The organism is Streptomyces sp. NPDC001822 (assembly GCF_042892135.1).
Taxonomy (GTDB): Bacteria; Actinomycetota; Actinomycetes; order Streptomycetales; family Streptomycetaceae; genus Streptomyces.
In genome coordinates, this window is sequence record NZ_JBIATW010000005.1 from 1 (window position 1) to 57,671 (window position 57,671).

At 70.4% G+C, this 57,671-nt stretch carries 48 protein-coding genes (1 of these 48 running past the window's edge); 22 read left to right on the plus strand and 26 right to left on the minus strand.

What is annotated here, in order from left to right:
* Positions 1–325 precede the first annotated feature (325 nt).
* The 7 genes from xylB (at position 326) to ACFYY2_RS13395 (ending at position 9,879) form a co-directional block, all read left to right on the plus strand.
* Positions 326–1,813 carry a xylulokinase gene (gene xylB / locus ACFYY2_RS13365; protein ID WP_388741348.1) on the plus strand — a complete coding sequence of 496 codons (1,488 nt, stop codon included), beginning with the start codon at positions 326–328 and terminating at the stop codon, positions 1,811–1,813.
* A gap of 71 nt (positions 1,814–1,884) precedes the next feature.
* Positions 1,885–3,162: a VWA domain-containing protein gene (locus ACFYY2_RS13370; RefSeq protein WP_388741351.1), complete on the plus strand. Its 1,278-nt coding sequence runs from the start codon at positions 1,885–1,887 to the stop codon at positions 3,160–3,162.
* Entirely contained in the window at positions 3,162–4,001 is an 840-nt protein-coding gene (locus tag ACFYY2_RS13375) for a hypothetical protein (protein WP_388741354.1), read from the plus strand. The genes ACFYY2_RS13370 and ACFYY2_RS13375 overlap by 1 nt, the downstream gene beginning before the upstream one ends.
* A 334-nt stretch (positions 4,002–4,335) precedes the next feature.
* A complete protein-coding gene (locus ACFYY2_RS13380; RefSeq protein ID WP_388741357.1) occupies positions 4,336–4,668 on the plus strand; it encodes a hypothetical protein in 333 nt (110 codons plus the stop codon).
* A 123-nt stretch (positions 4,669–4,791) separates the two neighbouring features.
* Positions 4,792–6,294 (plus strand): metallophosphoesterase family protein, encoded by a 1,503-nt coding sequence (locus tag ACFYY2_RS13385; RefSeq protein WP_388741360.1) that lies wholly within the window; start codon positions 4,792–4,794, stop codon positions 6,292–6,294.
* 285 nt (positions 6,295–6,579) lie between these two features.
* Positions 6,580–8,469 (plus strand): ABC transporter ATP-binding protein, encoded by a 1,890-nt coding sequence (locus tag ACFYY2_RS13390; RefSeq protein ID WP_388741363.1) that lies wholly within the window; start codon positions 6,580–6,582, stop codon positions 8,467–8,469.
* Between the two features lie 189 nt (positions 8,470–8,658).
* Positions 8,659–9,879 (plus strand): low temperature requirement protein A, encoded by a 1,221-nt coding sequence (locus tag ACFYY2_RS13395; RefSeq protein ID WP_388741366.1) that lies wholly within the window; start codon positions 8,659–8,661, stop codon positions 9,877–9,879.
* Between the two features lie 22 nt (positions 9,880–9,901).
* Here ACFYY2_RS13395 and ACFYY2_RS13400 read toward each other — a convergent pair whose 3' ends face one another.
* The 13 genes from ACFYY2_RS13400 to ACFYY2_RS13460 form a co-directional block, all read right to left on the minus strand.
* Positions 9,902–10,657: a hypothetical protein gene (locus ACFYY2_RS13400; protein ID WP_388741368.1), complete on the minus strand. Its 756-nt coding sequence runs from the start codon at positions 10,655–10,657 to the stop codon at positions 9,902–9,904.
* Positions 10,549–11,238, minus strand: coding sequence for an FtsX-like permease family protein (locus tag ACFYY2_RS13405; RefSeq protein WP_388741370.1), 690 nt, complete (start codon positions 11,236–11,238; stop codon positions 10,549–10,551). Before ACFYY2_RS13405 ends, ACFYY2_RS13400 begins: the two co-directional genes overlap by 109 nt.
* Complete coding sequence (locus ACFYY2_RS13410; protein ID WP_388741373.1) at positions 11,228–11,968, minus strand: ABC transporter ATP-binding protein; 741 nt, start codon at positions 11,966–11,968, stop codon at positions 11,228–11,230. The genes ACFYY2_RS13405 and ACFYY2_RS13410 overlap by 11 nt, the downstream gene beginning before the upstream one ends.
* Positions 11,965–12,534 carry a PadR family transcriptional regulator gene (locus ACFYY2_RS13415; RefSeq protein ID WP_388741376.1) on the minus strand — a complete coding sequence of 190 codons (570 nt, stop codon included), beginning with the start codon at positions 12,532–12,534 and terminating at the stop codon, positions 11,965–11,967. The genes ACFYY2_RS13410 and ACFYY2_RS13415 overlap by 4 nt, the downstream gene beginning before the upstream one ends.
* A 213-nt stretch (positions 12,535–12,747) precedes the next feature.
* Positions 12,748–13,731, minus strand: coding sequence for an ABC transporter substrate-binding protein (locus tag ACFYY2_RS13420; RefSeq protein WP_388741379.1), 984 nt, complete (start codon positions 13,729–13,731; stop codon positions 12,748–12,750).
* Between the two features lies 1 nt (position 13,732).
* Positions 13,733–15,715, minus strand: a complete 1,983-nt coding sequence (locus ACFYY2_RS13425) for an ABC transporter permease (RefSeq protein WP_388741382.1) — start codon at positions 15,713–15,715, stop codon at positions 13,733–13,735.
* Positions 15,715–16,791 (minus strand): glycine betaine/L-proline ABC transporter ATP-binding protein, encoded by a 1,077-nt coding sequence (locus tag ACFYY2_RS13430; protein WP_388741384.1) that lies wholly within the window; start codon positions 16,789–16,791, stop codon positions 15,715–15,717. Before ACFYY2_RS13430 ends, ACFYY2_RS13425 begins: the two co-directional genes overlap by 1 nt.
* Positions 16,788–18,359: a GMC family oxidoreductase gene (locus ACFYY2_RS13435; protein ID WP_388741386.1), complete on the minus strand. Its 1,572-nt coding sequence runs from the start codon at positions 18,357–18,359 to the stop codon at positions 16,788–16,790. The genes ACFYY2_RS13430 and ACFYY2_RS13435 overlap by 4 nt, the downstream gene beginning before the upstream one ends.
* A 147-nt stretch (positions 18,360–18,506) precedes the next feature.
* Positions 18,507–20,039 (minus strand): aldehyde dehydrogenase family protein, encoded by a 1,533-nt coding sequence (locus ACFYY2_RS13440; RefSeq protein WP_388741388.1) that lies wholly within the window; start codon positions 20,037–20,039, stop codon positions 18,507–18,509.
* Positions 20,040–20,548: 509 nt separating this feature from the next.
* A complete protein-coding gene (locus ACFYY2_RS13445) occupies positions 20,549–21,556 on the minus strand; it encodes a LacI family DNA-binding transcriptional regulator (protein WP_388741391.1) in 1,008 nt (335 codons plus the stop codon).
* Between the two features lie 340 nt (positions 21,557–21,896).
* Positions 21,897–22,745: an ATP-grasp domain-containing protein gene (locus ACFYY2_RS13450; protein ID WP_388741393.1), complete on the minus strand. Its 849-nt coding sequence runs from the start codon at positions 22,743–22,745 to the stop codon at positions 21,897–21,899.
* Positions 22,746–22,872: 127 nt separating this feature from the next.
* The gene (locus tag ACFYY2_RS13455; protein WP_388742411.1) at positions 22,873–24,060 is read right to left on the minus strand and encodes a cytochrome P450; all 1,188 of its coding nucleotides are present in this window, start codon (positions 24,058–24,060) and stop codon (positions 22,873–22,875) included.
* A 32-nt stretch (positions 24,061–24,092) separates the two neighbouring features.
* Positions 24,093–25,385: a cytochrome P450 gene (locus ACFYY2_RS13460; protein ID WP_388741395.1), complete on the minus strand. Its 1,293-nt coding sequence runs from the start codon at positions 25,383–25,385 to the stop codon at positions 24,093–24,095.
* Between the two features lie 263 nt (positions 25,386–25,648).
* Between ACFYY2_RS13460 and ACFYY2_RS13465 the strand changes: the two genes are divergently transcribed.
* On the plus strand, positions 25,649–26,557 hold the full coding sequence (locus ACFYY2_RS13465) for a hypothetical protein (RefSeq protein ID WP_388741398.1): 909 nt from the start codon (positions 25,649–25,651) through the stop codon (positions 26,555–26,557).
* A 214-nt stretch (positions 26,558–26,771) separates the two neighbouring features.
* On the opposite strand, the gene ACFYY2_RS13470 is transcribed toward ACFYY2_RS13465, so the two are convergent.
* Together ACFYY2_RS13470 and ACFYY2_RS13475 are read right to left on the minus strand one after the other, a co-directional pair.
* A complete protein-coding gene (locus tag ACFYY2_RS13470; RefSeq protein ID WP_388741400.1) occupies positions 26,772–27,284 on the minus strand; it encodes a hypothetical protein in 513 nt (170 codons plus the stop codon).
* 118 nt (positions 27,285–27,402) lie between these two features.
* Complete coding sequence (locus tag ACFYY2_RS13475) at positions 27,403–28,629, minus strand: DNA sulfur modification protein DndB (RefSeq protein WP_388741403.1); 1,227 nt, start codon at positions 28,627–28,629, stop codon at positions 27,403–27,405.
* 176 nt (positions 28,630–28,805) lie between these two features.
* Here ACFYY2_RS13475 and ACFYY2_RS13480 point away from each other — a divergent pair, with 176 nt between their 5' ends.
* From ACFYY2_RS13480 to ACFYY2_RS13495, 4 genes are all read left to right on the plus strand, one after another.
* Positions 28,806–30,980 (plus strand): N-6 DNA methylase, encoded by a 2,175-nt coding sequence (locus tag ACFYY2_RS13480; protein ID WP_388741405.1) that lies wholly within the window; start codon positions 28,806–28,808, stop codon positions 30,978–30,980.
* 95 nt (positions 30,981–31,075) lie between these two features.
* Entirely contained in the window at positions 31,076–33,193 is a 2,118-nt protein-coding gene (locus tag ACFYY2_RS13485; RefSeq protein WP_388741408.1) for an N-6 DNA methylase, read from the plus strand.
* Positions 33,190–34,488, plus strand: coding sequence for a restriction endonuclease subunit S (locus tag ACFYY2_RS13490; protein WP_388741411.1), 1,299 nt, complete (start codon positions 33,190–33,192; stop codon positions 34,486–34,488). Before ACFYY2_RS13485 ends, ACFYY2_RS13490 begins: the two co-directional genes overlap by 4 nt.
* On the plus strand, positions 34,485–37,664 hold the full coding sequence (locus ACFYY2_RS13495) for a type I restriction endonuclease subunit R (RefSeq protein ID WP_388741414.1): 3,180 nt from the start codon (positions 34,485–34,487) through the stop codon (positions 37,662–37,664). The genes ACFYY2_RS13490 and ACFYY2_RS13495 overlap by 4 nt, the downstream gene beginning before the upstream one ends.
* 66 nt (positions 37,665–37,730) lie before the next feature.
* Here the strand turns inward: ACFYY2_RS13495 and ACFYY2_RS13500 are convergent, their stop codons facing one another.
* The 6 genes from ACFYY2_RS13500 to ACFYY2_RS13525 all read right to left on the minus strand — a co-directional run bounded on the left by ACFYY2_RS13500 (position 37,731) and on the right by ACFYY2_RS13525 (position 42,741).
* Entirely contained in the window at positions 37,731–37,934 is a 204-nt protein-coding gene (locus ACFYY2_RS13500; protein WP_388741417.1) for a DUF397 domain-containing protein, read from the minus strand.
* Complete coding sequence (locus tag ACFYY2_RS13505) at positions 37,931–38,815, minus strand: helix-turn-helix domain-containing protein (RefSeq protein ID WP_388741419.1); 885 nt, start codon at positions 38,813–38,815, stop codon at positions 37,931–37,933. Before ACFYY2_RS13505 ends, ACFYY2_RS13500 begins: the two co-directional genes overlap by 4 nt.
* A 298-nt stretch (positions 38,816–39,113) precedes the next feature.
* Positions 39,114–39,947 (minus strand): SDR family NAD(P)-dependent oxidoreductase, encoded by an 834-nt coding sequence (locus ACFYY2_RS13510; RefSeq protein ID WP_388741423.1) that lies wholly within the window; start codon positions 39,945–39,947, stop codon positions 39,114–39,116.
* Positions 39,948–39,982: 35 nt separating this feature from the next.
* Positions 39,983–41,440, minus strand: a complete 1,458-nt coding sequence (locus ACFYY2_RS13515; protein WP_388741426.1) for a hypothetical protein — start codon at positions 41,438–41,440, stop codon at positions 39,983–39,985.
* Positions 41,441–41,497: 57 nt separating this feature from the next.
* On the minus strand, positions 41,498–42,142 hold the full coding sequence (locus ACFYY2_RS13520; protein WP_388741428.1) for a guanylate kinase: 645 nt from the start codon (positions 42,140–42,142) through the stop codon (positions 41,498–41,500).
* Positions 42,139–42,741 carry an AAA family ATPase gene (locus ACFYY2_RS13525; RefSeq protein WP_388741430.1) on the minus strand — a complete coding sequence of 201 codons (603 nt, stop codon included), beginning with the start codon at positions 42,739–42,741 and terminating at the stop codon, positions 42,139–42,141. The genes ACFYY2_RS13520 and ACFYY2_RS13525 overlap by 4 nt, the downstream gene beginning before the upstream one ends.
* 536 nt (positions 42,742–43,277) lie before the next feature.
* Here ACFYY2_RS13525 and ACFYY2_RS13530 point away from each other — a divergent pair.
* The 4 genes from ACFYY2_RS13530 (at position 43,278) to ACFYY2_RS13545 (ending at position 46,010) form a co-directional block, all read left to right on the plus strand.
* Entirely contained in the window at positions 43,278–44,336 is a 1,059-nt protein-coding gene (locus ACFYY2_RS13530; RefSeq protein WP_388741432.1) for a MarR family transcriptional regulator, read from the plus strand.
* A gap of 122 nt (positions 44,337–44,458) precedes the next feature.
* A complete protein-coding gene (locus ACFYY2_RS13535; protein ID WP_388741434.1) occupies positions 44,459–44,851 on the plus strand; it encodes a helix-turn-helix domain-containing protein in 393 nt (130 codons plus the stop codon).
* An 89-nt stretch (positions 44,852–44,940) separates the two neighbouring features.
* Positions 44,941–45,351 (plus strand): VOC family protein, encoded by a 411-nt coding sequence (locus ACFYY2_RS13540; protein WP_388741437.1) that lies wholly within the window; start codon positions 44,941–44,943, stop codon positions 45,349–45,351.
* 182 nt (positions 45,352–45,533) lie between these two features.
* Positions 45,534–46,010, plus strand: a complete 477-nt coding sequence (locus ACFYY2_RS13545) for an ATP-binding protein (RefSeq protein ID WP_388741439.1) — start codon at positions 45,534–45,536, stop codon at positions 46,008–46,010.
* A 96-nt stretch (positions 46,011–46,106) separates the two neighbouring features.
* Here the strand turns inward: ACFYY2_RS13545 and ACFYY2_RS13550 are convergent, their stop codons facing one another.
* Positions 46,107–47,414, minus strand: a complete 1,308-nt coding sequence (locus ACFYY2_RS13550; protein WP_388741441.1) for a hypothetical protein — start codon at positions 47,412–47,414, stop codon at positions 46,107–46,109.
* A gap of 272 nt (positions 47,415–47,686) precedes the next feature.
* On the opposite strand from ACFYY2_RS13550, the gene ACFYY2_RS13555 reads away from it, so the two are divergent.
* From ACFYY2_RS13555 to ACFYY2_RS13570, 4 genes are all read left to right on the plus strand, one after another.
* On the plus strand, positions 47,687–49,276 hold the full coding sequence (locus tag ACFYY2_RS13555; RefSeq protein ID WP_388741443.1) for a serine/threonine-protein kinase: 1,590 nt from the start codon (positions 47,687–47,689) through the stop codon (positions 49,274–49,276).
* 44 nt (positions 49,277–49,320) lie between these two features.
* Positions 49,321–51,456, plus strand: coding sequence for a UvrD-helicase domain-containing protein (locus tag ACFYY2_RS13560; RefSeq protein WP_388741447.1), 2,136 nt, complete (start codon positions 49,321–49,323; stop codon positions 51,454–51,456).
* Between the two features lie 159 nt (positions 51,457–51,615).
* The gene (locus ACFYY2_RS13565; RefSeq protein ID WP_388741450.1) at positions 51,616–52,272 is read left to right on the plus strand and encodes a YceI family protein; all 657 of its coding nucleotides are present in this window, start codon (positions 51,616–51,618) and stop codon (positions 52,270–52,272) included.
* A gap of 135 nt (positions 52,273–52,407) precedes the next feature.
* Positions 52,408–52,530, plus strand: a complete 123-nt coding sequence (locus tag ACFYY2_RS13570; protein WP_388741453.1) for a hypothetical protein — start codon at positions 52,408–52,410, stop codon at positions 52,528–52,530.
* Here the strand turns inward: ACFYY2_RS13570 and ACFYY2_RS13575 are convergent.
* Positions 52,518–53,837 carry a GntR family transcriptional regulator gene (locus ACFYY2_RS13575; protein ID WP_388741456.1) on the minus strand — a complete coding sequence of 440 codons (1,320 nt, stop codon included), beginning with the start codon at positions 53,835–53,837 and terminating at the stop codon, positions 52,518–52,520. The two genes, ACFYY2_RS13570 and ACFYY2_RS13575, sit on opposite strands and share 13 nt — an antisense overlap.
* 47 nt (positions 53,838–53,884) lie before the next feature.
* Here ACFYY2_RS13575 and ACFYY2_RS13580 point away from each other — a divergent pair, with 47 nt between their 5' ends.
* The gene (locus ACFYY2_RS13580) at positions 53,885–55,279 is read left to right on the plus strand and encodes an MFS transporter (protein ID WP_388741458.1); all 1,395 of its coding nucleotides are present in this window, start codon (positions 53,885–53,887) and stop codon (positions 55,277–55,279) included.
* Here the strand turns inward: ACFYY2_RS13580 and ACFYY2_RS13585 are convergent.
* Both ACFYY2_RS13585 and ACFYY2_RS13590 read right to left on the minus strand, forming a co-directional pair.
* Positions 55,224–56,093 (minus strand): NAD(P)H-binding protein, encoded by an 870-nt coding sequence (locus tag ACFYY2_RS13585; RefSeq protein ID WP_388741461.1) that lies wholly within the window; start codon positions 56,091–56,093, stop codon positions 55,224–55,226. The genes ACFYY2_RS13580 and ACFYY2_RS13585 overlap by 56 nt on opposite strands.
* The gene (locus ACFYY2_RS13590; RefSeq protein ID WP_388741464.1) at positions 56,090–56,518 is read right to left on the minus strand and encodes a nuclear transport factor 2 family protein; all 429 of its coding nucleotides are present in this window, start codon (positions 56,516–56,518) and stop codon (positions 56,090–56,092) included. Before ACFYY2_RS13590 ends, ACFYY2_RS13585 begins: the two co-directional genes overlap by 4 nt.
* Positions 56,519–56,604: 86 nt before the next feature.
* On the opposite strand from ACFYY2_RS13590, the gene ACFYY2_RS13595 reads away from it, so the two are divergent.
* The gene (locus tag ACFYY2_RS13595) at positions 56,605–57,189 is read left to right on the plus strand and encodes a TetR/AcrR family transcriptional regulator (protein WP_388741466.1); all 585 of its coding nucleotides are present in this window, start codon (positions 56,605–56,607) and stop codon (positions 57,187–57,189) included.
* 70 nt (positions 57,190–57,259) lie between these two features.
* Here ACFYY2_RS13595 and ACFYY2_RS13600 read toward each other — a convergent pair whose 3' ends face one another.
* Positions 57,260–57,671, minus strand: the 3' end of a protein-coding gene (locus tag ACFYY2_RS13600; RefSeq protein WP_388741469.1) for an alpha/beta fold hydrolase. Its footprint extends 608 nt past the window's final position; the window shows 412 of its 1,020 coding nt (coding positions 609–1,020); the start codon falls outside the window, past its right edge — the gene reads right to left on this strand; its stop codon occupies positions 57,260–57,262.

The following is a 57,671-nucleotide window of genomic DNA, read 5'->3' on the forward strand; positions in this document are numbered from 1 at the left end:
GCGGGACGCGTCGGCTCACCGAACGGGTCGTTGCCCCGCCAGCCCACGGTCCAGAGACCGAAGGTGAACCTGTCCGCAGGAGTGGGAGTGAAGCGTTCCGTCATCGTCTGTCCGCCTTCGCCTGACTGCGGTCCGGGACCGTCGTCTCCACCCGGGCCTATTTGTTCATTGACATGATTAATTATGCACACCGGACCCGCCGGACGTAACCCCCGGGAGCATGAAACGAAGGACGCCCCTGTTCGGCGCGGCCTCGATCCCGTAATTTGTTTGTCGCACTCCCAAAATCGACACCAGCGGAACACCGCACGAGAAGAGGTAGGCCATGCCGCCGCGTACCGTCGTCATCGGCGTGGACAGCTCCACCCAGTCCACGAAGGCCGCAGTCACCGACACCGAGACCGGTGAGCTGCTCGCCGTCGGCCGCGCGCCGCACGTGGTCACGGGCGAGGGCGGGGCGCGCGAGAGCGATCCCGAGATCTGGTGGCGTGCGCTGTGCGACGCCGTCGCGGCCGGGCTCAAGGAGTCGGGGGTCTCCCCGTCCTCCGTCGTCGGCATCGGTGTCGCCGGCCAGCAGCACGGCCTGGTCGTCCTCGACCGCTCCGGCCGCCCCCTGCGCCCCGCACTCCTGTGGAACGACACACGTTCCGCCCCGCAGGCGGCCGCGCTCGTGGCCGAGCTGGGCGGGCCCGAGGCCTGGACCGCGCGCACCGGGAGCGTGCCCGTCGCGTCCATGACGGCCACGAAGTGGCGCTGGCTGCGCGAGAACGACCCGGCGAGCGCCGACGCCGCGGCCGGCGTCCGGCTGCCGCACGACTTCCTCACCGAGCGGCTGTCGGGCACGGCGGCGACGGATCCCGGCGACGCGTCGGGCACCTGCTGGTACTCGACCGCGACCGGGGCGTACGACCCCGAGCTCCTGGAACTCCTGGGCCTGGACGCCTCGATGCTGCCGGAGGTCGCCGCGGGAGGCGGGACCCGGATCGGCTCGCTGACCGCGTCCGCGGCGGAGACGCTCGGCCTGCCCGCCGGGATCGCGGTCGCGGCGGGCACCGGGGACAACATGAGCGCCGCCGTCGGCCTCGGTCTGGGCGGCGCCGGGCTGCTGGACCACCCCGTGCTCAGCCTCGGCACGTCGGGGACGGTGTTCGCGGCCTCGCGGACCCGGCCGGCCTCCCCCGCCCTCTCCGGGTTCGCGGCCGCCGACGGCACGTATCTCCCGCTCGCCTGCACCCTCAACTGCACCCTGGCCGTCGACAAGGTGGCCACGCTGCTCGGTCTGCACCGCGACGACGCGGCGCCCGGCGGCGAGGCCGTCCTCCTGCCGTACCTGGACGGCGAGCGCACCCCCGACCTGCCCACCTCGTCGGGCCTCCTCACCGGGCTCAGGCACGACACCACGCCGCAGCAGCTGCTGGGCGCCGCGTACGAGGGCGCGGCCTTCACCGTGCTCCGGGCCATGGACGAACTGCTGCGGGCCTGCGGCCTGGACCCCGCCGACCCCGAGGTGGCCGGCAGGCCGCTGCGGCTGATCGGCGGCGGCGCCCAGGGCCGCACCTGGGTGGAGACGGTGCGCCGGCTCTCCGGCCGGCCGCTGATCGTGCCCGGCAGCGGGGAACTGGTCGCGCTCGGCGCCGCCGCCCTGGCGGCGTCCGCGGCGGGCGGCGGCGATCCGGTCGCCATCGCGACCCGCTGGAACACGGGGGCCGGCAGCACCGGCGCCGAACTCCCGCCGCTGGAGCGGGACACGGAGACGTGGGAGCGCATCGGCTCGGTGCTCGACAGGGCCGCCGGTCCGCTGCTCGGCGGATAGGCGGCTGCTCCGAAATCGCGCCCGGTGGACCGGTTTTGGGGATGACTGCGGATCTTCAATAGGATCCGGCGATGATCATAAGAAAACGGCTGACGGCCGGGGTGTGCGCTCTGCTCGCCACCCTGGCCGCCGGGCTCGGCACCGCCCTCCCGGCCGCCGCCGACGAACCCCCCACCGCCGCATCGCCGAAGGTCGAGCTGGTCCTCGACGTCAGCGGGTCCATGCGCACCCGCGACATGGACGGAGAGACCCGGATATCCGCCGCCAAGCAGGCGTTCAACGACGTCCTGGACGCGGTGCCCGAGGAGGTCGAGCTCGGCATCCGTACGCTGGGCGCCGACTACCCGGGCGACGACCGCAAGGTGGGCTGCAAGGACACCAAGCAGCTCTACCCGGTCGGCCCGCTCGACCGCACGGAGGCCAAGACCGCCGTCGCCACCCTGGCGCCGACGGGCTGGACCCCGATCGGCCCCGCACTGCTCGGTGCGGCCGACGACCTCAAGGGCGGCGACTCCACCCGGAGGATCGTCCTGATCACCGACGGCGAGGACACCTGCGGTCCGCTCGACCCCTGCGAGGTCGCCCGTGACATCGCCGCCCGCGGGATCCACCTGGTCATCGACACGCTGGGCCTGGTGCCCAACGCCAAGATCCGCCAGCAGCTGACCTGCATCGCGGAGGCCACCGGCGGCACCTACACGGCGGTCCAGAACACCGACGAACTCTCCGGCAGGGTGACCCAGCTGGTCGACCGTGCCGCCGAGCCCGTCGTCACCCCCGTGGCCACCGAGGGTGCGGGCAGCTGCTCCGCGGCCCCCGAACTGAAGGCCGGCCTCTACACCGACCGCCAGGTGATCGGCACGCACCGCTGGTACCGGGTCGACGTGGCGCCGGGTCAGGAACTGCGCGCCTCCGTCAGTGTGGCCGCGGACCGTGCGGTCGCCGACGACTACGGCGTGCTCCTGCGCGCGGTGACCAGGCACGGGCGGGAGATCGTCCGGGGCTCGGAGTCCGGCACCGGGCGTACGGACATGATCTCGTCCGGCCTGCGCTACCCGAAGGCCGAGGAGGACGACACGGAGGAGGGCACCGCCCCCGCGCCCGAGACCGTGTGCCTCCAGCTCAGCAACTCCTTCTCCGCGGCCCCCTCCGTGAAGACGACCCCCGGCATGCCCGTCGAGCTGACCATCGACCTGGTGGACGCGCCGGACGAGGCCGCCGACACGGCGGCCTTCGGCCTCGGGCGGGGCTGGTGGCTCCTGGGGGTCATGGTCCTGACCGGGCTGATCGCCGGTCTGCTGATCGGCTGGATCTCGCGCTGGCGCGTCGCCGTATGGAGGACCAACTGATGCGTACCACCCGTAGAAACACGCTCGGGCGCGCCTGCGCGGGCGCCCTGCTCGCGGGAGTCGCGCTGCTCACCTCGGGCGGGACCGCGCTCGCGGACGACCCGTCGGCGAGCGCGAGCCCGGCCGACGGCGAGGCGGCGGGGCCGACCGAGGCGGGCACGACCTTCCGCACCGCGACGGCGGTCCAGCAGGGCACGAAGGCCACGGCGGACGCGTCCACGGGCGACTACCTGTACTGGTCCTTCCCCGCCGACGCGGGCCAGCGGGCCACGGTGCGGGCGAAGGTGAGCCTCCCGGAGGGCGCCACCCGGCACGGCGCGTCGACCTGGCAGGTGGACGTGTACGACGGACTCCGCCGCCGACAGGCCTGCATGTACGGCCATCAGACCAGGAAGGCCCAGCCGGACGCGAGCGCCGTCGAGCTGTCCTGTGTGCTGCGTACCGTGCGCGCATGGTCCGAGCCGTGGGCGTCCGATCCGCTGCCCGGCACCTACTACGTCCGCCTGACGGTGGTCGGCCTGGCCGAGGAGGACCTGGGACTCCCGGTCCACGTCGAGACCGAGGCCACCTCCACCGACCAGGGTGGCGCGTACGACGTGGACGGCACCCTCGCGAAGCCGCTCGTGCCGGGCGCGTCCTCGGCCGAGCGGGCCTCCACGACATCGGAGTCCGACACCCCGCTCGCCGGTGATCCGGAGGACGGCTGGTCCTCCGGCTGGTGGACCGACCGGTGGCTGTGGACCGTGGGCGGGGGTGTACTCGCCGCGCTGGCGGCCGTGTTCGGCTACTCCCTGACCAGGGGCGGCGGGCGCCCCTCCCGGGTGCCACCGGGCGTCTGACGGAGTGACATGAGGGGCCGGAGGGCCGCGGGCAACGAGCCCGCGGCCCTCCGGTATGCGGTGCGCCCCGTGCCCGGCGGGAACGGCGCCCGCGTCACGCCGAGCCCGGCTCGGCCGGTGCCCGCCGGCGAGGGGTCACCCGCCCGGGCGGCGGTGTGTACCGCTTCACGCGTCCGCTGGGCCGAACGGATGAAGGTGCGGTCCTGTGCGGAGGGGGCGGGGGCAAGGCTGGCGCCATGAACGACACCTTCCTCGCGTGCCTCCCTCACGCGGCGGCACGCGGCGCGCGCACCTCCCCCGCTCTGAACTCCGCCCGTCCCGGCAGGTCCTGAGCATGCACCCCGCGCAGCGGGCCGGCACCCTGCTCGGCATCCATCTGCTCGCCGCCCTCTACACGGCGGCGCTCGCCCCTCCGCCCCCGGCCGGACCTCCCGGGACCGTCCCGGCCGTGCTGTCCGGCCCCGGACCCGCGACGGCCGAACCCTGGCGAGCCGCCTGGCACCGGTCCCTGCTCTCGCGGCGGTCGCCCGAGCGGCGCGCGGACCGGCCGCCGGTCCGGCCGGCCGTCGGTGGAGCACCCGCGTGGACGCACACGTGTGTGCGCGGCGACGAGCCGTCCTGCCCGCAGTCGGGGCAGGCAAGGGACCGACCATCTGTGCCGCAGTGACCCCCGCACAACCTGCACACATTGAGCAGAGCCATGTGAACCCTGGGGCGTTCGTTCCGTGGCCCGCCACGTGCCGCCGACCCCTGCTCCGGTGCAGGCAGGGCCGGTTGTTACCGTGCACACGTGCCTCACTCCTCACGCGACACACCAGAAGGCGCCGGCTGGGGAGAATCCCAGCTCGGCACGTACAAAGCGCTGATGCCCGCCCAGGTCGAGAAGCTCTCGTGGCTGAATCCGAGGACGCTGTGGCCCGCCCGCAACGGCGTCCTCGCCTCCTGGTTCGGGGACCCGACGGGCCGGACCCGCAGTCGCTGGGTGGAGCAGGCCGTGGCTGCCGGTGCGCCCACCGACGCGATCGTCCGTCGCACGGACGCCGACCACTTCTCGTTCATGGTCATCGGTGACACCGGTGAAGGTGACGATCCCCAGTACGCCGTGGTGCCCGGCTTCCTGAAAGCCGGCCAGGGCACGGACTTCGCCGTGCTCGCCAGTGACGTGATCTACCCGGTGGGCGGCGTCGACGACTACGGCACGAAGTTCTTCCGCCCCTACCGCGACTACCCGGCGCCCATCTACGCGGTACCGGGCAACCACGACTGGTACGAGGGCCTGCAAGGCTTCATGCGGGTCTTCTGCGAGTCACCGCCGCTGGCACCCGAGGCGCGGCCCCGCCCTCTGACACGGGCCTGGTTCCGCTCGCTGCTCTGGCACTCGCCGGGCGGGACGGACGAACAACGTCTGTCGGAGGCACGGGCGTTGCGCTCGGAGCCGTCGCAACAGGCCGTCCAGCCGGGCCCGTACTGGGCCATCGACGCCGGACCGATACGGATCATAGGCATCGACACGGGCCTGCTGGGCACCGTCGACGCCGAGCAGGGCCGCTGGCTCCGCGAGGTCTCGCGCGGCGACCGGCCCAAGATACTGGTGACCGGGTCCCCGCTGTACGTGGACGGCGAACACCACCCGTGCTCCATCGAGGGCGGTGGCACGGTGGACGCCATCGTGCGCGACCCGGAGCACCACTACGTCGCCGCGATCGGTGGCGACATCCACAACTACCAGCGGTATCCGGTACGGGTGGACGACGGACGCACGATCCAGTACGTCGTCGCCGGTGGAGGCGGGGCGTTCATGCACGCCACGCACACGGTCCCGCGGATATCCGTGGCCGACGTCACGGAGGACGAGTTCCGCTGCTATCCGCTGCGCGGCGACTCGCTGGCCTTCTACAGCAGGCTGTACGGGCGCAGGCTGCGGATGCCCCGCTTCTTCACGCTGACCGAGGCCGAGGCCACGGCGGTGATCGCGGAACGGCTCGGCATCCCGCCGACCCGCGCGCAGGGGGAGCCCGTTCGCGTCACCCGGCGTATCCGGCTGGTGGCCAGTCTCCTCGGCGCCGGGAGCCGCCCCGGCCGCACCACGTTCTTCCGACTGCCGGTGCGCAAGACGTACACGCAGCTCTTCTCGCCGGGTTCGGCGACGTACAGCCCGCCGTTCTTCAAGTGCTTCCTGAGGCTGGACGTCACGCCGGCCTCGGTCCGCCTGCGCTGCCACTCGGCGACCGGGACCCTCGACCACGAGATCGATCCTCCGGTCGAGGACGAGGTGACCATCCCTCTGGCGTGACGCCGTGCCGCTGACGCCGTGCAGGAGGGGGCGGGTCCGGTCCCGGCAGCTGAAGAGTTGCCCGTTCGTCGACGTCCGGATCCACCCCGACGGCCCGCACCTGCGCCTGGAGGCCGGAACACAGCCCCTCTTCCCCAGGCGGTCCCGGGGAGCGGGACGTCCTGGCGACGACCGGACGGGCGCGTGAACCGCGCGGCCGGGTGAAGCCCGCGGGAAACGTTTGACCTCAAGTCCGCTTGAGGTCCTAGCGTTCGGTGGGTACCGACCCACTACGGAGGCCCCCGCATGGACATGGAAGTCACCGCCTGGCACTCACTGCACAGCGCGATGAACGCGCAGGAGGACCGGAGGCCCTTCTCCCGCGCCACGCTGCGCCGCATCGGTGGGTTCGCCCGCCCGCACCGGGGCCGGATCGGCCGTTTCCTCCTACTCAGCGTGGTCACCGCGCTCCTGGCGGTGGCCACACCGGTGCTGGCCGGCGGTGTCGTCGACGCGATCGTGCGGGGCGAGGGGTCGGGGACGGTCACCCGGCTCGCCCTGCTCATCGCACTGATCGCCGTGGCCGAGGCGGGACTCGGGCTCCTCACCCGGTGGCTGTCGGCGACTCTCGGTGAAGGGCTCATCCTCGATCTGCGCACCGCTGTCTTCGACCACGTGCAGCGGATGCCGGTCGCCTTCTTCACCCGCACCCGGACCGGCGCGCTGGTCAGCAGGCTCAACAACGACGTCATCGGTGCGCAGCGGGCGTTCAGCAACACCCTGTCGGGTGTCGTCTCCAACCTCGTCACCCTGCTGCTGACCCTGGCCGTCATGCTGACCATCTCCTGGCAGATCACGCTGCTCGCCCTGATGCTGCTGCCCGTGTTCGTCGTCCCCGCCCGCCGGATGGGTTCGCGGATGGCGGCGCTCCAGCGGGAGGCGGCCGGCCACAACGCCACCATGGGCACCCGGATGACGGAGCGCTTCTCGGCACCGGGCGCGACGCTCATCAAGCTGTTCGGCCGTCCCGCCGACGAGTCCGCGGAGTTCGCGGCCCGGGCGGGCCGGGTGCGCGACATCGGCATCCGCACGGCGATGCTGCAGTCCACCTTCATCACGGCGCTCACCCTGGTGTCCGCACTGGCCCTCGCCCTGGTCTACGGACTCGGCGGGTACTACGCGCTGCGCGGCACCCTGGAGCCCGGGGCCGTCGTCGCCCTGGCCCTGCTCCTCACGCGCCTCTACGCACCGCTGACCTCACTGGCCGGGGCACGCGTCGAGGTCATGAGCGCACTGGTCAGCTTCGAGCGGGTCTTCGAGATCCTCGACCTCCGGCCGCTCATCGCCGAGAAGCCCGATGCCCGCCGGGTGCCGGACGGGCCGGTGTCCGTCGAGTTCGACGGGGTGTCGTTCGGCTACCCGTCCGCGGACAAGGTGTCCCTGGCCTCGCTGGAAGAGGTCGCCACGCTCGACTCCGGGGACGGGGCCAGGGTGCTGCACGACATCACCTTCACCGCGGAACCCGGGCAGATGGTCGCCCTGGTCGGTTCCTCCGGGGCGGGGAAGTCGACGATCGCGCAACTGCTCCCCCGGCTGTACGACACCGACGCCGGTGCCGTCCGGCTGAACGGCGTCGACGTGACCGACCTCACGGCCGACTCGATCCGGGAGACGCTCGGCATGGTCACCCAGGACGGCCACCTCTTCCACGAGTCGGTCCGGGGCAACCTCCTCCTCGCCCGCCCGGAGGCGGCCGAGGAGGAGATCTGGGACGCGCTGCGCCGGTCCCGCCTGGACGGGCTGGTGGCCTCGCTGCCCCAGGGACTGGACACGGTCGTCGGGGAGCGCGGCTACCGGCTGTCCGGGGGCGAACGCCAGCGCCTCACCATCGCGCGCCTGCTGCTGGCCCGTCAGCGGGTGGTGATCCTGGACGAGGCGACCGCGCACCTCGACTCCACCTCGGAGGCCGCCGTGCAGGAGGCGCTCGCCGAGGCGCTGGAGGGGCGTACGGCGGTGGTCATCGCCCACCGCCTGTCGACGGTGCGGTCGGCGGACCTGATCCTCGTCGTCGAGGACGGCCGCATCGTCGAACGGGGCACGCACGACGCGCTGCTGGCCGCCGGGGGACGGTACGAGGAACTGCACCGCACGCAGTTCGAGCGTCCGGAACCGGAGGAGGTGCGACCGGCCGTCTGACCTCGGGGTCCTCCCCGTCCGTGCGCGTGCTCACGGACGGGACAACCCGGCGCGCGCCACGGCCCGTCGGCGTTGCGCACGCTCGCCGCGCGCTCGTAACGTGGCCGGAGGCCGCCGGGCGGGCCGACCGGGCCGGGCCCGTGCGGCCTGCCGGGCCCGAACAGCCCTCCACGCCGAAACCGGGTACGCATGAGCCAGTCACACCCCACCGCCGACGCATGGCACCGGCCGATGGTCGCCCGCCTCTCCAGCGAGGAACACCGCACCGCGACCGCCCTGGAGCTGTTCTTCGACCTCTGTTTCGTCACTGCCGTCGCCCAGGCGTCCGGGGCCTTCGAGCACGAACTCGCCGGGGGCCACGTCGGTCACGGGATCCTCGGCTACGCGACGGTGTTCTTCGCGATCTGGTGGGCGTGGATGAACTTCACCTGGTTCGCGTCCGCCTACGACACCGACGACGTGCCGTACCGGCTGCTCACCCTGGTCCAGATCACGGGCGCGCTCGTGCTCGCCGCGGGTGTGTCGCAGGCCGTGGAACACGAGGACTTCACCGTCATCACCTGGGGCTACGTCGTCATGCGGCTGGCCATGGTCACCCAGTGGCTGCGCGCGGCCCACTCCGACCCCGAACGCCGGCGCAGCTGCCTGCGCTACGCGGCCGGCATCCTGATCGTGCAGATCGGCTGGGTCGCCCGTCTGGCCGTGCCCGACGACTGGGGCCTCCCCCTCTTCGGCGTCCTGGTCGTGGCCGAACTCGCCGTCCCCGTCTGGGCGGAGAGCGTGGCCAACACCACCTGGCACCCCCACCACATCGCGGAGCGGTACGGCCTCTTCACCCTGATCGTCCTCGGCGAGACCATCACCGCGGCGACCGTCGCCGTCCGCGCCGCCCTCGACGACGAGGCGGCGATCGGCGACATCGCGACGCTGGTCGTCGGCGGTGTCCTGACGGTCTTCGCCCTGTGGTGGCTCTACTTCGCCCAGAACGCCCCTCGCCGGCTCACCGGACTCAGGTCCGCGCTCCTCTGGGGCTACGGCCACTACTTCGTCTTCGCCTCGGCGGCGGCCGTCGGCGCGGGGCTGGCCCTGAACGTCGCGCACACCACCGGTCACGGCCACCTCTCGGACCGTGCCGCCGCGGCGGCGTTCACCGTCCCGGTCGCCGTCTTCGTCACGCTGGTGTGGCTGCTGCACCACCGGGCGTCGGAGATCCGCAGCCGTACCGACCTCGTCCACCCGGTCGCGGTCCTCGCCGTCCTGGCCTCGACCTTCTGCCCGGCTCCCGTGCTGGCGACCGGCAGCATCGCAGCGGCGCTGGTCGCGGCGACCCTGGTCGTCGGGGCACGGGCAGGGGGCGGGGCGGAGCACCACCCCGTGGGCGGTGACGAGGAAGGGCGCACCGGCGGTTAGACGCCGGCGCGCCCCAGGGCCCTCAGGTGAAGCGAAGCTCCGCGGGATGGGCGGTGCGCCGCAGCAGGGGCAGTGACGTCGCCGCGGCCAGCACGCAGGCCGCGTAGACCGCCACGGGCACGAGCAGCGGCAGGAAGGGCGCGGCGCCGGTGGTGCCCGCGACCGAGGCGTAAGCCAGGTGCACCGCCGAGCCGCCGGCACCCGCGAGCAGGAGCGCGGGGGCGAGAGGGAGCGCGGTCTCCAGGAGCATGGCGGCGGCCAGTACCCGGTGGGGCACCCCTGCGGCCGCCTGGGCAGCAAGGCCCCTGCGACGGGTGGCCACCTGCTCGGCGGTGCCCACGGCGAGACCGCAGAGGCTGATCGCCGCGGCGACCAGCACGGCGGCTCCGGTGAGGTCGATCCCCGTGGTGTAGAAGGCCAGCTGGTCCGGCGTGTAGCCGTTCTCGGAGAGGGTCACCAGCAGAACCCCGCGCACTCCCGTGAAGGCCGTGGCGACGACGGTGACCAGCAACAGCGTGGCGTGCGTGCGGGCGGTGGCCCAGGGGTCCTGCGCGAGACGGCCCGACGCGATGAGCACCGCCGGGCTCTGCGCTCGGAGGGTCAGCCTGCGGCCGACGTACGCGGCCGACGCTCCCGCGGCCCAGATCGTGACCGCGCCGGTGAGGAGGATCAGGCCGAGGACGAACAGGACGAACGGCGTCGCCGCCGTCCTGACCGGGAGCAGAACGAGCAGCGCCGCGATGGCGGCCAGGGCGGCCACGAGCAGGAGGACGAACATCGGCCGGGGCCCCCGGTCCGGGTTGTCCTGCGGACGTGGTCGAGGGGCGAGGACACCACGCGGCGCAGGGCGAAGGCGCCGACCGCCGTGGCGAGCACGGGCACGGAGAGGGCGATCGCCACGAACACCGCCCACTCGACGGGGCGTGGGTCGTGTCCGCGGGTGGCGAGGAGAACGGCGAACGCCGCGAGACCGGACGTGGAGCCGGCCAGGCAGGGGAACGCGGACTCCGCGGCGGCGATCCGGCGTACCTGCGCGGGGGTCGCCCCCGCGAGCCGCATCGCGGCGAGCCGCCGATGGCGGTGCACGGCGCCCAGGCGGGCGCACTGGGCGAGCAGGCCCAGCACGGGAATCAGCAGGAGCACGAGCGTGAACACGACGCCGGCACGCTCGCCGGGACGGTCCAGCAGACCATGTGCGAACGGGATCGACACCTGCCCCGCCACCGCGGCGACCCCTGCCGCCGCGAGTGCGAAGCCCGTCGCGAGCAGTGCCGCGACAAGGGTGAGCGAGAATCTCCACCACTCGCGGCGCTCCGAGCCGCGCGAGAGGGTCCATGCGATGCGCAGGTCAGTTCTCATGACGGACGGCCTCCTGACCGGTGGCGCCGGCCGAACCCGCCGGGACGGTCCCGTCGTGCAGCAGTACTTCGCGGTCCGCGTACGCCGCGGTCTGCGCGTCGTGTGTGATCAGCAGTACGGCGGTGGCCGACTCCCTCGCGATGTGCACCAGCGCGGTCATCACCTGCTCTCCGGCGAGCGCGTCGAGCGCCCCGGTCGGCTCGTCCGCGAAGACCACCCTGGGTTGTGTGACCAGGGCCCTTGCGAGCGCGACCCGTTGGCTCTGGCCACCGCTCATCTCACCGGGGCGGAATGCGGCCTGGCCCCGGACACCGAATCGCTCCAGCCACTCCCCCGCCCGCTCCTGGGCCGCCTTGCGGCGGCTTCCCGCGAGCAGCAAAGGGAGTGCCACGTTGTCGAGCGCGCTGAGTTCGGGGATCAGCTGTCCGAACTGGAACACCACCCCGAAGTCGTCGCGCCGCAGCTCGCTGAGCCGGTCCTCGGACAGCAGGCCGAGCTGTTCGCCCCTGTAGGTGACGGTTCCGTCGTCGGGACGGACGATTCCCGCCAGGCAGTGCAGCAGGGTGGACTTGCCACTCCCGCTCGTTCCGGTGACCGCGAGGATCTCGCCCTCGTGGAGGTCGAGCGAGGCGCCCCGTAAGGCCTCGGTCCTTCCGTAGGTCTTCGTCAGGCCGCGTGCCGAGATCAGCGCGGCCGCCTTCGAGGGAGGCTGTACTACCCGTGTGCTCATGTCGCGTTGACCTCCGCGGTCAGGGTGTCGATTCGGGCCGAGGTGGTGTTCATCCACCGCACGTCGGCGTCCAGATGGGCGAGGGCGTAGTCGGCCGACAGCACCGTGCTCAGATCGGCGCCCGGCATGGTCTTGAGTGCGGTCAGCTCACGCATCCGCTCCATGTGTGCGGCGCGCTGGGCCCGGAGATATGAGGTGGCATCAGGTCCGGGCCCGTCCGGGTCCGCCCGGGTGCCGGCGGCCGCGACGAGGATGGAGACCACCACTTTGGCGAAGATCTCGTTCGTCACGAAGGGGGCGGGCGCGGTGATCTCCTCGGACCACCGGACGAGTTCGCGTGAACCGCTGTCCGTCGTGCGGTAGAGGGTGCGTTCCGGACCTCCTTCGGAACCGGTGCCCTCGACCTCGGCCAGACCGTCGCGGACCAGGCGTTGCAAGGTCGTGTAGACCTGCCCGTATGCGAGCGGGCGGGCCTGGGGGAAGCGGGCGTCGTGCTGCCGCTTCATTTCGTAACCGTGGCGGGGACCTGCTGCGAGCAGGCCCAGAAGGACGTGACGGGTGCTCATGCGAGCAACTATATCCTCAGTACATGTACTGAGTGAATAGTCGGAAGCGCTTCTTTCTCTTCTGAGGGAAGTGGCGGGTCACCGGCCCGTACGCGCTCCCCCGGCTTCCGGAACGCCCGCTCCGCAGGGAGGACTTGCCCCCGGCACACGGTAGGCCGCCGCGTGCGGTGCCGCGACGGCCTACCGTGTGCCGGGGAGGTTCCCGGGCTCAGCTCACCGGCCGAGCCACTTCTTCCAGGTGCCGGGGTGCTCCTCGATCCACCGGCCGGCCGCCTCGTCGGGCGACAGGCGCTCGGAGGCGATGAGCTCCGAGACCTCATTCTGGTCCTTCTCGGACCACGAGAACTTCTTCAGGAAGGCCGCCGCGTCCCCTCCCCGCTCGGCGAAGCCCGCGTTCAGATACTTCTGCAGCGGGGTCTTCGGGTAGGCGCAGTCGATGTCCTCGGGAGCCTTCGCCCCGCACGCGTCGGAGTACTCCGGCAGCTTCACCTCGACCATCGGCACCTCGTTGAACAGCCACTGCGGCTGGTACCAGTAGCTGAGGAAGGGCTTCTTCTCCTTGGCGAACTGCTGCATCTGGGTGATCTGCGCGGCCTCGGAACCGGCGAAGACGACCTTGTAGTCGAGGCCGAGGTTCTTCACCAGCGCCTTGTCGTTGGTGACGTAGGACGGCGAACCGTCCATCAGCTGGCCCTTGTCGCCGCTCTCCGGGGTGCGGAGCTCGTCGGCGTACTTGTCGAGGTTCTTCCAGTCCGTGACGTCCGGGTGCTCGTCCGCCCAGTACTCGGGGACGTACCAGCCGATGTGGCCGGTGACGCCGAGGTCGCCGCCGGGCACGATGGTCTTCTTGTCCTCGACGTACAGCTTCTCCTGGTCCGGGTGGCCCCAGTCCTCCAGGATGGCGTCCACGCGGCCCTGGCTGAGGGCGTCCCAGGCGGGTACCTCGTCGGTCTGCACGAGGTCGACGCGGTAGCCCAGCTCGTCCTGGAGGATCTTCTGCGCGACGGCCACGTTGGCCTGCGCACCGACCCAGGACTGGACGGACAGGGTGACGGTCTTGATGTCGGCGGGGGCCGCGAAGGGGCTCGCCTGCTTGGTCATGTCCGCGGCGCCACAGCCGGTGACGGCCAGCAGGGCAGCCGCTGAGGCGACGGCCGCGGAGGTGCGGATACGGGCGCGGGTCCGGGTGCGAGCCATGTCAGCTCTCCTTCCGCTGGCGGCGGGCGGTGGGCTGGGTGACGCGGTCCAGCATCAGTCCGAGGCAGACGATGGCGGCGCCCGCGACGAGGCCGGTGGCGAGGTCGCCCTGAGCCAGGCCGAACACGACGTCGTAGCCCAGCGCGCCGGAGCCGACGAGTCCGCCGATGATGACGACGGCGAGGACCAGCACGACGCCCTGGTTCACGGCGAGCAGCAACGCGGGCCTGGCCAGCGGGATCTGCACCTGCCGGAGCTGCTGGCCGCTGGTGGCGCCGAGTGAGCGGGCGCACTCCATCGCCGCGGGGTCGACGCCCCGCAGTCCCTGGGTGGTGATCCGGACGACGGCGGGCAGTGCGTAGACGATCGCGGCCGCCGCGGCGGGGGCACGGCCGACTCCGAAGAGGGCGACGACGGGGATGAGGTAGACGAACTGCGGCATCGTCTGGAAGACGTCCAGGACGGGTCGCAGCAGCCGTTCGAAACGCCGGCTGCGTGCGGCGCCGACCGCGATGGCGAAGCCGAGGACCAGGGTGACCGCGACGGCGGCGATGACCTGGCTGAGCGTGTCCATCGACAGGTCCCACACACCGAGGACCCCGATCGCCGCCATGGCCAGCACGGCGGTGAGCGCCGTGCGCCAGGTGCCGATGGTCCAGGCGAGCGCGGCGACGATCAGGAGTACGGACCACCAGGGCAGCCCCTGCAGCCCGCCGCGCAGCGGGTTGAGGATCCAGTTGGTGAAGTGCGCGGCCCAGTCGGCGGTTCCACCGATGAGGGGAACGCCGGTGTAGAGGTGGTCGACCATCCAGTCCTTGGCCGTGTTGACCGGTCCCGCGATGGCGACGACGCCGCCGTCGGGCCAGATCCGGCCCCCGGCGAAGCGGCCCGCCACGGCCACGACGGCGCCGGCCAGGGCGGCGATCACCCAGCCGCGCGCTCCCCGCAGGGCGGCGGGCCCGGTGGGCTCCGCCCCGATCCTCCGGCCGGCGGCCTCCGTCGTGCGGTCGAGCACGACGGCGAGCAGCACGATGGGGACGCCGGCGGCGAGCGCGGCGCCGACGTCGACCGAGGACAGCGCCTGGTAGACGCGGTCGCCGAGGCCGCCGGCACCGATGACGGAGGCGATGACGGCCATGGAGAGCGCCATCATGATGGTCTGGTTGAGCCCGAGGAGGAGTTCCTTGCGAGCCAGTGGCAGCCGGGCGGTCAGCAGACGCTGCCGGCCGGTCGCGCCGAGCGAGGCGACGGCCTCCATGACTCCGGCGTCGGCGCCGCGCAGTCCGAGCGCGGTGAGCCGGGCCATCGGCGGGGCGGCGTAGACGACGGTCGCGAGGACCGCGCCGGGCACACCGATGCCGAAGACCAGCACGACGGGCAGCAGATAGGCGAAGGCGGGCAGCACCTGCATGGTGTCCAGCACGGGGCGCAGGACGCGGAACGTACGGTCCGAGAGCCCTCCCGCCAGCCCGAGGACCAGACCCAGCACCACGGAGGCGAGCACCGCGACGATCATCAGCGCCAGGGTCTGCATGGTCGGCACCCACATGCCGAGCACTCCGCAGACGAGGAAGGACACACCGGCGGTCAGCGCCAGCCGCCATCCGGCCGCACGCCACGCAATGAGCGCGGCGACGGCGGTGACGCCCGCCCAGCCGAGGGCCAGCAGGGTGAGGTAGACACCGCGCACCGACAGGACGACGGCGTTGCTGATGTGGCCGAAGAAGTAGAGGAACAGCGGGTGGCTGTCGCGGTTGCCGATGATCCAGTCGTTGACCTCGCCGAGGGGGCCGGTCAGGTCCACGGTGAGAGCGCCGGGCCAGGCGCCGCCTCCCCAGCGGGCGTGCACGACGGGGACCGCGACGGCGGCGACCACCATCAGCAGGAGGATCTTCCCGAGTGCGGGCCGGCCGCGCAGGGCGGCGAGCGGGCGGCTGCCCGGAGGGCCGGCGGCGGTACGCGTGGTCGCCTGTGCGGTGGCCATCAGACGGTCACCCCACGGGCTCCCGTGCCCGCGACCACGTCGAGCAGGCAGGCGTGGTCGACGACCCCGAGCAGCCTGCCGTCCTCCATCACCCGGGCGACGGAGCCGCCCGAGCGCGATACGGCCTCGATGGCCTCGGAGACGGTGGCGCCCGGCCGTACGGCCGGACCGCCGTCCGCGTCCCCGGCGGCCGGCGGACGCATCGCGGTGGCGACGGTGAGAACCTGCTCGCGCGGCACGTCGCGGACGAACTCGCGTACGTAGTCGTCGGCGGGCGAGCCGACGATCTCCTCGGGGGTCCCGATCTGGACGATGCCGCCGTCCCGCATCAGCGCGATGCGGGTGCCCAGCCGGAGCGCCTCGCCGAGGTCGTGGGTGATGAAGACCATGGTGCGGCCCTCTTCGCGGTGCAGCCGGACGACCTCGTCCTGCATCTCGCGGCGGATGAGCGGGTCGAGGGCGCTGAAGGGCTCGTCGAAGAGCAGCACGGACGGGTCGACGGCGAGCGCCCGGGCAAGGCCGACGCGCTGCTGCTGGCCGCCGGAGAGCTGGGCCGGGCGGCGGTCCTCGAGGCCGGCGAGGCCGACCTTCTCCACCAGTTCGGCGGCCCTCGCGCGCCGCTCGGACTTGCCGAGGCCCTGGATCTCCAGGCCGTAGGCGACGTTGTCGAGGACGGTGCGGTGCGGCAGCAGGCCGAAGTGCTGGAACACCATCGCGGCGCGGTGGCGGCGCAGTTCGCGCAGCCGGGTGGTGTCCATGGCGAGGACGTCCTCGCCGTCGATGGCGAGGGTGCCGCTGGTGGGCTCGATGAGACGGGTGAGACAGCGCACGAGCGTGGACTTGCCGGAGCCCGACAGGCCCATGACGACGAAGACCTCGCCCTTCTGCACGTCGAAGGAGACGTCGCGCACGGCGGCGGTGCAGCCGGTGCGCTCGCGCAGTTCGGCGGGCGGCAGGGCGGCGTACTCGCTGCCGGGGATGCGGTCGGCCCTGGGGCCGAAGACCTTCCAGAGGTTCTTGACGCTGAACACCGGGGTGCCGGCTTCGGTGAACACAGCGGTACGGGCTTCGGTCATCGGACATCGCCTCCGGTGGTCGGGGTCGCACGGAGCAGTTCGGCGCACTTCTCGCCCACCATCAGCACGCCGATCATGGGGTTCACGGCGGGCATGGTCGGGAAGACGGACGCGTCGGCGATCCGGATGCCCTCCAGGCCCTGGATCCGCAGCTGGGGGTCGACGACCGCGGTGGGGTCGCCCACGGCCCCCATCCGGCAGGTACCCGCCGGGTGGTAGACGGTGTGCGCGACCTTGCGGGCGTACTCGCTGATGTCCTCGTCGGACGTCACCTCGGGCCCCGGGCACACCTCGCGCTTCAGCCAGTGGGCGAGCGGCTCGGTCCTCGCTATCTCGCGGGCGAGCTTGATCCCGTCGACCAGCGTGCGGCCGTCGTGGTCGTCCTCGTCGGTGAAGTAGCGGAAGTCCAGGGCGGGCTTCACCTCGGGGTCGGCGCTGGTGAGGTAGAGGCGGCCGCGGCTGCGCGGCTTGGGGATGTTCGGGGTCATCGACACCCCGTGCTCGGGCCTCTCGTAGCCGAGGCGCTCCGGGTTGTCGGTGAAGGGGATCTGGTAGAAGTGGAACATCAGGTCGGGGCCCCGGGAGCCGGGGTCGCGCCGCACGAAGAGGCCCGCGTCGGAGTCCATGGCGGAGTTCTCCGGGATGGGGCCGTCGGTCTCCCAGACGATGACCGACTCGGGGTGGTCGAGCAGGTTCTCGCCGACGCCCGGAGCGTCGTGGACGACGGGGATGCCGAGACCGGTCAGGTCCTTCGCCGGGCCGACACCGGAGAGCATGAGCAGCCGGGGCGTGTCGACCGCACCCGCGCAGACGATGACCTCACGCGTGGCGCGCAGCAGGTGCTCCTCGCCGTCCTCGGTGCGCACGTGCACCCCGGTGGCGCGGTTGCCGTCGAACTCCAGCCGGTACGCCCATGTCTCCAGCAGGATCGAGAGGTTGGGGCGGTCGCCCGCCTCGATGTGCGGGTGGAGGTAGGCGACGGACGCGGAGGAGCGCTTGTTGTTCTCCGGGTGGTACGCCAGGTCGAAGAAGCCCGCGCCCTCGTGGAACGGTGCGCGGTTGAAGCCCTCCACCCTCGGGACCCCGGCCGCCGCCCGGGCCGCGTCGACGAAGTCGCGGGCGATGGCGTTCCGGTCCTTCTCGTCCACGGGCACGATGTTGTTGCGCAGCCGGGCGAAGTAGGGGTCCATGGACGCCGCGTCCCAGCCCTCGGCGCCGGACTCGGCCCACTCGTCCCAGTCGCCGGGCAGCGGCTTGAAGCTGATCAGCGTGTTGTGGGAGGAGCAGCCTCCCAGGACCCGGGCCCTGCTGTGCCGGATGTGGGAGTTGCCGCGTGGCTGCTCCGTGGTGGGGTAGTCGTAGTCGAGGTCTCCGCCGAGCAGGCCGAGCCAGCGGCGGAGCGTCAGGACGTCCTCACGGCCGATGTCCGTCGGCCCGCCCTCGACCAGGGTGACGGTGACGCCGGGGTCCTCGGTCAGCCGGGAGGCGATGACCGATCCTGCGGTGCCTCCTCCGACGATCACGTAGTCGGCGGGTTCGGGGCGTGCGGTGCTGGGGGACGGGGGCATCGGTGCTCCTTCTGCAAGGTGCTGACGTGTGCGCGCTGCTGCGAACAGCCGGGGCGGTGGGGGGAGATGCGTTCGGGCGGATGGGGAACCGGGGCGGGTGGGGATGACGCGTGGGCCGGCCGGATCGTGCGCGGCCGGGCGGGGGCTTCAGCCGGCGAACCAGCGCTGGGGGCGCGGGTTGAGGTTCTGGTAGATGTGCTTGGCCTCGCGGTACTCCGCGAGGCCGGCGGGGCCGAGTTCACGGCCCGTGCCGGACTTGCCGAAGCCGCCCCACTCGGCCTGCGGGAGGTAGGGGTGGTAGTCGTTGATCCAGACGGTGCCGTGCCGCAGCCGGCCGGCGACGCGCCGGGCGCGGCCGGCGTCGGTGGTCCACACCGCGCCGGCCAGTCCGTAGTCGGTGTCGTTGGCCAGCGTGACGGCCTCCTCCTCGGTACGGAAGGTCTCGACGGTGAGGATCGGGCCGAAGGTCTCCTCGCGGACCACCTTCATCTCCCGGTGGCAGCCGTCCAGGACCGTCGGACGGTAGAAGTAGCCGCCGACGGGCCGGACGTCCGAGGGTTCGGGTCGCGCGCCGCCGGACCGGACGACCGCACCCTCCTCACGGGCGGACGCCACGTAGGCCTCCACCTTGGCGAGTTGCTGCGCGGAGACCAGGGGGCCGCATTCGACACCCTCCACGGTGCCCCGGCCGAGCCGGATCGCGTCGGCGCGACGGGCGAGCTCGGCGACGAAGCGGTCCCGGACGGACTCCTCGACGATGAGGCGGGCACCGGCGGAACAGACCTGACCACTGTGGAAGAACGCCGCGTTGAGCGCCTGGTCGACCGCGGTGTCGAAGCCGCTCTCGGTGGCACAGGCGTCGGCGAAGACGACGTTGGGGTTCTTGCCGCCCAGCTCCAGGGCGACCTTCTTGACCGTCGGCGCGGCGGCCTGTGCCACCTTCGTGCCGCTGGCGAGACCGCCGGTGAAGGAGACCATGTCGACGTCCGGGTGCTCGGACAGCCTGGCGCCGACGGGGTCGCCCGCGCCGGTGACGAGGTTGGCGGCCCCGGCGGGGAGCCCGGCCTCCGCGAGCAGCCGGATCAGGTGCACGGTGGAGAGCGGGGTCACCTCGCTGGGCTTGAGCACGAACGTGTTGCCGGCGGCGAGGGCCGGGGCGATCTTCCAACTGGCCTGGAGCAGCGGGTAGTTCCACGGGGCGATCAGGGCGCAGACACCGACCGGCTCGTGCACGACGATGCTGTGCACGTCGGGGTCGCCCGCGTCGACGACCCGGCCGCCGCTCTCGTTCATGACGAGGTCGGCGAAGTAGCGGAAGGCGTTGGTCACGTCGTCGACGTCGACCCGGCCCTCCTCCAGGGTCTTGCCCGTGTCACGGCTCTCGGTGATCGCGATCTCCTCGCGGTCCCGCTGGAGGAGGGCGGCGACACGGCGCAGGAGCCCGGCCCGCTCGGCGACGGGCCGGTGGGGCCAGGGGCCGTCGTCGAAGGCGCGGCGGGCGGCGGCCACGGCGGCGTCGGTGTCCTCGGCCCCGCCCTCGGAGACGAGGGCCAGGACGGTGGCGTCGGCGGGGTCCAGGATCTCGCGCGTGGCGCCCGAGACGGCGGCGCGCCAGGTGCCGTCGATGTGGATGGTCTCCAGTGCCGCTGCCGGACTGGCCGACGAGAGGTGAGCCGACATGTAGCGATCTGCCTTCCGTGCCTGGGTTGCTCCGCACCGGTCCGGCCGAGCACTGTTCCGCGCCGGTGGACCGGGATGGGGCACACCAGCAGCCCGGACACCTCTCCTGTCCGGCGGAATGTATGCCGAGAAATTCACCCTGGGTGATGCGACTCACTGCCGACGCTCCCTGTCGGCGCTCCCTGTCGGCGCCGAACCGCGGCCACCGCGCGTGCGTACGACGACGGCTGCTTCCCGTGCGGTGCGTACGCGGGGCAGCGCGGGCGCAGGGCAGCAAGGGCGCGGGGCAGCGCGCGGCGCGATCCCGTGCGACGGCGGCCGCCCGTACCGCACGGTGGGTGTTCCCACGCGCACCGTGTGTCGGCATGCGCCACTCTCCGTACGCGCGCGATGACGTGCTCGCCGGTGAGCCGGGGCACTCAAGGGCCTCCGCTGTCTCCGCTGTCTCCGGGGCCCCCGGGGCACCCGTAGGCCTCCGGGGATGCAGTGGCGGGACGATTCCCGTCGTGTCAGACCGGCGCGGGGCCCGTGCTCGCGCGGGTCGTCAGGACGGGTTCCAACAGATCGACTTCGTCCGCTTCGCGTCCCGCGAGTTTGGCCACCACCTGCTCGACGGAGCGGCGCCCCATCTCCTGCGCCGGAATGGCGACGGAGGTGAGGCGCACCGACGCCTGCGTGGCCACCTGCTCGGGGCAGATCGCCATGACCGACACGTCCTCCGGCACCGCCCGCCCCTGCTGCTGGAGGAGATTGAGCAGCGGCTCGACGGCCGCCTCGTTCTGGACGATGAATCCGGTCGTGCCCGGCCGCTCGTCGAAGATCCGCGCGAGGGTGCCCGCCGTCGCCGCGTATCCGCCCTCGCAGGGCCGGTGCAGGACGCGGGTGCCCGTCTCCCGGGCCCTGGCCCGGATGCCGTCCCTGGTGCGCTCGGCGAAGCCGGTGCGGCGCTCGTAGACGGCGGGTGCCTCACCGACCACCGCGATCTCACGGTGGCCGAGTCCCGCGAGGTGGTCCACACAGAGCGCTCCCGTGGCCTCGAAGTCCAGGTCGACGCAGGTCAGCCCGGAGGCGTCGGCGGGCAGCCCGATGAGGACGGCGGTCCGGCCCGATTCGCGGAGCAGCGGCAGCCGTTCGTCCTCCAGCTCGACGTCCATGAGGATCATCGCGTCCGCCAGGGAACTCCCGGCGATACGCCGGACGGCCGCGGGGCCCTCCTCCCCGGTGAGGAGCAGGACGTCGTAGCCGTGCCGACGTGCGCCGGTGGCGACGGCGACGGCGATCTCCATCATGACCGGCACGTACATGTCCGTACGCAGCGGCACCATCAGCGCGATGATGTTGGATCTGCTGCTGGCGAGTGCCCGTGCGCCGGCGTTGGGGTGGTAGCCCAACTGCCGGATGCTGTCCTCCACACGCTCCCGGGTGGGAGCGGAGATCGACCGCTTCCCGCTGAGGACGTAGCTCACCGTGCTCGCCGAGACTCCGGCGTGCTGGGCGACCTCGGCGAGCGTGACCATGCGGATTCTCCCCCGGCAGACGGCGTGTGCGAGGAGAGCCGGTGAAGCGCCACGACCGGCTTCGGCCACTCGCGTCGCACCCGGCCCGGCCGCCTCGCCGGGCGGCTCGGCCGTCCCGGACGGCGGCTCCCGCCACCCCGGACGGCGGCTCCCGCTGCCTCACAGTGACTCAGGACGCCAAAGGTGTCCAGACCGTACCGCCGGTTCGCGGCCGCGAGCCCGAACCGCCCGGCACCGGGAAGACGGCGCCCCGTGCGGGAAGGCGCACGCCGGGCACCTGCGCGGGTGGGCCTTCCCCGACGCCCGGCGTCCGTGAGGCCTCACCCGGCCAGATGAGGCCTCACGGACACCTCTTGGTCGCCGCCGCGGCCCCGAAGGTTGCCGGGTCGCCACGTCGTGTCCGACAGAAGCGTCCGTCCGGCTCCGCCGCCTCGTCCGCGGGACCGGCGGCACGCAGGACCACATCGAGTGCCCGTGCGGGATCACCCGCGTACACGTTGCTGAACCAGGCCATGTTGGCCTCGACCACGGCCCACCGCCCGGCCTCCGGGCCACCGTCCCCGCGCGTCAGCCCGACGTCGACCACCACGCCGCTGGGCAGGGTGTGCGCACACGCTCCGATCAGGTCGCGGACGAAAGCGCGCACCGCCTGCTCGTCCGCGTGCCCGGCCAGGGGCACCGCGTCGAGTCGTCCGTACGTCGCGTACTGCGACCCCGTCCAGATCTCCCCGTCCAGTAGATGAAGACGGAACTCCCTTACCCAGGTCACGACTTCACTGATCTGGACGAGCGGATCGGCTGCGTCCTCCGGTCCCGCCGGCATGGGGAGAGCGCGCCCGTGCTCGTAAACCCCGGCGGGGAAACTCTTGTCCGTGGGTGGCTTCGCGAAGAACGGCCCGGTCATGCACCGGGCTTCGGCGAGCGGCACACACCGGACCCGCCGACCGGTGAAGGCGTACGGCAGTGCGTCCAGCCAGCAGCTCTCCGGTTCGAGGAGCGCGACCCCGAGGTCCGCGGCGACCGAGTCCGCGAAGCGCGGCCCACCGTAGTAGTGCGCCCGGGTCCCGGAAGGAAAGGCTCCGCCGCCGACGGGGATGACCGAGACGCCCATTCCGCGTCCGCGCGCGGCCTCCGCGAGCAGACCAGCCGTGACGGAACGATGCGGGGCGAGGGCGAGGAGACGTGCCATGCCGCCGCAGCCTACGCTCGCGCTCGCACCCGGGGTCGGCCCATCGGCGGTCTCCGCCGGACTTCACCGACCCACTGCCGGCGGCAGCCGTCGTCACCCGCCGACCGCACCCGTCACCCGTCACCCGTCACCCGTGCAGCAGTACCGGGAACGCCTCGATGTCGTTCTGCGTCATCACCGGCAGCCTGCGGATCTCCTCGTCCCGGATCGCGAGCCTCAGCCCGGGAAAACGCTCGAACAGCGCCGGCAGCGCGATCCCGGCCTCCACCCGCGACAGCGCGGCTCCCGGGCAGATGTGGGGACCGTGCCCGAAGGTCATGTGCCGTATCGGCGTCGGCCGGGTGATGTCGAAGGTGCCGGCGTCGTCGCCGTGCTGGGCTGTATCGCGTCCGATGGCGCGGTAGGAGATCACCACACCCTCCCCCTTGGCTATCACCTGCTCGCCGACCTGGATGTCCTCGGTGGCGAACCGCATCAGGAGGTGGGTGGTGGGCGTGTCCCAGCGCAGCGTCTCCTCGATCACCGTCTCCCACGTGACCTCTCCGTCCAGCACCATGCGCAGCTGGTCGGGATGGGCGAGCAGGGCGCGTACGGCGTTGAGCACGAGGCCGATCGTCGTCTCGTGCCCGGCGGCCACCATGGCCTTGAGGTTCCCGACGACCTCTTCCTCGTCCAGCGGCTCTCCGCCCTCGTCGGCGAGGATCAGGGCGCTGGTGAGGTCGTCGGTGGGATGCGCCCGCTTCTCCCGCACCAGTTCGGTGTAGAACACGTCGAGTTCGGCGAGCAGCGCCAGGCGCTCCTCGTGCGGGGTGAGCATCGAGAAGAAGGCCTTGTACTGCCGGGTCAGCATGGGGTGCAGCGCCTCGTCCACCCCCATCAGGAGACCGACCACGCGCATCGGCAGCGGCTGGGCGAACACGGCCTTGAGGTCGACGGCCCCGTGCGCGCCCTGCTCGGCGAGGGCGTCCAGCAGCTCCTCGGTGAACTTCTCGATGGCGGGCTTGACGGCCTCCAGCCGACGCGGGGTGAGCGCCTGCGAGGTCTTCGTGCGCAGGCGGCGGTGCTCCTCCCCGTCCACGGTGAACATGGAACGTCCCGCGTCGATCATGCCGATCAGCGGCCAGGCGTGGGTGACCTCACCGCTCTGCCAGAGGCCCCACGCGTCCAGATCCTTCACCAGGCGGGGGTCGACGAGGAGGCGCCGGGCTTCGGCGTACCGGGTGACGGTCCAGGCGGGCACCCCGAGCAGTTCGATGCGGGCGAGCGGGTCGGCCTCGCGCAGCCGCTCGGTCTCGCCGTCGAGGTCCTGGACCATGGGGTCGATGACGACCGTCGCGTACGGGCATCTCACAGCGGGGCTCCTGTCGAGTGTGCGGCGGGCGAGAAGCGGACGGGGAGCGCGTTCGTCCCCCGCAGAAAGGCGGACGGCCTACGGACGAGATCCCGGGCGGGCACGGCGAGTTCGAGATCGGGAAGCCGGTCGAGGAGCACCTCGATACCGGTACGCGCGATGGTCTCCGCGATCTCCTGCGCGGGGAACGGGCAGCGGTACTCGCCGTGGCTGAACGCCAGGTGCGATCCGTTGCCCGCGTGACGGCCTGCCACGCCGGAGCCGAGGTCCTGCCGTATCAGCGGGTCGGTGTTGGCGGCGCCCAGGCCGAGCAGGAGCATGTCGCCCTCCCGAATGGCCCGCCCGCCGAGCTGCGTGTCACGGACCGCCCAGCGCCCGGCGAGGATCTGGGTGGGACTCTCCTCCCACAGGACCTCGTTCATCGCGTCGCCGATACTGCGCCGTCCGCCGGCGAGGGACTGCGCGAACTGGTCCTCGGTGAACATCAGCCGCAGCGAGTTGCTGATCCAGTCGGCGGTGGTGAGGTGCCCGGCCGCGGTGACGGCCATCAGGTCGAGCGCGTACTCCTCGTCGGTGAAGGGCTCCGGGTCGGCGAGCATCCGGGAGGTGACGTCGTCACCGGGCACGGCCCGCTTGGCCGCCACCAGCCGCCGCATGTGGTCGCCGAAGCGGCCGTACGCCTCCTGGGCCCCCGGGCCTCCGTCGGCCAGCTCCTTCAGGACGCGGGCGATGTCCGCCCCCTCCGCGTCGGGGAAGCCGACGAGCCGGGACAGCACCAGCACGGGAAGAGGCTCGGCGAACTCGGCGACGAGATCGGCCGCGCCACGGGCGCACACGGCGTCGACGAGCCGGTCGGCCAACTGCTCGCAGTGGCCGCGGATCTCGAACGGATCCGCGGCTTCGAGCGCGGGCACCACCATCGCGGAGTGGCGGCGGTGCTCGGCGCCCGCGGTGAAGTAGATGGACGGCATGGGCCGGCCGACCATGGGCAGCAGGGGCCAGTCCTCGGGAACGTGCTCCCACTGGTTCCACAGACCGACGTCCCTCGGGAAGAGCTCGCCGTCACTGGTCACCTGATGGACCTCGCGGTATCCGATGACCAGCCAGGCCGGGAGACCTCCGGAGAGCTCGACGGGTACGACGGGCCCGTGCGAGTGGCGCACGCGCCGGTACAGAGCCTGGGGTTCGATGCCGGACCCGGGTCCGCCGAGGGGAACGGGGGCGGTCGAGGCATGCGCGGGGCAGCCTCCGGGGGACGCGGGCACGCTGGATAAGAGCGGGTTCGTCATCGTACGGACTCCTCGAAGACGGCTTCGCGCGTTGGGGCCAGACGATCAACGCGGCACCACTATAGGGAGTTTGAGTGAAGCCATGGGCACGGATCGTGACACCGATCCGGCACAGGCCTTCACGGCGGGCGGGCTCCCTGGCGCGCAGACCCCCACGGCGGCCGGCCCCCCGGAGCCGTACCCTCGCAGCGCCGGGACCGGGCTCGTCTGCCGCGCGGCGCGCGCCATTACCTCGGTCAAGCACCGGTATACGCTGCTGGATCATGCAGATATCAGCACGCGGATCGGCCGTCTTCGGCGCTGCCGCTCTCGCCACCGTCCTTCTGGCTGCGCTCACCGGTTGCTCTTCCGGCTCCGACGAAGGTGACAGGGGTTCCACGCTCCTCTCAGGGCTCGGGGCGCTCGCCGGCGACACTGGCGAGAAGCATGTGTCCTTCCTCGACGCCGCCGAGGTACGCAAGCTGAGCAAGGACGACCCGAAACGGTTCACCTCCGTCTCACAGCCGAGCAGCCTTCTGCTGAACCCGTACCAACCCGGTCTTTTGGGGGCGCAGTTCGAGGTGTCCCAGATCGACACCGCGGTCGACACCGGCGAGGCCGGTCACTGGGAGGGTTCGTTTGACGTGTCGGCGATGACCAAGGCGCTGAAGTCGGGCGGCTACGCGCAGAGCGAGGAGGACGGCAAGGATGTCTGGTCGCACCCCGAGGGGAGTGGGGCCACGCTCCAGGTGTCGGAAGACGAGATCTCCTACTCGGCCCGTGACTCCGACCCCATGTCGGCCGTCGCCCCCGAGGAGGGTTCCTCGCTGGGCGACGACGAGAAGTTCCGGCGCGCGGTCGAGTGCCTGGGCAACGTCTACCGCGCGGACTTCAACCCGCTCAGCTCCCCCAACCCCGTGCGCCTGGCCGCTCTGGGCCAGCAGGCGAAGTCCGCGGCCAAGAACACCGAGGTGCTGTGCTTCGTGGTCGAGGACGACGTGGCGGCCAAGAAGCTGGAAGCCGATCTGCGGGTGGTGGTCAGCGACAAGTCCCCGAAGTTCGACGGCACTAGGGTGACCGTGGAAAAGGGCGACCTGCCGGTGGTGCGGGCTGTGGTCCCGGACACCGCCACCCAGCGGCCGGGCCGCCTGATCGTCACCGACACGGAACTGTGGATGACCGCCGCGGGCTGAGTTCCGTGGCTTTCGTCCCACGGCGGTGTACGTCGGGCACGGCGGCACGGCGTCAACGTATGCTCCGTGCCCGCGGAGACCTCGCCAGGTGGATCAACTGTGACTTCTGCTTCCCGAGCCTCAGCGGCAGCTCAGGGAGCGCTCACAGTGGTGCGGCACCCGCTGTCCAGGCGTAGTCGGTGAGGCCTGGCGCTGACCCACCTTGGAATCGAGGTCAACCTTCCAGGGAGCCCTCGGGGCTGTCGTTACCCTCCGCCATCACTTTGCCGCCGACAAAAGCCACACCCAGGACGAGTGCAGTTCCAGTGCCAACCAGCACCTTCCTGAGCTGCCCATCCAGGAACTTCTTGTGCTCAGTGTCCTTCTGTGAGACCTGCCGCCCATTCTCCTTCATTCCCTCGATGAGGAACTGCCTGTTCTCCCAACTCAGGCCATCCTTGTTGAGTTCATCCTTGAGGGTTTCCCTGATGTCCTGGAAGGCGCGATAGACGTGCTCCTGGCTCTCCGCGTCGGCCGATAGGGTGGACTCGTGCGCCCTCTTCATCGCATCCAGAGCACTCTTGGCGAGATCCTTGAACGCCGGGAACTGCTCAACGATCTTCAGAGCCGCCTCGGTTCCCATGTCAGGCATCATGGCTGCGAACCTGATCATCTTGTCCTTGGAGAGGTTCCTCCAGGACTCGATCCCGAGCGCCCGTTTGATCTCATCTTCATTCCGGTAGCCCATGCCGTGGTTTTGTCCGTCCTGTCTCGTTCCTTCACATTTCGGCGCTTCCCCCGTCGGCTGATAGAGGGGAGCCACCGGGGCGCCGACTTCGTCGTGCGGCGGGGAGCACGAGCGGCCACTACTGCCCTCGGATGCGCCGTCCCGCCTCCGTGCCCGGGTAGAGCATCGCGTCGGCGACACGACCGCCGGAGTCCTTCACACCGCCGCTGAAGTTGAGTCGCCCGGTCGCCCCGGCCTTCGCGGCCACACCGTCCCAGTAACGCGCCTCGCGCTCCCACTGGATGTCGGCGAGGAGCCGCTGCAGAGCGTCGGTGCTCAGCGCGTTCGCCGGGTCTGCCCAGGGCGTCGTCTGGTGGACGGCGATCCCCAGCCCGGCGAGCACGGCGGGCGCGGTGACTGCGCTGCGCGAGACGAAGTGGGCGCTGTGCTCGGCGATGAGCCGGGCGAGCAACGGCACGACGCATCCCTCGACCTGCCCGGCGTCGGTACCGGCGGGCAGCTCGTCCTCCTGGACGGTCTCCGCGGACCGGGAAAGCCCGTTGCGGCCGTAGATCGCCGTGATGACCAGCGCCCGCAGAGCGGAGAGGGTGATCACCTCGGGGTCGCTCTTGCCGACCTGCCGCTTGCTGGCGTTGACAAGCTTGGTGAACGGTACGAGCCTGCCGTCGACGTCCACCTTGACCGCGTCGGCGACCCGGTGCGCGAGGCGGGTGGCGAAGTCCCGCTGGTCCATGGACATGGCCAGGTTCTTCGCGACGGCCACGCCCTGGACGTTGCGGTCGTAGAAGATCTGCCGCGCGTCGGCGACGCTCAGGTCGACGTACAGCTCGAACGGTACGCGGATCGTGGCGAGTTCGGCATAGGTGAGCCCGAAGTGTTCCGGGTCGTCGTACAGCTCGTGCCAGGCGGTCGTCTGGGTCTCGCCGTCGATGGCGACGACCGAGGTGCCGGGCGTGATGGTCAGGGTGCGCAGTCCGGTGCCGGGCAGCAGTTCGTCGCTGAGCGCGGCGAGTGGCCCGGCGTGCCAGAAGGTGATCGGCGGCGTGGACCAGCCGGCGCCCAGCTCGCCCTTGACGCCGTCGGCGATGTACTCGGCGTACGAGCCGACGTTCTTCCCCTTCTGCGTGGACTTCAGCGCCCGCTGCACCAGCGACCGCAGTTCGGCGTGGCGCCGCACGGCGCCGGAGGCGGCCTTGAGCGTCTTCGTGTCCTCCTCGCGGCGGGGCGAGGGAACGAGCTGGACGAGTGTCGGGACGGACATGGTCCCGATCACGGCGTCCGCCCGGAACGGCATGACAGTGAGCTGGGTGCCTTCGACGACAGCGGTCGGCATGGTGATGCGCATGGCGATTCCCCCCACGGGATGGGCGAGTTCCTCGGACCCCCCTCGGGCCGAGCACCTCCGCTTGGAAGCAGCACCAGGTAAGCACTGCCATGAAAGCATTGTCAAACAGCTTGACGCGTTTGACCGACGGTGTAGGTTGTGAGCTGTCAGCTACCGAGAGGCCCAGGACTCCCGCCATGCCCCAGCCACCCGCCCAGGTGACCGCCGCCGAGATCTCACGCATCGCCGGGGTCACGCGCGCCACCGTCAGCAACTGGCGCCGTCGGCACGACGACTTCCCTGCACCGTCCGGGGGCACCGACAGCAGCCCGCTGTACGACCTGGTGGACGTGCAGAAGTGGCTCGGCGCCCGGGGCCACGCCTCGACGGCCGACCCCGCGGAGGAGCTGCGCACCACACTGCGACTGCACCCCGCGGGTGGTGGCATGACGAACACCCTGCTTCCCCTGGTGCTGGCCACGGCCCGGCGCACTCCCGAGGAGCGCACCGCACTGGACGGCCTGTCCGACGCCGAGCTCGTCGCCCGCGCCGACTGGGCGGTGGCCGACCTCGCGGAGCTGGTCCCCGGCACGGAGGCCGTCCACTTCGCGTCATCTGACGTCGACGTCCTGCGGGCGCTGCTGCGCTGCGTACAGGACGATGCGAGCGGCGAGGCGGCGATGGCCGTGCTGGCGGAACGAGAGCTGGAGGACAGTGCCGCGAGCGGCACCTACCGCACCCCGGTGCAGCTCGCCGACCTCGTCGCCCGCCTGGCGCCCGGACCGTACGAGCGGGTCATGGACCCTGCGTGCGGCAGCGGCTCGCTGCTCTCTGCCGCCGCCCGGCGGGGAGCAGCGGTGCTGTACGGCCAGGACAGCGTCCCCGTGCAGGCGCAGCGCAGCGCGGTGAGCCTGCTGCTGGCCGCGCCGGGCGCGGACATCGCGGTCCGGACGGGCGACAGCCTCCGGGCGGACGCGTTCGGCGGGGTCACCGTCGACGCCGTCCTGTGCAACCCGCCGTACGGCGACCGCGACTGGGGCCACGACGAGCTGGCGTACGACGCCCGCTGGGCCTACGGCGTCCCGCCGCGCGCCGAGTCCGAGCTCGCCTGGGTCCAGCACGCACTGTCCCACCTGGTGCCGGGCGGCCACGCCGTGCTGCTCCTCCCCCCGGCCACCGCCTCCCGCGCCTCGGGCCGCCGGGTGCGCATGGAGCTGGTCCGCAGCGGGGCGCTACGCGCGGTGGTGGCGCTGCCTCCGGGGGCGGCGGCTCCGTTCCATGTGGGGCTGCAGATCTGGGTGCTGCGGCGGCCCGAACCGGCCGGCCCCGCGCATACGTCGGTCCTGTTCGTCGACACGTCCGAGACGGCGGGAGCGGGCGGCGACACGGCGACGGGTGGGGGTACGCGGACGGGCGGCTACGTGTCGGGAACACGCACGGGCCGCGCCCCGCTGAACTGGACGGCTCTGACGGAAACGGCGCTCACCCAGTGGTCGGCCTTCGCGAAGGACCCGGACGCGTACGCCGACGAGCCGGGCACCGCCCGCGCGGTCCCGGTGGTCGACCTCCTGGACGACGTCGTGGACCTTTCCCCCGCCCGCCATGTACGCGCCTCGCGCACGGACATCGCCCCCGCGGAGCTGGCCGGGGAGGTGGACGACGTACGCCGACGACTCGTCGCCGGCGCCAAGTCACTGGGTGAGAAGGCCGGTTATGCGGACTGGAGCCCGGCCGGTCCCACTCCGCGCGAGTGGCGCACGGCGACGGCGTCGGACCTGTCCCGGGGCGGCGCGCTCACCTTGCTGCGGACGGCGCCGGACTCCAAGGGCTCTGGCGATGAAGCGTCGGTGACTGCCGTACTCACCGGCCTGGATATCGCGCGCGGTATGGCCCCATCCGGTGACCCGAGCGGGCTGCGGGCGGACTCGGCGCCGGCGATCGCGGCGGGCGACGTACTCGTTCGGGCGGTCGCGGGCGGCAGCGGCGCGATGGCCCGAGTGGCTGACGACGCGGACGCCGGGGCACTGCTCGGCCACCAGGTCCACCTGTTCCGGCCGGATCCGGCACGGCTCGATCCGTGGTTCCTGGCCGGCTTCCTGGGCGCGGAGGAGAACATCGCGAGCGCGTCGACGGGCAGCACGGTGCTTCACGTCAGTCCGGGCCGACTGCGCGTCCCGCTGCTGCCACTGGAGGAGCAGAGACGGTACGGCGAGGCGTTCCGCCGCGTCCACGCGCTGAGAACCGAGGCCGCGCGCGCCACGGAACTGGCCGAGGAGACCGCGCGGCTGCTGGTCGGCGGGCTGACGGGAGGCGGGCTGGTCCCGTCAGCCCCGGCGGCGGCCGACAGCGGGGCCGCCGCGGAATCGGCCTGAACCAGCACTACGGCCTTCACGCAACCACCACACTTGTCAGTACCCGCTCCGGTAGACCGGAGAGCGGGGGGTCCGAAAGGAAACCGGGGAATCCCTTGAACAGCAGCAAGCACACGGAGCTGGCGAACCACGCCTGGTCCGTCGCCGACCTTCTGCGCGGCGATTACAAGCAGTCCGACTACGGAAAGGTCATCCTTCCGTTCCTGGTGCTGCGCCGCCTCGAATGCGTCCTGGAGCCGACGCGGGAGAAGGTCGCGGAGACGGCCGCCCGTTTCGAGGGCCAGGAGATCGACACGGACCACTTCCTGCGCCGGGCGTCAGGCCACTCGTTCTACAACACGAGCAGCCTGACCCTGCGCAAGATCGCCGGCGACGCGAGCAATGCGGCGGCGAACCTCCAGGTGTATGTCGGGGGCTTCTCGCCCAACGCCCGCGAGGTCATGGAGAAGTACGAGTTCGCCCAGCAGATCCGCAAGCTGGACAGCGCGAACCTGCTCTACCAGGTGATCGGCAAGTTCACGGACCTGGACCTGCGCCCGGAGGTCGTGCCCAACCACAACATGGGCTACATCTTCGAGGAGCTGATCCGCCGCTTCTCCGAGCAGTCCAACGAGACCGCGGGTGAGCACTTCACCCCGCGCGAAGTCATCAAACTGATGGTCAACCTGCTGATCGCCCCGGACAGCGACGCGCTCAGCCTGCCGGGTGTCGTACGCACGGTCATGGACCCGGCCTGCGGCACGGGCGGCATGCTCAGCGCGGCCGAGGAGCACATCAAGTCGTACAACGACGACGCCACGGTGGAGGTCTACGGCCAGGAGCTCAACCCCGAGTCCTGGGCGATCTGCCGGTCCGACCTGATGATCAAGGAGCAGGACCCGGAGAACATCGCGTTCGGTAACTCCTTCTCGGACGACGGCCACGCGCGGGAGACGTTCGACTATCTGTTGGCGAACCCGCCGTTCGGCGTGGAGTGGAAGAAGGTGAAGGAGGCCGTCGAGTTCGAGCACAACAACCTCGGCGACTCCGGCCGCTTCGGCGCGGGCCTGCCCCGCATCAACGACGGCTCGCTGCTCTTCCTCCAGCACATGATCTCGAAGATGAAGCCGGTGGACGTGCACGGCGGAGGTGGCTCGCGCGTCGCGATCGTCTTCAACGGTTCGCCGCTCTTCACGGGCGCGGCCGGCTCGGGCGAGTCCGAGATCCGCCGCTGGATCCTGGAGAACGACTGGCTGGAGGCGATCGTCGCCCTGCCGGACCAGCTCTTCTACAACACGGGTATCGCCACCTACTTCTGGATTTTGACCAACCGCAAGGACGCCCAGCACAAGGGCAAGGTCGTGTTGCTGGACGCGCGCGACCAGTGGGTGAAGATGCGAAAGTCGCTGGGCGACAAGCGCAAGGAGCTGGGCGACGGCTCGGGCGGCAAGCCGAACCACATCGGCGACATCACCCGCCTGTGCGGGGAGGCTGTGACAGCCGCAGCGGACCCGGAGCACCCGATGCACGCCAAGGTGAAGGTCTTCGACAACACGGCCTTCGGCTACCAGCGGATCACGGTGGAGCGGCCTTTGAAGCTGCGGTTCGAGCTGACGGAGGAAACGCTGGCGGCGCTGCTCGCGTCGAAGCCGGTACAGAAGTGGGCGGAGGAGCGCTTCCTGCCGCGTGAGCCTGAACTGGCGGCGAAGGCGAAGGCTCGGCGGAAGCTGACGGACGAGGAGCAGGCGCAGTTCCAGAAGCTGGCCGACGCCGAGGCCCAGGTGCTGGGGGACGCGTTGAGCCCGCTGCTGGGGAGCGAGTGGCCCACCAAGTCCGAGGCGCAGGTCGCTGTACGGAACGCCATGGCGGAAGCCGGCGTCCAGGGCCCGACGGGCGCACCGTTCACGAAGGCGCTGCGGGACACGGTGGGGGTACGGGACCCGGAAGGCGAGGTGCAGTTGCTCAAGGGCGGCGCACCGGAGCCGGACAGCGAGCTGCGGGACTACGAGAACGTGCCGCTGGGCGAGGACGTGGAGGGGTACCTGAAGCGGGAGGTGCACCCGCATGTGCCGGACGCATGGATCGACCACACGAAGACGAAGGTGGGGTACGAGATCCCGTTCACTCGGCACTTCTACGTGTACGAGCCGCCGCGGCCGTTGACGGAGATCGACGCGGAGCTGAAGGCGCTTGAGGCGGAGATCCAGGCGTTGCTGGGTGAGGTAACCGAGTGAAAACTCTCCCTACAAATTCCACTCCGACGATCGACTGGCTGGGGCAACTAGGTCGAAATTGGCCAACAACGACACTCGGTCGAGTTGGACGATTTTACATGGGGACAACATTCCCTGACACCTTCCAGGGAAATAGCAATGGAGATATCCCATTCATGAAGGTGTCAGATTTCCCTCTCGCCGACCGCAAGGGGGTCCTGTCCACTGCTAACAACTGGATTAGTACGCATACAGCCCGCCACCTGGGGGCCCGCATATTGCCAGAGGGGTGCGTCCTCTACCCGCGAGTTGGGGCTGCTCTGCTTCTAAATCAACGACGCATCACTGGCAGTCCTTGCATCGTGGATGACAATGTTAGAGGATTCCAACCCTATTCAGGCGACCCGCGATACTGGCGATACCTGATGACGCTTCTCGACATGGGGAGGATCACCAACCCTGGCCCCGTGCCATCGGTTAGCGAGACCCAGGTGGCTGCTGTGCGGGTTCCCTCACCACCCCGCGATGAGCAGCGCCGCATCGCCGACTTCCTCGACGCCGAGACCGCCCGCATCGACCAGCTGGGGCTCAAGTACCGCAAACTGGCCCTACTCGCCGCCGAACGCGCAACCGCAGCCACGGACGAGGCATTTGCCGGCCTACCCGACAGCTCAACAATTCCCGTATCAGCCGCCTGCAGCAATATCGTTGACTGCGTCAACAAAACAGCACCGACCTCGGACCTAGTCACTCCGTACCGGATGATCCGGACAACCAACATCCGAAACGGAGAGGTAGACGCAGAAAATACCTTTTCAGTAGAACACTCGACTTTCATCGAGTGGAATCGACGCGGCACACCACAGGCTGGTGACATCCTATTCACCCGAGAAGCCCCCCTCGGGCAAGTAGGAATCCTTCGAGCAAGAACCCCGGTTTTCTTGGGTCAGCGCGTGATGCTCTATAGGGCCAACGACAAAGTGATCAAGAATGAGCTACTGCTCTACAATTTTCTGGCCACACACATGAGGGAGCAGTTGCGCCGCCTCGGGGCCGGGTCTCTGCACGAGCACATGCGAGTCGGAGACGGTCTGAAACTTCGAGTTCACTGCCCACCCCGCGCGAAGCAAGACGAGCTTGTGCGGAAAATCGGGGTTGCTCGCGGTAAGAGCCTACATCTCGAGCGCCTAGCGAACCGGCAACTGAATCTTCTCACCGAGCGCCGCCAAGCCCTCATCACCGCCACCGTAACCGGCCAGTTCGACGTCTCCACCGCCAGCGGCCGCAACGTAACGGACGGAGTCCCGACATCGTGAGCCCCATCCACGACGAGTCCGCCTTCGGCGGCGCCATCGTCGCCGCGATGACCGAGCGCGGCTGGCGCGAGGCGCGCCCCGAGGACTACCAGGCTGACCTCGGCCTGGACACCAACGAGTTGTTCACCTTCCTCGGCGAGAGCCAGCCCCGCGAGTGGGACGAACTCCTCGGGGTCTACGGCAACGACCCCAACGCCGCCCAGCGCGGCTTCGCTCAGCGCCTGGACAAGGCCATCAGCGATGACGGCCTCCTCCACGTCCTCCGCAACGGCGTCAAGGACCGGGGCATCCGCCTCCGCGTCGCCTACTTCAAGCCGAACCTCGTCGCCGACGACTCCGTCCTCGACGGCTACCGCGCCAACCGGCTCACCGTCGTACGCGAACTCGTCTACGCCACCAAGCAGGCCGACTGGGGTAACAAGCTCGACCTGACCCTGTTCCTGAACGGCATTCCCGTCGCCACCGCCGAGTTGAAGAACCCGCTCACGCAGCAGGGCGTCGAGCACGCCAAGGAGCAGTACCGCACCGACCGCGATCCCACCGAGCTGATCTTCACTCGCCGTGTCATCGCCAACTTCGCGGTCGACCCGGACCTCGTCTTCGTCTCCACCCAGCTCCGGGGCAAGAACACCCGCTTCCTTCCCTTCAACACGGGTTCCAACGGCGCCGGTCTGCCCGGTGGCGCCGGAAACCCGGCCCCGACCGCGTACGGCACCTACGCCACCTCCTATCTGTGGGAGCAGGTCTGGGCGCGGGACAACTGGCTGGACCTGCTCCAGCGCTACGTGCACCAGCAGAAGACCAAGACCCCCGGCGGCGGGACCACCAAGTCGACGATCTTCCCGCGCTTCCACCAGTGGGACGTGGTCAAGAAGCTCACCACCCACGCAGCGACCTTCGGCGTGGGCCAGAACTACCTCGTGATGGCCTCCGCCGGCTCCGGCAAGTCGAACACCATCGGCTGGCTCGCCCACCGCCTGAGCGACCTCCACGCCGCCACCGACCCCCGGACGCTCGACCCGGATGCGCTGTCAGCCGGCCGGATCAAGCCGGGTACACCGGTCTTCGACAAGGTCATCGTCATCACGGACCGCCGCAACCTCGACGCCCAGCTCCGGGAGACGGTCGGCAGCTTCTCGCAGATCGAGGGCCTGGTCGTGAAGGTGGACGAGAAGCACGGTTCGAAGAGCGAGCAGCTCGCCCGCGCGCTGTCACGGGACACGGGCAAGATCGTCACGGTCACCCTGCACTCGTTCCCGGCGCTTCTGGACTACATCCAGCGCAACCCCACCGAGATCAAGGGCACCAGCTTCGCCATCATCGTGGACGAGGCGCACTCCTCCCAGTCCGGCGACGCCGCAACCGCCGTACGTGCGGCCCTGCGCGACCTCGGTCTGGACTCCGACTCGGAGGACCAGGGCGCCACCACCGTCACGCTCGACGAGAAGCTGAAGAAGAAGGCCGCGGAGCGCTCACGGGCCGCGAACCTCTCCTACTTCGCGTTCACCGCCACCCCGAAGGCGAAGACGCTCGAACTCTTCGGCACGGAAGACACCGTGGACGGCAAGGCGGCCTACCGCCCCTTCCACACGTACTCCATGCGCCAGGCCATCGAGGAAGGCTTCATCCTCGATCCGCTGCGGAACTACGTCACGTACAACACGTACTGGAAGCTGGTGAACGAGAACCCGGACGAGCGTGAGGTGGACCCCTCCAGGGCCAACAGCCTGCTCGCCCGGTTCGCGCTCACCCACGAGTACACCGTCTCCCAGCACGCCCAGGTGATCGTCGAGCACTTCCTCGCGCATTCCCGCGGCCGGCTCGGTGGGCGCGCCAAGTCGATGGTGGTGACGGGTTCGCGGCAGTCGGCCGTGGAGATGGCGCGGGCGATCAAGAGCTACATCAAGGACCGGGAGTACGACACCAAGTACCCGGACCTTGGTGTCCTGGTGGCCTTCTCCGGCTCGCTCACGATCGACGACGAGGAGACGACCGAGCCGAAGGAGAACGGCGGGATCGCGGAGAGCGCGCTGCCGAAGGCGTTCGCGTACACACGAGCCGACGACAAGGCGGTCGGCGCGGGCGGCCGGGGCCAGCAGGAGTTCAAGATTCTGGTCGTCGCGGAGAAGTATCAGACGGGCTTCGACCAGCCGCTGCTGACGACCATGTACGTCAACAAGAAGCTGACCGGTATCTCAGCCGTGCAGACCCTCTCCAGGCTCAACCGCACCGCCGACCGCAAGACGCAGGCCGACCTCGCGGTCCTGGACTTCGCGAACGACGCCGAGGACATCCGGGACGCGTTCCGCCCGTACTTCGAGGAGGCCAACACCCTCCCGTCCGACCCGAACCTGCTCTACACCGCGCAGAGCCGGGTGATGTCGGCGCCGATCATCTCGGAGTCGGAGATGGACGAGTTCGCCGCGGCGTACTTCGCAGCGAAGGAGAAGGCGGCTGGCTCGCAGGCCAAGTGGGAGAAGCTGCACGCGGAGCTGTACCGACTCCTGTCCCCCGCCGTCGCCCGCTTCACCCCGCTCATGGAGAGCGAGGAGGAGGACGATGTGGAGACGGCGGAGGACTTCCGTGCGGACCTGAACGACTACGTGCGCAAGTACGGCTTCCTCGCCCAGATCGTTCCGTACCGCGACGCCGAGTTGGAACGGCTCCACCTCTACGGCCGCTACCTCCTCAACCGGCTCCCGCGCCGCGCGGACGGTGGCGTGGACATAGGCGAGATCGACCTCAGTCACCTGCGGGTGGAGAAGACGGGCGAGTACGACGTCTCCCTGGCCCCCGAGGGCTCCGCCCAGCTCCCCGGCTTCGGTGACGGCACAGGCGGCGCGGCAGAGGCGGAGAAGTCGCTGCTGTCGGAGCTGATCGAGGCGTTCAACGCCAAGTTCGGTACGGACTTCACGGAGGAAGACGTCCGTAAGCCGTTCAACAAGACCAAGGAAGATCCCAAGGTCCGGGCAGCGGCTGTCGTCAACGACGAGGCCAACTTCGGCAAGGTCTGGGACAGGGCCTTCGCAGACAACATGGCCGACCACATCGAGACGACCGCCGGCATAGGGCGTCAGTACTTCGGCCCTGACAAGAGCTTCCGGTCCAACCTGGACCGCAGCGCACGCCGGGCCGCGTGGCGGATGATCCGCCGCGAGGAGAACGTGGACGAGTAGTCCCGTACGCGGGTGGGCCCGCCGCGCACCAGTTCGGTGCGCGGCGGGCCCACCCGCGTACGTTGCTCAGCGAGCAACGAGCCCGACGAACCCAGCCCACGCGCCTGGCGCAATGGTCAGTACGGGGCCGCTGACCTGCTTGGAGTCCCGGACGTGCACGTGGGCGGTGCCTGTGGCGAACTCCACGCACTCGCCACCCTCGCCACTGCTGTAGCTGCTTTTGAACCAAGCCGTCTCTGGCACGCTCGGCATCTCCGTCCGGTCCATCATCCCTCTCCCAGAAGTCCCTTGACGACGTCCAGCGATTCACGCGGTGTCAGTGCCTGGGCTCGGATGATCCCGTACTGCTCCTCGACATCACGCACGTCCGCTCGGTCGGTGTGCAGGCGGCTGTCTCGCTGAACCTCAACGTAAGCCATCCTCCGCCCGTCGCGTTTTTCGATCAAGGTGAAGGGGCCAGCCAGCCCACAGTGTTCAGGCCGAGCGGTCGGCATGACTTGAACTTCCACGTTCCGCCGCTGGCCATGAAGGATGATCTGTTCCAGTTGGCCACGTAGCACCGACAGTCCACCGACAGGGCGCCGCAGCACAGACTCCTCGATCACGAAGCTCAGGGTCGGCATTGGTTTCCGAGAGAAAATGACCTGCCGCGCCAGGCGTGCCGATACGCGCTGCTCGACCGTCTCCTCATCGAGAAGTGGCCGCCTCATGACAAACACCGCGCGTGCGTAATCCTCGGTTTGCAACAATCCCGGCACTGCCATGGTTGCGTACACATGAAGGGTGACCGCCTCAGCCTCCAAGCGCGCCATATCCCGGAAGAACGCCGGATACTGCGACCGAGCCAGCTCCTCCTTCAACGCCACGAGCAGCCCCCCGGCGTCCAGCACCCGGTCCGCCTTGTCGATGAACTCCGGTTGCGGGATCCGCCGCCCCTGCTCGAACGAGGCCACGGACTGCGCCGCGTACCCCACCCGCTTGCCGAACTCGACCCGTTCCAGCCCCGCGCGCATCCGCAGCAGCTTCAACTGCCGCCCGAACGCGACCGCTACCCCGTTCTCCGACTTGCCCTCTGGCTGGGCGGAGGCACCCGACGAGGGCTCCCCACCATCCCCCGTAGCCACGCCCGCGTCCCTCTCGTCCTGCGTCATCCGCCACCGCCTGTCCCACGTGCGTACAACACCCCGGATCTCACTTCCGTCGCCCGCCCGTGAGGCAGCGCCCGCCCCGGCTCGTCCCACTCGGGCACCGTAACGAGCCGTTCTTTCGCGCGCCCACCATTCCCGCGGTGTTCCCTCGAAGGAGTCGCCCGCGACGCCCGTGACAGAGTCGGCGTCTGCCCGGACAGCCTGACTGCACCCGGGTGAGCAGCGGTGGCCGGGCAACAGCAGCACTTCTGTGAAAGCGAGCCCCGGCCGTGAGTGCTCAGGTTCGGCACTCACCCCGGCCCTATCGGCCCTGAACCGGCCCCTGCCCTGCCTGCAGCTGCCCGCCGTCGACTGGAATGTGGGCGCCGTTCACAGCACCTGAGGTCGGCGAGAGGAGAAAGGCGATAACACGGGCGACCTCGTCAGCGACCAGCAACCGGCCGCTGGGATTGCGCTCCGCGTATGCCGCGTACGTCTCCGGATCGCGCTCGCGCAGGCGGTCCCAGCTCTTGCCCGGCAGGAGGATCGAACCGGGGCTGACCGTGTTGACCCGCACACCGTACGGAGCCAACTCATGGCACAAGGCGCCCGCAAGGTAGATCTCCGACGCCTTGGCCGCTCCGTACTGGGCGGGAAAGCGGGGCTTCCAGCCGGAGATGGAGGCGACCATCACCACAGAGCTGCCGGGACGCAGGCTGTCCAGCGCTGCACGGACCGCACGCACCGCGTGGCCGCCGTTCAGCTCCCAGGTGTCCTGCCAGTCCTCCCGGGTCGAGTCGAGAAGACCGGCGCCGCGTTTGCCTCCGATGTTGGCGACCAGGCCGTCAAGCCCACCGAGCTCGCTGCCGGCCCGACGGGTGAAGTTTTCCAGTTCGTCAGGGGCCAGGACGTCCACGGAGCCCGTCACCACATGGACGTCGAAGGCCTGACGCAGGTCGGAAGAGGCCCGGGCCAGAGTGTCGGGATCGCGGCCGCAGATCGCAAGGGCCGCGCCCTCGGCAGCGAGCAGACGTGCGACCGCGAGTCCCAGCCCTCTGCTGCCTCCAGTCACCAGGAATGACTTGCCACGTAGTCCGTATGTGACATCCGGTGCCGGTGCCGTCACATCGCCTTCGACCTGTTCTCGCTGCTCCATGATCGGTACTCTGCCACCCGGCTCGCCGCGTGCGCTCAGCGCACCAGCTTGCGGATGACCATGCCCACGATGAGTGTGGTGAACAGCATGCCAGCCGCGGTGAACGAGACCGCAAGCGCCGTCCATTCGGTGGTTTTGAGCTCCGACGGCATCCCGGTGCCAACGTTCAGCCAGAGGGCGAGGGCGAGGACCAGGCTCTTGCCCGCGACCGTGACGTCTGTCAGACCACGACCGGGGTCGCGCACAGCACCAGCCAGGTGGAGAACCACAGCGGTCAGCAGAATCCCGGCCGTCAGCACCCGCGCCGGGTTACGCGCCCGGACTCCCCAGCCCAGGACACCACCGAGCAAGCCTTGCCCGATGGCACGCCGTAGAGGCGGCAGGGCTCTCGCCTCGCGCTGTCGCGCGAGGTAGTAGAGCTCGTCGACCTCGCGGTTCCGGTTCCTCTTGGCCAGCGCCGAGCGCACGGACTCCAGTGCGACGGCGGTCACTTCGGTGAAGGAGCGCTCCAGGAACGAAAGGACCTGTGCACCGTTGCGGAACACCTGCCCGGCGAGCTCCATGTCGCCGACGCTGGAGGAGTTGTCGAGGCTGTAGCGCGAGCTACCGGAAGGCAGACCGAGTGTGCCTGTGACCGAGGAGTCGTGCAGGCTGATCACCGACGACGCCGCTGAGGCCGACCTGAGCGACATGACCGTCGTGCTGTGAAGGGCAAGCCGAGCGGTCGAACCGGGCCGGTCGCCGCCGCGCGAGGTGTCGCAGAGCTCGAGATTACTCACTTCCACGGAGCCTTTGACCGTGCTGTTCGTGATCGTGCTGTCCTCGGCGGGGATGACCAGCCCGTTCACCCGCACGGTGTCGCTGCAGAGGAGTCCGTTGGCTCGCAATGGCTCGTCCAGTCGCACGCGCTGCAACGTGAGTCCGCAGGTCTCGACCTCGTCGAGTGTGATCGCGGACAGCCACAGGTCGTCGAAGGTAAGGTCCTCCCTGGCTTTCAGCCCACGCACGATCACACTCGGCCGCCCGAGACGACCGCCCGCTGCCTGGCTGCGGACCGTCAACGAGGACACCCGCACGTTCGTGATGTGGAGTGTCCCGCGCAGGGCGTTGACCTGTACAAGCTCCTCCACCCTGAGGCGCTCCAGTCGAGTGGTCCCGCACGAGTGCAGGGCGAGGAAATCCAGGGCGGAGTCGATGAGGGTGACCTCGCATCCCATCGACGCATTGCGGATGATGAGGCGGCCGATGCGGGAGTTCACCACCATCAGCGCATCCGCCTCCACGTGATCGATGACCAGTTCGTCGATGTGGCATGACCGGACAGTCAGCGCACCATCAATGCTCATGCGGTCGAGGGAGACACGGTCGGCCGACACCGTGTCGAGGAGAAGATCCGTCGTGACCTCGTCCTGGCGCAGATGCACACTGCGGTCGTTCACGGTGCGTTGGCGGCCGATTCTAGCCAGGTCCTCTAACGTCCGGACAACACCCATCCACGCTCCCCCGCCGCCTGCTTCCGTAGATCTCGCCGTGAATCCGCCTTGCCCTGCTTACGCGTGAGGCACTGTCAGATCTTGTGAGCCATTCATTGCGTCGACGTCAAGTCCGAGCGTGGCGAGCAGTTCATCCTCGGCCACTGAATCGGGTGCGTTGTCGAGCGCGTAGGAGATCTGCTTGGCTGCGGTCGCCGGCTCTGCTCGATCCGTGCGGATCACAAGGTCGAACAGGTCTCGCACATCGGATTCGTGCAGATCCCGTACCGTCTCGTCCCAGGCGGTGAGCCGCTTCGCCGTATCCGTGTCTCCCCGCGCGCGGGATCGTTGCTCGCACTCGTTCCGCGGAATCCAGAGAAGGACGCGCAACCACGAGATCGACGCAGTGCAGTCAAGCAGGGTGCGCATGTCCGCGACATTGCCGATGTGCGTAACCGGAACCCGTCCGCGTTGCTGAGGTTCCGTGAGGGAGCGGGCGTCGACCGCGTATACGTTGCCGTAGCGCCGGGTCTCCACGAGGATCCTGCCCTGGCTGCGCAAGTCACCGAGCTCATCGGCGGTGACGAACTGGTACCCGGCCGACCTGCCCGTTCCGTGCTTGAGCTTGCTGATCGGTTCGAAGCGCTGATCGGCGGAGCAGAGCGACTCCGTCACGGTGTCTTTGCCTGCAGCCGGCGGTCCGTACAGGACGACGGCGCTCACGCGTCCCCCATCAACCGCTGAGCGATGGACTCGACCTGTTCGGCCAGCGGACGCGTCACGCTGATGCGGTTATCGATCACGTGGTGGGATGTCAACGGTCGAAGGCCGATGTCCAGGCCCCTCGTGTATGTGGGCCAGTGGGTCAGTTTCCACGTGTCGCGTGAGGCGTTACGTGAGATCAGCCGGTCCCGCATCGACTCCAGGTCACTGTCCACCCAGAGCATCTCGAAGCGGGCCCCGGTCCTACCGCACCGCCGCGCCACGCGAGAGGTCCACTGCGCGTCGGCACTCTCGGCGAGAAAAGGCGCCACCGCGACCACGGAAGTGCCGCACTCAAGGTTTTCCCAGACGGCCTTCATCAGGCACTCGTACTCCAGGGGCCTCGCGTGCTCCAGATACGTGGGGCTGTGGCGGTCGTCCGGGTCACCACCCAGGGCCGTCAGCAGTCGCTCGGTCATCGGGCGGCTGATGGTGTCCTTGTCGAGCATGGCCCAACCTGTCGCTGCTGCCAGCAGCTTTCCGGCCTCGGACTTGCCCGACCCGGCATACCCGGCGACGAGCGCGAGAGTGATGGTGCTCGTACCTAAAGCAGTGGTCACGCTGCCCGCCCCCGAGACGTCTCGAATCAACTTGGCACAGCTTAGAGGTGGGTCCGGCCGATGGCCATCACACCTTGAGCGCGGCCAGGAAGTGTCCGCAGAGGCCCCACAGGGGAGCCACTATCCTCTGACGGCTCTTCGCTTCCTCAACCGGGGAATGGGCCGAACCGGCATCAGAGCGAGCCCGCCACAGGAGAGCTCGAGACTCAGGCGCCGAGCTTCGAGCCCCGAGGTCAGGGCGTTCACTCGTCTGGGCGACAACATCCGGGGCCGAACCCGACGCTTGAGCTTCGGGATACGGGGTCCGGGATACGAGCTCCGGGATTCGAGCGATGTTGTTCACCCGGTAGGTAAAGAAGGGTTTTGGGGAAACCTCCCACCCTCCCTACCCCGCCACGGTCAGCCGGTATGACTAAATGTGATCGGCTTGCAGCGCGCCGTCACGACTGCTTACGGTGCCCCCAACGAAACGACCCCGACGCGGTGTAGCAAGCACCAGGCCGGGGTCTCACCCCAAGATCGAAAAGAGCGATCTCGTGGCTACCGAGCACCCTAGCCCTGCCCTCCGCGCACCCGCATCCTCGCGCCCGTACGCGAAGGCCCGCCCCGGCTACGGCAAACGAACCGCACCAGACCAACGCACGCCGATGCCACATGACTTCGCCCTGATGCCGGAGCGTGAGCGGTACATCGCCGGATACGTCGACCGGCTCCCCGACGGCGCGGCGATGGACATCAAGTCACTGGCCAAACACCTGCCCCTGTACGGCCAGATGGCCGTCGCCAGCGCGCTGAGGGCCCTCGGAGTCGCCGGGCATCTTCGGCGCGTGCGCTGCCTGGCCGGAGAGCGGGACCAGGTCCGCTGGGTCTCCCGCACCTACTGGTCGCGCACCGCCCGCGACAACGAGTGGTGGGACGCGTTCCTGACCACCGAGGCGGGCCAGCCCGCGCCCGAAGCAATCCCCGCTCCCCCGTGCACCGATCCCGGCCCGCAGGCCCTGACCGCGGCCGCATCACCGGCCGCCCCGGCCGAGCCCAGCCCTCAGGCGACCGCGGCTGCTCCCGCCAGCCTGGCGCACCCCGAGCGCTCAATGCCCGCCGTGCCCGAGCAGCGCACCACGACGGCACCCCCGGTCACCGCCTCCCCCGCGTACCTCACCTTGGCCCAACTCGGCCGCCTGGACAACCGCCTGGCCCTCTCCGCAGCCGACTGCCGCGCCCTTGAGCCATTGGCCGCGGCCTGGTTCGCACGCGGCGTGGATGCCGACTACCTCATCCAGGCCCTCACGGCAGGCCTCCCCGCACAGGTGGGCTCCCCGGTCGGCCTGGTACGCCGCCGCCTCGCCGACAAGCTCCCGCCGCAGCTGACCACGAGCCCCGCGCCCGCGACGGCCGTGCCCCCGCGGCGCCGCCTCATGGCGGAGTGCACCCAATGCGGCCGTCCCGGCCCTCCCGAAGCGCTGCCCGACGGCCTGTGCCGGGCCTGCCGCACCGCCGTTCCGGACGCCACCCCACCGGCGCCCGTGGACACACCCGCCGAGCGCGACGTCCACGCGCTGGTCAGTCGGCTCCGCGACCTGACACGACTGCCCTGACCGACGCACCACCGCCGCCGGTAGACCGGAAACTCAGAGACCGGCATCACTGTCGTAGAGGTACAGGCTCTCCCGGTCCTCTGAGCCGTCCCACACCGGGTGTCCTGTGGTGGGATGGTGCCGTGAGCCGCACCGCCGAAGAGACCAACCGCCGCATGCTCCGGGCCCGGGACGCGATGGACCGCGCGTACGCCCAGCCGCTGGACGTGCCGACCCTGGCGCGGATCGCCCATGTCTCCCCCGCACACTTCGCCCGCACCTTCCGCGCCACCTTCGGGGAGACGCCTCACCGCTATCTGCAGCGCCGCCGCGTAGAGCGGGCGATGTTCCTGCTGCGGGAGAGCGATCGTAGTGTCACGGACATCTGCTACGAGGTCGGCTTCGGCAGTACCGGCACCTTCAGCCGCACGTTCCGCGACATCGTCGGCCGGTCGCCGAGGACGTACCGGAAGGAGACGGCGGCCGTGAACGTACCCACGTGCTTCACGAAGGCGTGGACGCGGCCGACCGCCTGAGCGCCTCTGCGCCCCGCCCCTCCGCACGGACGGCCGGCTGAGCAGTTTCGGATAAGTGTTCGCCGGGCCGGCCGATTAGCGTGGTCCACATGTTCAACGCGATCACACACTCACAAATCTACGTCCTCGACCAGGACGAGGCCCTGGACTTCTACGTCGGCAAGCTCGGCCTGGAGGTCAACGCCGACGTCGACATGGGCTTCATGCGCTGGCTGACGGTCAGCGTCCCCGGCCATCCCGACCGCCAGGTCCTGCTGGAGAAGCCCGGTCCTCCGGCGATGTCCGAGGAAACGGCCGAGCAGGTCCGCGAACTGCTGACCAAGGGCGCACTGGGCAGCGCGCTCATCCTCACCACGGACGACTGCCGCAAGACGTACGAGACGCTGCTGGCCCGGGGCGTGGAGTTCACCGACGAGCCGACGGAGCGCCCCTACGGGATCGACTGCGGCCTGCGCGACCCCTTCGGCAACCACCTCCGCTTCACCCAGCTGAAGGGCTGAGAACCGAGGGCGGGGCACCTGGACGGCAGTGACGATACGCCGCCGACTCGGGCCGCCCCCGCCCGGACGAGCCGCCGACCTCTGCCCCTCCCACGTACAGGCCGACACCCACCACGTACAGCCACCTGGCGACAGCGCGTCACCCCTGGTCACGCTCGGCCATGATGCATCAGCGTTGAGGCATGACCAGCAAGCAGCCACCCCTCCCCGTACGACCAGTACGACCCGTACGCACCACACAGCCCCGCTTCCCCTGGCACCACTTCACGATGCGGTTCAGCTCGACGCCGCGCGGTGCCCGCCTCGCCCGTCACCTGGCCGGCGAACGTTTCGACGCCTGGGGCATCCCGTACGGGAGCGAGGCGCACGACACACTGACGCTGACTGTGGCCGAGCTGAGCAGCAACGCCGTGCGCCACGGCCACGTATCCGGACGCGACTTCCGCCTGCGCCTCTCCGCCGAGGGCGCGGCCATCCGGATCGAGGTCACCGACACCCGGGGCGAACGCCTCCCCGCCCTGACCGACACACCACCGGACGATCACGACGGCGGCCGAGGCCTGCTCCTGGTCGCCGCCCTCACCGACCGCTGGGGCTGGTACCCCTGCGCGGACGGGCCAGGCAAGACGGTGTGGGCGGTCCTGGAGGTCTCGCCGTAGCTGGTGCCACGCTCCAGGACCACAATCGCGTTCGGGGGTGAGCGCAATCCCGCACCGCCACTTACCCGCTGAGTGCGAGTGCGCCTATGGCTACGGCTACGCGGGCTGCGCTGGGAACACGACCACCGAGCCGTCCTTGTCACGAGCGATTTCGATCGCCACGTCCGCCTTGCGGTTGTCGACCGTGACGCCGTCGCCCAGCTTGCGAATCCGGTTTGCCGAGCGCATCAGGCGGTCGACCTCACCGGTGGTGAAGACGGGCCGCAGGCTCTGCGGGCGTGCCAGCTCCAGCGCCGACAGGCGTTCCAGAACACCGGCGATGTTCGCCTCCAGTGTTTCGAGGCGCTGATGGTCGGCCTTGAGTGCGCGAGAGAAGTTCTCGAACAAGTTGTCAGGGTCGCTCTGGGCATGCTCCACGGCCTGCAGGACGATGACCCGCTGCTTCAGCGCAATGGCCAGGGCGGCGAGTTCGAGGTGCGCGCGGAACGTGCCGCCCTCGTCATCGAGGCCCGGGAACGACTTCGCCAGCGTACCGATCTCGACCGCCTTGTCGTTGGGCAGCTTGTCGAGTGCGCTCTGCCACCGCGCAAGACGGCGATCGGCAGCCCCCAGAGCCGAGTTGATGGCATGTACTGCCGAGTCCAGCCCCAGCGAGGCACCGAGCTTCCCCTGGTCGAGCAGAATGGCGGTGGCTTTGTCGATGGCATCGCGGCAACCGTCGAGTTCACTGTGCTCGTCATCGAGCTTCTCTTCGTGCAGCTGCTCCAGCAGTTCTGTGATGTGCTCGATGGCCTGCTGGCGCTTCTGGTCGGCATGCGCGCTCACCCCCACCGCTACGGCCATGAGCACGAGCGGAGCGGCGACGGTGAGCGCCGCGCTGCCGGCGGCAGCGACGCCCGCTGTAGCACCGGCTCCACCGACTGCGCCTGCCGCTGTCGCTTTACCGACTGGCACGAACGCCGCACCACCGACGATGCACGTTCCGTTCATCAGCGGACCGCGGACGCCACCGGCCACCCCCTTCGCCGCCATCGGGCGAACGATGCCCTGACCGAACTGCGCGGCGAACTTCGCCGGAACCACCATGCGGTACAGGCCCTCGCCGGCCAAGGTCGCCGTCGCCGCCGCAGGGGAGCTTTTCGCTGATTGCGTGATGAGCTGCGACAGGTGCTGCGCCAAGGGGCTCGCGGCATCGAGCGGGAGACCCCGGCTGCGCTCGAGCTTGCCCGGCAGCGGGTGTACCTCAAGTGTGGCGATCGGCGCGTCGACCAGGCCGGCCAGCACACCGCGCAGTTCGGTCAGGCGCTCAGCCGTCATCGGCCCGTCTTCGGCCACTGCGGGCACCCGGACGTCACCGGTCGCCAGCGTCCACACCGGAATGATTGCCTCGTGGTCGTCAGTCATCTTCTCCCCTTGGTTTCCGGCAACAGCGTACGGCTGACCTTCACAAGAGCGGCACGGATCCTGCGCATTCGCCGAGGTGCTTGATGAACTGCTCACAGCGTCCGGCGACCGCCTGATGCCTGTCCGCGCCACCTGACCGGAAACGTTCGGCGGCGCACCCACAGTCCTGACACTGCTGGACCTGACAGGTTTCAGCAGAGAGACTTGACCGATCGACTCCGGGCGGGCTTGGGCCGCACGTACCGGCCAGCGCACGCACACACGGGGGCAAGGTGCCAGAACAGCCGATCGCCGGACGGTACGAGCTCGTGGAGGAGCTCAACAGCGGTGGCATGGGCGACGTGTGGCGTGGATATGACGCCGTGCTGGACCGGCCCGTCGCCGTGAAGGTGGTCCGAAGGCAGGCTGTTGCCGGCTCACCGCAACTGGCCGAGGAGTTCGCCAAGCGATTCAAGCGCGAGGCCCGCATCACCGCGCGCATCCAGCACCCCGGCGTACCGCAGGTGTACGACGCGGTGCTCGATGACACCTTTGAGCGGCTGTTCCTCGTCATGGAGCTGGTCGACGGCATCCCGCTGTCCGCGTACATCCACCCCGATCGCACACTTCCCGTCAGCTGGGCCGTGGCTGTCGCGGCGCAGGTCGCCACGGTGCTGTCGCACGCCCACGACGTGCCGGTGATCCACCGCGACCTCAAGCCGTCCAACATCCTGGTCGCCCGGGACGGGACGGTGAAGGTCCTGGACTTCGGAATCGCGGCGATCCTGCGCACGGGCGTCACCAAGCTGACCGCGACCGGCAGCCCCATCGGCACGTATCAGTACATGGCACCGGAGCAGGTCCGCGGTGGCCGCACCAGTCCGCAGACCGATCTGTACGCGCTCGGCTGCGTGTTGCACGAACTGCTCAGTGGACGGCACCTGTTCACCGCCGACAGCGAGTACCTGGTGATGTACCAACACGTGAACGCGGCTCCGACCCCGTTGCGCCTGCTGCGACCGGATGTGCCGGAAACCCTGGAAGAACTCGTCCTGCACCTGCTGCTCAAGTCGCCCGAGGCACGGCCCGTCGATGTCCAGGAGGTGTACGAGCGGCTTCGGCACTTCCTGCCGTCGCCCGGCGCAGTCCCCGCGCCCGGGGATGCGGGGCCCCAGGGGGTGCCGGATCCGACCGCGATCTTCCGCCAGCCGTACGCACCGCGCGCCCGGGCCGGTGCGGGACGGCCCGTGCCCACGACGGTCGACCCGGCCTCCGCGCCGCCGGTCCCCGTCGCCGTGCCCGCACAGCTGCGGGAGGAGATCGAAGAGGCGTACGCGCACTCCGACGCGCTGCTGGACGAGGAGCGGTTCGCCCAGGCCGCCGAGGTGCTGAGCGAGATCATCGAGCCCGCCGCGCGTGCACTCGGCGCCGAGAACAGGAAGGTGCTGGAGCTCCGGACACAGCGCGCCGCGATCCGGCTGCTCGGCGGGGACTACCGGGCGGCCCTGCCCGAGTTCGACGCGCTGGCCGACGCGTACGCGCGCACCGGCGGCCCGAGCAGCAGGCAGGCCCGTGCGTGCCGTGCCCAGGCTGCCCGGTGCCGCGCCGAGCTGGGCCAGGCGACCGACGCGCTGGCTGCGCTGCGGGGTGTTCTGGATGTCGTCCGCGCGGTCGACGGCGACGTGAGCGATGAGGCGGTCGAACTGCGCCGGGACATCGGCATGCTCTTGCTGGCCCAGGGACAGGGGCCTGAGGCGCAGCTGATCCTCGCGCCCCTTCACGACGATCTGTGCCTGGTCTACGGTCCGACGGACGACATGTCCGCAGAAGTCGCCGAGGTACTGGGCCTGATCCAGCTCGACCTCGACGGCCCGGCAGCCTGAACCGCCAACACCCTCACGCCCGCCGCTCCCCGGAGAGTCCGCACATGCCCCACCTCGCGTTCGACATCGAGTTCTGCGCACAGCTCAGCAAGCTCCAGGGCAGCGTCAAGCAGGGAGTGTTCGATGCCTGGGAGAAGTTCGAACGTCTCACCCTTGACCAGTTGTTCAAGGACCAGGGGCTGAAGCTGGAAACCCTCAAGCGGGCCCGTGATCCGCACATCAGGACCATCCGCATCGACCAGGGCACGCGTGGTGTCGTCCTCGCGCCGGACAGCGGTGACACCTACGTGCTGCTGCGCGTGATGCCGCACGACAAGGCGATCGCATGGGCCGTCAAGCAGAAGGCCAGCATCAACACGGTAACCCGAGCCGTGGAGATCCGGGACATCGCCGTGCTCGACGAGCTCACTCCGGCGTACGAGCAGATCGCCCCTGACCCCGACCAGCGGCTGTTCGCGAAGGTGTCCGACGGTGACATGGCTGCGCTCGGCATCGACGAGACCACCCTTCGGCAGGCCCGCGTACTCACCGACACCGAGCAGCTGAAGGTCTTCGCGCCGTATTTCCCCCAGGACCAGCGTGAGGTCCTGGAGTACCTCGCAGCCGGTTTCAGCGTCGAGGACGTCTGGCGTGACGTGGTGTCCGTGGCCATGTCCACCGTGACCGCCGGTGATCCGCCCGTGGATACGCAGGACTTCGCCACGGCGATTCAGCGCACCCGTGCGCGTATCGCTCTTGTCACGGCGTCGGAGGAGCTGCGCGACATCCTGGACAAGCCGTTCGCGGCATGGCGGGTGTTCCTGCACCCATCGCAGCACAAGGTCGCCTACCGGTCCTCGTACTCCGGTCCCGCCCAGGTCACCGGCGGCCCCGGGACCGGGAAGACGGTCGTCGCCCTGCACCGTGTGCGTCATCTCCTGGGTCATCTGCGGGACGGCGACCGGGTACTGCTGACGACGTACACCAATGCGCTGGTCGCGGCACTGCGCGCCGGTCTCGCCGCCCTGGTCGAGGACGAGGTGCTGCGCGACCGTGTCGACATCATGACCGTCGACGCGTTCGCGGGCCGTGTCGTGTCGACATCTCGGCGGCCGCTGCGCGGCGGCGAGGAGGAGACCCGGTGGGAACGGGCGGCTCGCGCCACCGGCTTCACCGGCACCCCACAGTTCCTCGCGCAGGAGTACAAGCATGTGGTCCTCGCCCAGAACCTACGGACGCTGGAGGAGTACGAGGCCTGCGAGCGCCGGGGGCGCGGCAACGCACTGCCCACTTCCGTACGCGGTCACGTGTGGCGGACGGTCGAGGAGTTCACCGACCGCCTCACCGCCGATGGACTGCGCACCTACCTCGGCACCTGTGCCGAGGCCGCCGACCTGCTGGAGGCATCCGGCCCGCGCTACCGGCACGTGGTCGTCGACGAGGCCCAGGACCTTCACCCGGCCCAGTGGCGGCTGCTGCGGGCCGCGGCTCCGGCACGGCCGGACGATCTGTTCATCGCGGGCGACCCCCACCAGCGCATCTACGACACGAAGGTCTCCCTGAAGGCGGTGGGCGTCCGGGTCACCGGGCGGTCCACGAAGATGCGCAAGAACTACCGCTCCACCCACGAGATCCTCAGCTGGTCCACCGCGCTCCTCGTCGGCAGGCCCTTCGAGCAACTGGCGGACGACGCCCGTAACGAAACCCTGCTCGGTTACCGTTCGGCCCTGCACGGCAGCGGGCCCGAGACGTTCGGCGGTGATTCGGAGGACGCCGAGCTCGACGCGCTGGTCGCACGGGTGCGCGGGTGGCTCGACAGCGGTATCGCGCCGGGCGAGATCGGGGTCAGTGCCCGGTTCAACAAGACCTGCGACAGGGCGGTCGAACGTCTCAGGTCAGCGGATGTCGCTGCCGTGCGGCTCCGGGGCGACTCGGCCACCGACCTGAACAGCGTGCAGATCGGCACGATGCACGCCTTCAAGGGGCTGGAATTCCGGTGCGTAGCGATCATCGGCGTGAGCGACGGCGCCCTCCCGTATCCGAAGGCGGTCACCTCGACCGAGATCGACCGACTCCAGCACGACGCGGACCTCCTGGCGGAGCGCTGCCTGCTGTTCGTCGCGTGCACCCGCGCCCGGGACGGGCTGTACGTGTCTTGGTGGGGCGACCCGAGTGAGTTCCTGGTGGAGGCAGGCGTGTGATGGTGCGGCTACGCGCCACTACGCAACCGGGCCCCCGGGCGAACCGTTCTCTGCCATCGCGACGCACGGGCATCACCTTGTGAAGGTTCGCTCTGCGATGTTCGGGTTCGCCGGGCGGGGCTTGCGAGCGCTTCTCGTACGCCGGTAACCAGGTCTGTCATGAACCTCTTCAGCCGTAGCTCCCTCCTCCGACGTCCGGAGACCCCCGTCCAGGGGCCGCCCGCCGGATCCGCGGCCGCCGGTGGGACCGTCCTGCCGGATCCCGCCCTCGCGGCGCTGACCGGAGAGTGGATGATCGACCCCGCGCACAGCAGGATCGGCTTCTCCGTGCGGCACGCCATGGTGACCACGGTCCGCGGCTCCTTTCCGGAGTACGAGAGCCGGCTCTACTTCGACGGCCGTGAACCCGCCAGGTCCAGCGCCCGGATATCGGTGGCCACGGCGAGTGTCGACACGGGTGTCGAGCAGCGCGACGCACATCTGACGGGCCGTGACTTTCTGGATTCCGGGCGGCACCCGCGGATGACCTTTGCCAGCAGCGACGTGCGGCTCATCGGCAAGGACGTCTACCGCATGACCGGCGACCTGACGATCAAGGGCACGACCCGCCCCGTGGTCCTGGACCTCACCTACATCGGCTACGTCACCGATCCGTTCGGCTACGAGCGCGTCGGCTTCGACGGGACCACGACCATCAACCGGTCCGACTGGGGTCTGACCTACAACGCCAGGCTCGCGGAAGGCGGCGCGATGGTCAGCGAGAGGCTCCGGCTGCAGTTCGACATAGCCGCCATCCGCACCCCCCTGTCCGCCTGAGCCCCTGTCCACCTGCCCCCTGACCCCCTGAACACCTGACCACCTCCGGGCGGCGGGGCCTCTCCCGGACCCCCGGGCTCCACGGACCCGCCGCCGCCCTGCCGAGGTGCCCAAACGGCGCCGCGTACGCTCCTCGTGCTCCTCGTGCTCCTCGTGCTCCTCGTGCTCCTCGTGCTCCTCGTGCTCCTCGTGCTCCTCGTGCTCCTCGTGCTCCTCGGCGGCGGGCTCGCGCCGCCGAGCCGCGGCTATCCGCCGTAGACCGCCTGTGACTCGGTGAGCGTGTCCACGAAGTCACGTGCGAACCCACCGGCCTCGGCAGGCGTCAGAGTCGCCGTCGTGACCCGGACCCCGGGCGGGGAGGCGATACGGAAGCGGGTGCCCGCCGCGATCCACCAGCCCCTGCTGCGCAGGCCGTTGACGACGGCGGACTCGTCCCGGACGGGTACCCAGACGTTCAGTCCGCTCCCGCCGTGGGACGCGATGCCGTGCTCCCCCAGCGCGGCGACGAGCGCTTCGCGGCGGGCGGTGTACGTGCTCGACGCCTCGGCCACCAGGCGCGTCACCGCCGGGTCGGTCAGCAGGTCCCCAACGGTCGCCTGGAGGATGTGGCTGACCCAGCCCGAGGTGAGCAGCATCCGCCCGTCGTGACGCGCGAGGGTCGCGGGGTCGCAGGCAAGGGCGGCCCAGCGCAGGTCGATGCCCAGGTGCTTGGACACGGTGCGCACCTGCGCCCAGCGGGCCGGGCCGCCGGCCGCGAGGGTCACCGCGGCGGCGCCGGAGATCTCCGCGTTGTGGTCGTCCTCCACGACCAGCACATCGGGGAAGTCCCGCAGCACCGACAGGAGTTCGTCCCGGCGCTCCAGGGTGAAGCGCGCGCCGAGCGGGCTCTGTCCGCGGGGGCTGCACACCACGGCACGGGCGCCCGCGCGCAGGGCGCCGCGCAGGGCCTCGGGGCGGATGCCGTCGTCGTCGACGGTGACCGGGAGCATGCGCAGCCCGAGGGCGGGGACCAGGTCCAGGAGGTGGTGGAAGCCCGGGTCCTCGACGGCCACCGCGTCGCCCGGCCGGAGTTCGGTGGTGAGCAGCCGGGCGATGCAGTCCAGTGCCCCGTGTGCGAAGGTCACCGACCCGCTGGGGACCCCGTCGCGCGCGAACCAGGCGCGGGCGGCGTCCTCCAGGGCGGGGAGTCTCGGGGCCGCGCGGTGCGATCCCGGTACGGGCTCGACGCGCCGAGGCGGCGACAGCACCGGAAGGCAGCCGGGGTCGGGATGACCTCCCGCCAGGTCACGCAAGCCGGACGGCACTCGGGGCGGCCGCCGCGAGGTGACGGCGGGGGCCGACGCGACCACCGTGCCGCCACGGCCGAGAGTGACCACGACGCCCCGCCCGCGAAGCTCCTTGTACGCCGCCGCGACCGTGCCGGCACCGACGCCCAGTTCTCCGGCGAGCCGCCGCACCGGAGGCAGCGAGGCGCCCGGCCGGAGCGTGCCGTCGGCGACTCTGCTCTCGACCGAGGCGGAAATCTCCCTGGCCGTTCCACCCGCGATCCCATATTGTTCTGCCACAGAGCAAAGTTTGTACCGATACAAAAAATTTGTCAAGGGGGACACAGATGGAACCGACGCCGAGCCGCGTCCCGGCAGTCCGGCGCTTCTCCGTGCCGGGCGGCCGCGACGGACGGCGGATGCTCGTGGTCGCCGTCATCGACAAGGTGGGTACGGGGCTGTGGAGCGGCGCCTCGACGCTCTACTTCCTCTACGTCGCCCACCTGTCGGTCTCCCAGATCGCTTTGCTCATGAGCCTGTCCGGGGTCCTCGGCATCGCCGGGCCTCCCCTCGCGGGACGGCTCGCGGACCGGTTCCCCGTCACCCGCATCCTCGTCGTCGCCCAACTGGCGCGCGGTGCGGCCCTGCTGGCACTCCTGACCACGGACGCGTACGGGCTGCTGGTGCTGTTCTCGGCGCTGGGCGCGCTTCCCGACCGCGCGTCGAGCGTCCTGACCAAGCTGTTCGCGGCACGTGTCGCCGGGCCGCAGCGCATCCGCTACCAGGCGATCCAGCGCACGGCGGTCAACATCGGCTGGGCCGTCGGCGCCACCGGCGCCGCGGGCGCGCTCACGGTGGGCACCACCACCGCCTACCAGGCGCTCCTGCTCGCCAACGTCGCGTCCTACCTCGTCATCGGCGTACTGACACTCCGGTGCGCGGAACCACCGGCCCCCAGCCGTGTCGTCGCCGAGTCCGGACTTCTCGCCGGACCGGCCGGCAGGGCGACGCCCTGGCGGGACCGCCGCTACCTCTCGTTCACCGCCACCGAGGTCTGGCTGTTCCTGGACGACAGCATCCTCCAGGTCGGGTTCCCCCTGTGGATCGTCCACGCGACCGAGGCCCCCGTCGGGCTGGCACCACTGGTACTCGTCCTCAACAGCCTGCTGGTCATCGCCCTCCAGGTGCCGCTGTCCCGCTTCGGAGAGGGCCGCGCGGCCGCCCGCCGCCTGCTCCTCCCGATCGGGGCGGCCTTCCTGACCGGCGGGGCGGCTCTGGCGGCGTCCGCCGCCGGAGGACCGTGGTTCGCGACGACCGCGGTCCTGGTCGCCGCCGCGGCCTTCTCGCTGGCCGAGATCCTGCACGCCCTCGCGTCCTGGGAGCTCTCCCTCGCCCTCGCACCCGGGGAGGCCCAGGGCGCCTACCTCGGTGTGCACGGACTGGCCCAGTCCGCGCAGCGCAGCCTGGGTCCCGTGGTCGTCGGCCTCGCGGTGAGCACAGGGGCTCTCGCGTGGCCGGTGCTGGGGGTCACGCTGGTGGGTGCCTGCCTGGCGCAGTACCGCCTGGTCCGCCCACGCACCGCGTCCGCACCGGTCGAGGTCCCGGCGACCGGCACGACCGGGACCGCGGCGACGGGCACGGCTCCGGCCGGATCGCCGGTCCCCGCGCGGACCACCGGCGCCCGCACTACGGGGAGGCGTGCCCCCGCCGCAGCGCCGCCTCCGCGTGGGCCCGGAACGTGATGGGCGGCCGGCCCGTCATCCGCTGAACGGTCTGCGTGACCCGGTCCTCGGCACCCTCGGCGATGGCCAGGTCCATGCGGGCCAGCACGTCGGCGAACTCGCGCGGCATCCCGCCGTCGGCCAGACGGTCGCGCATCTGCTCGTAAGTGAGCCGGCGGTGCGCCGCGGGCCGTCCCGTCACCTCGTGCAGGACGGCCGCGACCTCGTCGTAGCTGAGCGCCTCGGGCCCGGTGACAAGGAGATCGGTGCACGGGGCCACGGGGGCGGTGAGGGATCCGACGGCGACGGCCGCGATGTCCTCGGCGTCCACGAACGCGACCCGTCCGTCGCCGGTCGCGCTCGCCACGACGCCCTCCGCCCTGAGGCCGGCCGCGTGCGGATGCCGCCCGGTGAAGTTCTGCATGAACCAGGAGGGCCGGAGCACGGCCCACTCCTCGAACATCCCGCCGGCCAGGAGTTCGTGGACCTGCCCCGCCCCCGGTCCGCCGGCGGGGATGGCCGAGGAGCTCAGGAGCACCACGCGGCGCACCCCGGCGGCGCGGGCCCGTTCCAGGAAGGGCAGCACGACCTCCACGGGACGCGGGTCGCCGACGGGGGGCACGAGATAGGCGCGGTCGGCGCCGTGCAGCGCGGGGCCGTGGGTGTCCGCGTCGTACCAGTCGAAGCGGACGTCCCGCGCGCCTGTCTTCCGTCCGGGCGTACGGGTGGCCGCGGTGACCGCGTGTCCCTGTTCGGCGATTCGGCGGGCAACGCGGCTGCCAGTGGTGCCCGTTGCCCCGGTGACCAGCACGCGGTCGCGCGCGTCCCCGCTCATGCGGCATCGAAGAACACGGCGTCGGAGAGGTCGCCGGGGATCGCGAGCGGGTTCCAGTAGTCGCGGTAGTGGGTGATCCGTCCGCCGTCGACCGTGACCACGGCGACGTAGGGCATCTCGTACGGGTCCCCGGTGGCCACGATCCGGCCCACTCCGCGCCACTCGGCGATGACGGTGCCCGGGTCGCGCAGTTCGTGGATGCGCAGCCCCACGACCTCGCGCAGGTCGATGGCGTCGGGATAACCGCGCATGTACGCGGCGACGGCTCCCTTCCCCTCCAGCTTCGCCGGGAAGCCCGCCGGGGCGTACGGGAACTCGAAGACCGCGTCGTCGGCGATCAGAGCGATCCAGCCGTCGATGTCCTTGTCGAGCAGAAGCCCCAGACTGCGGCGGTACAGCTCCGCCGGGTCATGTGTGTCACTCATCCGACTCACCCCTAGGATATGGACTGCAAGTCCGTTTACCCTGGAAACCATACGGACCGACAGTCCGTTTATCAACTGGAGGGGTCATGCCCGAGCGCAAGGAGCGCGCCGACGCCGTACGGAACCGCGAAGCCGTACTCGCAGCAGCCGACGCCCTCTTCGCCCGGAGCGACAGCCCCCGCGGGGTGTCCATGGACGACGTCGCGGCTGCTGCGGGAGTGGGCAAGGGCACCCTCTTCCGCCGGTTCGGCGACCGCACCGGTCTCATCCAGGCCCTGTACGAAGCCCGCGTCCAGCCCCTGCGCGAGGCGGTCGAGTCGGGTCCCGCCCCGCTCGGACCCTCGGCACCGCCCCGGGAACGGGTGGCCGCCCTCCTCGACGCCGTCCTGCGCTTCAAGCTCGACAACCGCCACCTCGCCCTGGCCCTGGAGGAGGCCGGTACGGGCAGCCCCTACGCCGCCGGGCACTACACGTGGTGGCACCGCACACTGCGGGAAGCTCTCCGGCAGATCCCCACGGCCCCGGCCGGTGACTTCACCGCGCACGCGCTCCTGGCCGCGACCCGCGCCGATCTGGTGGAACACCTGGCCGGCGAGCAGCACATGACGGCGGACCGGATGAGGGCGGATCTCGCGGCCTACGTGGCCGAGGTGCTGGGCGGGCGGGGCTGACGGCCCGGCCCCGGCAGCGATCGGACCGGAGCTCGCCACCGAAGGGATACGGCCCCGGCGCGGGCCGGTCTCAGGTGGCGCTGCGCTCGCTCGCCTCCTTGAGGTTCCGTCCCACCGCGCGTTCGAACGCGGGGTCCGGTGCGCCGTCCTCGGTGCCCGGGCGGCCGGCGCGGAGGAGTTCCCGCCAGCGTTCCGGGCTCCAGTCGGCCGGGGCGGTGGTTCTCATGAAGTCCTCGACCAGGTCCCGGAAGCGGACGGGGTCGCTGTGGAAGGGGAAGTGGCCCGCGCCCTCGAAGATCTCGAGGCGGCTTCCCGGCATCGCCGCATGGGCCCCGCGGGCGTGGTGGACGGGTACGACGCTGTCGCGAGACCCCCACAGCAGCAGGGTCGGCATGCCCTCGGCGAGATAGCAGCGGTCCAGCATCGTGACCGCCTGCCCCCGCCAGTCCACCACCGCGCGCAGTGTGCTGATGAAGGCGCTG

Bases quoted from the DNA above. Each gene is read 5' to 3' on its own strand.
- xylB (WP_388741348.1), top strand. From the start codon at position 326: ATGCCGCCGCGTACCGTCGTCATCGGCGTGGACAGCTCCACCCAGTCC.
- ACFYY2_RS13370 (WP_388741351.1), top strand. From the start codon at position 1,885: ATGATCATAAGAAAACGGCTGACGGCCGGGGTGTGCGCTCTGCTCGCC.
- ACFYY2_RS13375 (WP_388741354.1), top strand. From the start codon at position 3,162: ATGCGTACCACCCGTAGAAACACGCTCGGGCGCGCCTGCGCGGGCGCC.
- ACFYY2_RS13380 (WP_388741357.1), top strand. From the start codon at position 4,336: ATGCACCCCGCGCAGCGGGCCGGCACCCTGCTCGGCATCCATCTGCTC.
- ACFYY2_RS13390 (WP_388741363.1), top strand. From the start codon at position 6,580: ATGGACATGGAAGTCACCGCCTGGCACTCACTGCACAGCGCGATGAAC.
- ACFYY2_RS13395 (WP_388741366.1), top strand. From the start codon at position 8,659: ATGAGCCAGTCACACCCCACCGCCGACGCATGGCACCGGCCGATGGTC.
- ACFYY2_RS13400 (WP_388741368.1), bottom strand. From the start codon at position 10,657: ATGTTCGTCCTCCTGCTCGTGGCCGCCCTGGCCGCCATCGCGGCGCTG.
- ACFYY2_RS13405 (WP_388741370.1), bottom strand. From the start codon at position 11,238: ATGAGAACTGACCTGCGCATCGCATGGACCCTCTCGCGCGGCTCGGAG.
- ACFYY2_RS13410 (WP_388741373.1), bottom strand. From the start codon at position 11,968: ATGAGCACACGGGTAGTACAGCCTCCCTCGAAGGCGGCCGCGCTGATC.
- ACFYY2_RS13415 (WP_388741376.1), bottom strand. From the start codon at position 12,534: ATGAGCACCCGTCACGTCCTTCTGGGCCTGCTCGCAGCAGGTCCCCGC.
- ACFYY2_RS13420 (WP_388741379.1), bottom strand. From the start codon at position 13,731: ATGGCTCGCACCCGGACCCGCGCCCGTATCCGCACCTCCGCGGCCGTC.
- ACFYY2_RS13425 (WP_388741382.1), bottom strand. From the start codon at position 15,715: ATGGCCACCGCACAGGCGACCACGCGTACCGCCGCCGGCCCTCCGGGC.
- ACFYY2_RS13430 (WP_388741384.1), bottom strand. From the start codon at position 16,791: ATGACCGAAGCCCGTACCGCTGTGTTCACCGAAGCCGGCACCCCGGTG.
- ACFYY2_RS13435 (WP_388741386.1), bottom strand. From the start codon at position 18,359: ATGCCCCCGTCCCCCAGCACCGCACGCCCCGAACCCGCCGACTACGTG.
- ACFYY2_RS13440 (WP_388741388.1), bottom strand. From the start codon at position 20,039: ATGTCGGCTCACCTCTCGTCGGCCAGTCCGGCAGCGGCACTGGAGACC.
- ACFYY2_RS13445 (WP_388741391.1), bottom strand. From the start codon at position 21,556: ATGGTCACGCTCGCCGAGGTCGCCCAGCACGCCGGAGTCTCGGCGAGC.
- ACFYY2_RS13450 (WP_388741393.1), bottom strand. From the start codon at position 22,745: ATGGCACGTCTCCTCGCCCTCGCCCCGCATCGTTCCGTCACGGCTGGT.
- ACFYY2_RS13455 (WP_388742411.1), bottom strand. From the start codon at position 24,060: ATGGTCCAGGACCTCGACGGCGAGACCGAGCGGCTGCGCGAGGCCGAC.
- ACFYY2_RS13460 (WP_388741395.1), bottom strand. From the start codon at position 25,385: ATGACGAACCCGCTCTTATCCAGCGTGCCCGCGTCCCCCGGAGGCTGC.
- ACFYY2_RS13465 (WP_388741398.1), top strand. From the start codon at position 25,649: ATGCAGATATCAGCACGCGGATCGGCCGTCTTCGGCGCTGCCGCTCTC.
- ACFYY2_RS13470 (WP_388741400.1), bottom strand. From the start codon at position 27,284: ATGGGCTACCGGAATGAAGATGAGATCAAACGGGCGCTCGGGATCGAG.
- ACFYY2_RS13475 (WP_388741403.1), bottom strand. From the start codon at position 28,629: ATGCGCATCACCATGCCGACCGCTGTCGTCGAAGGCACCCAGCTCACT.
- ACFYY2_RS13480 (WP_388741405.1), top strand. From the start codon at position 28,806: ATGCCCCAGCCACCCGCCCAGGTGACCGCCGCCGAGATCTCACGCATC.
- ACFYY2_RS13500 (WP_388741417.1), bottom strand. From the start codon at position 37,934: ATGATGGACCGGACGGAGATGCCGAGCGTGCCAGAGACGGCTTGGTTC.
- ACFYY2_RS13505 (WP_388741419.1), bottom strand. From the start codon at position 38,815: ATGACGCAGGACGAGAGGGACGCGGGCGTGGCTACGGGGGATGGTGGG.
- ACFYY2_RS13510 (WP_388741423.1), bottom strand. From the start codon at position 39,947: ATGGAGCAGCGAGAACAGGTCGAAGGCGATGTGACGGCACCGGCACCG.
- ACFYY2_RS13515 (WP_388741426.1), bottom strand. From the start codon at position 41,440: ATGGGTGTTGTCCGGACGTTAGAGGACCTGGCTAGAATCGGCCGCCAA.
- ACFYY2_RS13540 (WP_388741437.1), top strand. From the start codon at position 44,941: ATGTTCAACGCGATCACACACTCACAAATCTACGTCCTCGACCAGGAC.
- ACFYY2_RS13545 (WP_388741439.1), top strand. From the start codon at position 45,534: ATGACCAGCAAGCAGCCACCCCTCCCCGTACGACCAGTACGACCCGTA.
- ACFYY2_RS13550 (WP_388741441.1), bottom strand. From the start codon at position 47,414: ATGACTGACGACCACGAGGCAATCATTCCGGTGTGGACGCTGGCGACC.
- ACFYY2_RS13560 (WP_388741447.1), top strand. From the start codon at position 49,321: ATGCCCCACCTCGCGTTCGACATCGAGTTCTGCGCACAGCTCAGCAAG.
- ACFYY2_RS13565 (WP_388741450.1), top strand. From the start codon at position 51,616: ATGAACCTCTTCAGCCGTAGCTCCCTCCTCCGACGTCCGGAGACCCCC.
- ACFYY2_RS13580 (WP_388741458.1), top strand. From the start codon at position 53,885: ATGGAACCGACGCCGAGCCGCGTCCCGGCAGTCCGGCGCTTCTCCGTG.
- ACFYY2_RS13585 (WP_388741461.1), bottom strand. From the start codon at position 56,093: ATGAGCGGGGACGCGCGCGACCGCGTGCTGGTCACCGGGGCAACGGGC.
- ACFYY2_RS13590 (WP_388741464.1), bottom strand. From the start codon at position 56,518: ATGAGTGACACACATGACCCGGCGGAGCTGTACCGCCGCAGTCTGGGG.
- ACFYY2_RS13595 (WP_388741466.1), top strand. From the start codon at position 56,605: ATGCCCGAGCGCAAGGAGCGCGCCGACGCCGTACGGAACCGCGAAGCC.